We start from the raw sequence: 57,671 nt of genomic DNA on the forward strand, positions 1-57,671 counted from the left end.
TGCCGATAACGCCGAGACGATCGTCAGCGAATTCTTCGCCGCCACCAGGTTCGATATCGTCGAAATCGGATCCGGACTACGAACCTCCCACGAATACACCACCATCTTCGAACGAGTCGTCAACACCATCACAGCCAGTCAGCCAGGAGTACGATTCTGCTTCAACGACTCCCCCGAAACGACGCTGGAAGCGGTGAGACGGTGCTCGCGAGGCTGACCCGAACACCGACAGAAGCGCTGGAGCCGGTCAGCGCCCTCCCAAATAGAATCCCCACACCAACAAATGCAGCTTGAATCGCTCCTGCGTCACACCACCATGATCGGCAGGTGAAGACCGCCGCCGGTGCTGTCGCGGTGAGCACCCATACGTCAACGACAAGCGAGTCCACCTTCAAAACTGGTGAACCCCAGTTATTGCGATGTATTGTCAGGGCCATTTAGAGTCAGGGAAAGCGCATCATCAGCCGCCGCTGCCACCTTCATTACGAAGGTAAGCCATTCGCGCACCTCATCCTCCGTGAAATCCGAGGTCTTGAGGTCCACAACGGGCCCGACCCCGGCCCAGCCCCACTTCAGGAGTTGCCTCTCCCCGTAGCCGTAGGTCCGCGAGCGTGGCACATGTCCAGCGCTCAATGCCATACGCTCCGCAGGCGATCGATGTCCACCATTCGGGCGATAGGCGATGTACGAAGAATCACTCGAGGGTAACTGAGCGAGGCGGAGTGCTTCGATTACAACCGGGTCAGTTGAACTCAGGGTGCTGCACGTAAGGATGTAGGCATTGGGCTCGACGTCACGTCCACGGTTCACGTTGGCAAGCTCGATGTGAACTTGATGATCGCCTCGGGATGGTCCGCGGATTACGCCAAGAGTATCTCCGGCCGCGGACTCACGGTCCAAATCTGCCGACCACCCACTTGGGACATTTGCACTCGACACCATCGCCGCCAACCGCCGCCGACGCCGCAACCTTCGCTTCGACAATAACTACTTCAAGGCTCCCATCCTCCACTTCAAGGTAGACGTCCGCCTTACGTTTCTTGCCGTGTGGGCCTGGAACTTCGTACTGCCGTTCGATACTGACGCTCCGGATCACATCGGCGTTGATGCCGATCGATCGAAGCCAGTGAAGGGCAAACTCGGGCTTGTTGTGGAAGGCTGCGCCCAGCGCCCGTGTCGCGGATTGCTCATCGGTGAACATTTGGGGAGTGTGCGTCGCCGGCGTGCCGACAATGCTCTCACGCCGAGACGGCTGAACTACTTGTCGGAGATCGTCAATCAGCAGTGCGCTTCGCGTATGCCCGCAGGGCGAACGGGGCGAACACCAGGGTGAGAGCCACCGCCCAGATGAGGGTGGTGAGTTCCGGATGCTGGAGCGGGAGAGCGGTGTTCGGTCCGGCGGCGGGCCCGTTACCCCACAGCACACGCATCGCCTGCACGAGCGCCGAGATGGGATTCCACTCGGCGATGGTGCGCAGCCACGTGGGCATGGGGCCGGTCGGCACGAATGCATTCGACAGGAAGGTCAGCGGGAACAGGGAGGTGAACATGAAACCGTTCACCGCCTCGACCGATTTCAGCCACGAGCCGACGAGGATGCCGAACCAGATCATCGCGAAGCCGAACAGCAGGACCAGCGCAAACGCCAATACGGCCTTGCCGACCCCGTTGTGGATGCGCCAGCCGATGAACAGACCGGTCACCGCCATGACGACGATGCCGATCGAGGAGTGCAACAGGCTGGCGATCGCCCGGCCGATGAGCACCGACGACCGGCTGATCGGCAGCGATCGGAAGCGGTCGATGATGCCCTTGTCGAGGTCGTTGGTGATACCGGTGGAGACGATGAACGCGGTGAAGACGATCGTCTGGCCCATGATGCCGGGGAGCAGGAACTCCTTGTAGTCGGGTCCGCCCGCCACTTGGATGGAGGCGCCGAAGACGTAGGCGAACAGCAGCACGAACATGACCGGCTGAATGGTGACGTCGGAGAGCATCTCCGGCATCCTCTTGGTGTGAATCAGATTGCGCCACACCATGATCCATGACTGCTGCCAAAGGTTGGTCTGATGGGTGGCGACCTCGACGGGGGTCGTGGTGGTCATTTCGTCGACTCCTCGGTGTCAGATTCGGTGGTCGTCGCGGCGGCGGTGGTGTCTTCGGCGCGGTGGCCGGTGAGCGAGAGGAACACGTCGTCGAGGCTGGGGCGGGCGAGCCCGAGGTCGTCGATGGCGATACCGCTCTCGTCGAACCAGCCGATGACGCGGGTGAGGTCGGCCAGGCCGTCGGCCGGCGCGGTCAACTTGCGGGCGCCGTGGTCGATGAAGACTTCGGCGCCGGTCTTGCCGAGCAGCGCGGCGGCCGCCGGTATGTCTACGGCGTCGGACACGGTCAGCACCAGTGCCGCCGCCCCGGCTTGCTCCTTTAGCTCGAATGGCGTGCCCTGGGCGATGATCTTGCCCTTGTCGATGACGACGATATTGTCGGCGAGCTGGTCGGCCTCCTCCAGGTATTGCGTGGTGAGCAGCAGCGTGGTTCCGCCGGATACCAAGTCGCGCAACACATCCCAGAGTTCGGAGCGGCTGCGCGGATCGAGGCCGGTGGTCGGTTCGTCGAGGAACAGCACCGGCGGCGCGGCCAGCAGGCTGACGGCGAGGTCGAGCCGGCGTCGCATGCCGCCCGAATACGACTTCACCTGTTTGTTGCCGGCCTCGGTCAACGAGAACTGCTCGAGGAGTTCTTCGCTGCGCAGTGCCAACGCTTTTCGGCCGATCCCGTACAGGCTGCCGATCATCTTCAGGTTCTCGCGGCCGGTGAGAATCTCGTCGACGGTCGCCGCCTGCCCGGTGAGCCCCATGCTGCGCCGGACCATGTCGGGGCTCTCGGTGACGTCGTAGCCGGCGATGCGCGCGGTGCCGCTCGTCGGCGGGGACAGCGTGGTCATCATGCGCACCGTGGTGGTCTTGCCCGCGCCGTTGGGGCCGAGCAGGCCGAGCACACTGCCTTGCGGCACGGTGAAACTCACGCCGTCGACGGCGGTGAAATCGCCGAAGCGTTTGACGAGGTCGACGGCCTCGATCGCGATGTCGGGGGAGTGGCCGGGCGCGCCGGCTTCCTTGGTGGTCGGGATGGCTGAGCTCATGAGTCCTCACAGTAACGGTCATGTCCGACACCGGGCCAATGATTATCACCCGGTACGAAAGGTAGACCGCGGTGCGCACCGGAACTCATCGGTCGGCGTCGAGCGACTCCTCGTCGTTGCCCGCCGACAGCGCGTGCGCCCGCAGCCGGCGGTATCCGCGCACACTGAGTGTGGGGATGGAGCGGATGCGGAACCGACTGTCGTCGACGATCAGCTCGGAGAGGTTCTCGTCGATGAGGATGCGTCCCGGGCGCGCGGATCCGCAGAGCCGGGCGGCGATGTTGACGGGCTCGCCGAAGACGTCGCCCAGTCGAGCGAGCACCGCGCCCTGCGCCAGCCCGATGCGCAGCTCCGGAATGGGACGCTTGTCGCTGAGTTCGGCGATCGCCAATGCGGTCAGCGCGGCCTGAGCCGGATCGGTGTTGACGAACAGCACACCGTCGCCCAGCGTCTTGATCACCTGGCCGTGATGCAGCGACACCTCGTCGGACACCCGGTGTTCGAACGCCGACAGCAGCTCTTCGAGATCGTCGAAGCTGATCCGGCGCGACAGACCGGTGAAGCCGACCAGATCGACGAATCCGACCACCACCTCCCACTCGACGTCGTCGGGGCTGTAGACGACGTTGCGTTGCAACGCGATCTGCAGGTGCCTGCGCCAGACGAGCCGCTGGATCTGCCCGATCGCCTTGGCCATGTCTTCGACGGACAGGGAGATATCGGGGTCGCGGTCGAAGTCGAGGAGCTGATCGGCCTGCCAGTCGGCCAGGCGCGACATCGCCTGCCCGATGCTGCGGGCCGCGGCGATCTGCGCACCCTCCGACATCTGCTCGGCGCCCGCGGCGAACACCGCGAACGCGTCGACGTCGGCTTGGGTGAAGATCTTCTCGTCCGTCGCCTGATGAGCGAAACCGAAAGCGTTCCAAATCTTTTCGGCATAGTCGACGTCGGCACCGATCTCCGCGATGAGCTCGTCGCGCGAATAGCTCGGCAGATGCGCGGCGAACGTCGGGTCGGTCATCGTTCTACGGTATCGCCCTCAGGCGGCCTGTGCGGGTGGTCGCGGGCGGCCGAGACGCTGAAAGAGCCGGACGGTCGGTTCGACGAGCCGGGCCGCGAGTGGCCCGATGATCGCCATCAGCAGAACGTAAGTGGTTGCCAGAGCTGCCAATTCGGATCCGGCGGCGAGCGAGGACACCGCGAGCCCGGCGATGACGATGGAGAACTCGCCGCGCGCGACCAATGCCGCACCGGCGCGCGCGCCGCCCATCGTGCGCACGCCGTTGCGCTGCGCGGCCCACCAGCCAGTCGCGATCTTGGTCGCCGTGGTGGCCAGCGCGAGCACCGCGGCCCAGCCGAGGACCGGCGGAATGCTTGCCGGGTCGGTGTTCAAGCCGAACACCACGAAGAACATCGCCGCGAACAGATCTCGAAGCGGCTCAAGGATTTTCGCCGCGTTGTCGGCGGTCGACCCGGAGATGGCGATGCCCAGCATGAACGCGCCGACGGCTGCGGAGACCTGCAGTGCCGCCGCGACACCGGCGACCAACAGCGCCGAGCCGAGCAGGGTCAGCAGAAAGACTTCGCGGTCGGCGCTGTGCACGATCGCCGACACCCAGCGGCCGTGTCGCAGCGCGACCCACAAGACGACGGCGATCAAGGCGATCGCGATGACGAGTGCTTTGACGCCGCCCCAGAATCCGACGCCGGCGAGCAGCGCGGTCAGGATGGGCAGATACGCGGCCATCGTCAGGTCCTCGAAGACGAGGATCGACAAGACCGCGGGCGTCTCCCGGTTGCCGAGGCGGCCCAGGTCGGTCAACAACTTCGCGGCGATCCCCGACGACGAGATGTAGGTGACACCGGCCATCGCCAGCGCCCCGACGGGTCCCCAGCCCAGCATCAACGCGACGAGCGCGCCCGGAGTCGCATTGAGCACGATGTCCATCAACCCCGCGGGCCAGGAGCGGCGCAGTCCGGATACCAGGTCCGACGCCGTGTACTCCAACCCCAGCAGCAGGAGCAGCAGGATCACGCCGATCTCACCGGCGATGTGGCCGAACTCGGAGACCTCGCCCAGCCCGACGTAGCCGCCGGACCCGAAGGCGAGGCCGCCGACGAGATACAGCGGGATGGGCGAGAAGCTGAATTTGGCCGCCACTCGGCCGAGTGCACCCAACGCGAAGAACACTGCGCCCAGTTCGACGAGGGCGAGTGCGGTTTCGGTCACTGCTCAGCCGTTGGTGAGAATCTTGGCCGCCGCGTCGAGCCCCTCGGCGGTCCCGACGACGACCAGCACGTCGCCCGCGGTGAAGGTGAAACCGGGACCGGGCGACGCCTGGACCTGCCCGGCACGCATCACCGCGACGATCGAGGTCTTGGTGCGGGTGCGCATCTGCGTCGCACCGAGGGTGCGGCCGTCGTAGGGCGATCCTCCGGCGATGGGCATCTGCCGGGTGTTGACGCCGGGGATGTCGCGATGCTCGTCCTGCAGTTGAGCCACCAGTTGTGGGGCCCCGAGCAGGTTGCCGAGGACGGCGGACTCCTCCGTCGAGAGGTGAATCTGGTCCCGGCACGCGTCGGGATCGCCGTCCTCGGAGATGATCAGGTCGATCATTCCGTCGCGCCGGGTGATGACGCCGATGCGCCGGCCGGAGGACACTTCGAAGTCTTTGCGGACTCCGATTCCGGGCAGTGGGGTCACCTCGACGTTCACAGCCGCCAAGGGTAGTCCTCGAACTCGTACCCTTGCCGTAAATCCGACACTATTGGCCCGACGTCGGCCCGCTCAGCCGACCGGTGCCAGCCCCATCGCACCCTTCATCAAATACGCCATCTGCGAGGCGAATTCAGGGCGTTCGACGCCGCGTTGCAAGCGTACGGCGTCGTTGACGATGGACAGGGCGGCGTGCACCGCGATACCCGCCTCCGCCTCGCCGATGTCGTGCACGACGACCAGCAGGTTGATCCACCGGGCGACGTAGCGCCGCTGGATGTCGACCAGGTCCCGGGCGAGCCCGTTGGCGGGCAGCTCCGAGCCGTAGTTGAACGACACCGAGAGGTCGGGCATCGAGTTGACCACGTCGACATACGAGTCGACAAGCAGCGCAAGGACTTTCGCCTCGTCGGTGCCGGTTCCGTACGCGGCGACCGCCCCGGCCTCCAAGCGTGCCGCACTGCGATGGCCGATCGCGATGAGTATCGCGGCCTTCGAGGGGAAATGCCGGTACACGCTGGGGCCGGTGATCCCGACGGCCGCGCCGATGTCGTCGACGCCGGTCGGTCCGAAGCCCCGGGCGGCGAACAACTGGGCCGCGGCGTCGAGGATCTCGGTTCGCCGGTCGTCGTCGGGCAATGCGACGTGGGGGACCACCCGCAGCGGGCACGCGGCCGACGGAGTGAGCGCGACGAGGCGATCGGCCACGACGACCAGTTCGCGGGTGGCCTGCGCGGGCGACAGTCTGGTGCGATGCGACGACAGGCTGCCCGCGACCGACAGCAGCGACCACACGAGTTGGCGCTGCTCCCAGTCGGCGAGCGAGCGTTCGGCGAACAGCAGTTCGGCCCATTGGCGCAACACCTCCCGGGTCCGCAGGGCCACCTCGCGGTTCTGGTCGCCGGACAGGTAGGTGCCCGTCCAGCGCCACAGGGACGAGGCGTCGCGGCGTCGGGAGATGGTGCCGCACAACGCGGTGAGGAAGGCGTGCGGATCACCGTTCGCCGACGTGAGCGCGGCCGTCGTGCATACCTGCAGGTCGTCGACGCCGGCGAGCACGGCGTCGTAGAGCAGGGTCTGCTTGTCGGCGAAATGCCGATAGAGCGACGGCGCGGTCACGCCGGCGGCGCGCGCGATGTCGGCCATCGACACCCGGGGGTACCCGTGCTTGAGGAACAGCTGCGCCGAGAGATCGATCAGCTGCCGTCTGCGGTTGGCCGGGCGTCGGGCGCCGGACTGCTTGGAGGCCGTCATGGTGAACAGACAATAGCGCACTTTTTGCGATGCGTAGAAGTATTTGACCACCTGGTATAGCCAAATAAGTTACGACGGGTTAGCCTGTTGGAGAAACCTCTTCCGGTTCATGTGAAAGGAACACATCCGTGCCTGATCAAGCATTCATCTACGAGGCGGTCCGTACGCCTCGTGGCAAGCAGCGCGGCGGTGCGCTGCACAGCATCAAGCCGATCGACCTGGTCTCCGGATTGATCAAGGAACTGGTTGCGCGGCACGGCAGCCTCGATCCCACCGAGATCAACGACGTCGTGCTCGGCGTCGTGTCGCCGGTCGGCGAGCAGGGTGCGGTCATCGCACGTACCGCGGCGCTGGTGTCGGGCCTGGGCGAGACCGTGCCGGGCACCCAGATCAACCGTTTCTGCGCGTCGGGTCTGGAGGCCGTCAACCTGGCAGCCGCCAAGGTCGCCTCGGGCTTCGACGATCTGGTCCTCGCCGGCGGCGTCGAGTCGATGTCGCGCGTGCCGATGGGCTCCGACGGCGGCGCCCTGTTCATGGACCCGGCCACCGCGTACGACAACTACATCACCCCGCAGGGCATCGGTGCCGACACCATCGCCACCATCGAGGGCTTCTCCCGTGAGGACGTCGACGGCTACGCGGTCGAGTCGCAGAACCGCGCCGCCAAGGCCTGGGAAGCCGGTTACTTCGCCAAGTCGGTCATCCCGGTGCGCGACATCAACGGCGTCGTCGTGCTCGATCACGACGAGCACATGCGCCCCGGCACCACCGTGGAGAGCCTCGGCAAGCTCAAGCCCGCCTTCCAGGCGCTGGCCGACATGGCCGGCTTCGACGACGTCATCATGCAGAAGTACCCGTCGGTGGAGAAGGTCAACCACGTCCACACCGGTGGTAACAGCTCGGGCATCGTCGACGGCTCCGGACTGGTGCTGCTCGGCAGCGAAGAAGCGGGTAAGCGTAACGGTCTGGCCGCGCGTGGACGCGTCGTGTCCTTCGCCGAGATCGGCAGCGAGCCGTCCATCATGCTCACCGGCCCGACGCCGGCGACCGAGCTCGCACTCAAGAAGGCCGGCCTGACCGTCGACGACATCGACGTGTTCGAGCTGAACGAGGCGTTCGCCTCGGTCGTCATGAAGTGGATGAAGGATCTCAAGATCCCGCACGAGAAGGTCAACGTCAACGGCGGCGCCATCGCCATGGGCCACCCGCTCGGTGCGACCGGCGCGATGATCTTCGGCACCTGCCTCGACGAGCTCGAGCGCACCGGCGGCCGCTACGGCCTGGTCACCCTCTGTATCGGCGGCGGCATGGGCGTCGCGACCATCATCGAACGCCTCTGAGCCGCGTCCACACAGAAAGAACGTTGAAAAACTATGAGTGACAACATGATTGCCTGGGACAAGGGCGACGACGGCATCGTCGTGCTGACCATGGACGACAAGGCCCAGGGCGCCAACACCATGAACGACACGTTCATGACCTCGATCGCCGAGATCGTCGACCGTCTGGAGGCGGAGCGCGACGACATCACCGGTGTCATCATCACCTCGGCGAAGAAGACCTTCTTCGCCGGTGGCGACCTCAAGGACATGACCGCCGAGCGGACCGAGACCAAGCAGGAGATCGCGGCCGCGACCACCGAGCGCGTCAACGGGATGAAGAAGGTGCTGCGGCGCCTGGAGACCCTGGGCCGCCCGGTCGTGTCGGCGATCAACGGAGCAGCCCTCGGCGGCGGCCTCGAGCTGACCCTGCACACCCACTACCGCATCGCCGCCGACGTCAAGGGCAGCAAGCTCGGCCTGCCCGAGGTGACCCTCGGCCTGCTTCCCGGTGGCGGCGGCGTGGTCCGTACCGTCCGCCTGCTCGGCTTCCAGAACGCGCTGATGGGCGTTCTGCTGCAGGGCACGCAGTTCAGCCCGGCCAAGGCCAAGGAAACCGGACTCATCCACGAGGTCGTCGGCAGCATCGAAGAGCTGATCCCGGCTGCCAAGAAGTGGATCGCGGAGAACCCCGAGGCGCAGCAGCCCTGGGACGTCAAGGGCTACAAGCTGCCCGGCGGTGCTCCGACCAGCCCGGCCGTCGCCGCCAATCTGCCGGCCTTCCCGGCGATCCTGCGCAAGCAGATCAAGGGTGCCAACATGCCCGCACCGCGCGCGATCCTCGCGGCGGCCATCGAGGGCGCCTACGTCGACATCGACACCGCCGACATCGTCGAGACCCGCTACTTCGTGTCGCTGCTGACCGGACAGGTCTCGCAGAACATGATCAAGGCGTTCTTCTTCGACCTGCAGCACATCAACGGCGGCGGCTCGCGCCCCGAGGGCTATGACAAGTACACCGCCAAGAAGGTCGGCGTCATCGGCGCGGGCATGATGGGCGCGGCCATCGCGTATGTCTCGGCCAAGGCCGGTATCGAGGTCGTCCTCAAGGACATCGACATCGACGCCGCCAACCGCGGCAAGGACTACTCGGTCAAGCTGGAGGAGAAGGCTCTCTCGCGCGGCAAGACCACGCAGGAGCGCTCCGACGCGCTGCTCGCCCGCATCACCCCCACCGTCGACCCGGCCGATTTCAAGGGCGTCGACTTCGTGATCGAGGCCGCGTTCGAGTCGGTCGCGGTGAAGAACCAGGTATTCCAGGAGATCGAGGACATCGTCGAGCCCGACGCCGTGCTCGGTTCCAACACCTCGACCCTGCCGATCACCATCCTCGCCGAGGGCGTCAAGCGCCAAGAGGACTTCATCGGCATTCACTTCTTCAGCCCCGTCGACAAGATGCCGCTGGTGGAGATCATCAAGGGTGCCAAGACGTCCGACGCCGTGCTGGCCAAGGTCATCGACTACACCCTGCAGATCCGCAAGACCCCGATCGTCGTCAACGACAGCCGCGGGTTCTTCACCAGCCGTGTCATCGGCACCTTCATCAACGAGGCCGTCGCAGCCGTCGGTGAAGGCATCGAGCCGGCGTTCATCGAGCACGCGGGCACCCAGGCCGGTTACCCGGCCGCACCGCTGCAGCTGATGGACGAGCTGACCCTGACCCTGCCGCAGAAGATCCGCAAGGAGACCGAGGCAGCGATCCGCGAGGCCGGTCAGGAACCGCCGCAGCACGGTTCGTACGCGGTCATCGACTGGATGGTCGACGAAGGTCGTACCGGCAAGAAGGACGGCAAGGGCTTCTACGACTACGCCGACGGCAAGCGTGGCCTGCTGTGGCCGGGTCTGCGTGAGCACTTCAAGTCGGGCAGCGCCGAGATCCCGCTGGAGGACATGAAGGAGCGCATGCTCTTCGCCGAGGCGCTGGAGACCGTGAAGTGCTTCGACGAGGGTGTGCTCACCTCGATCGAGGACGCCAACATCGGCTCGATCTTCGGTATCGGCTTCCCGGCCTGGACCGGCGGCGTCGCGCAGTACGTCAACCAGTACGAGGGCGGCCTGCAAGGCTTCGTCGACCGCGCTCGTGACCTGGCGTCGAAGTACGGTTCGCACTTCGAGCCGCCGCAGTCGCTGGTCGATCTCGCCGCCAAGGGTGGCAAGCTGACCAACGACACGATCGGAAAGTAACTCTTCCGAGCTAGACCAGCCCCGGTGAGGATGTGCAATCCCTCACCGGGGCTTTCTTCATTCACGCTTCGTGCACGAAGTCGCGGATCCGGGCGGGCGACGTCGTTTTTCCTGCGCGTCACAATCGAGAATCTGTCCGTCACACGAGTGAAACCAGCCGCACACACCGCGCTCCTATGGTTGCCAGGCAATCTCGCACCGAGTATTCAGGAGTACCCATGAGCGGCAGCATGTCCCGGCGCCAGGCCATCAAGGCAGTCACGACGTACGAGGTCAAGACCGACGGTTTCCCCGAGCCGCTGGCAGATACCTTCGGTCGCAATGTCTTCAGCCTGTCGGTGATGAAGAAGCGGCTCCCCAAGCACGTGTACAAGGCGGTCGCCGCGACCATCGAGGCCGGTGCCGCGATGGATGCGGCCCTCGCGGACTACGTGGCGGTCGCGATGAAGGACTGGGCGTTGGAGATGGGCGCGACCCACTACGCGCACGTCTTCTATCCGCTGACCGGGCTGACCGCGGAGAAGCACGACTCTTTCCTGGAACCCGACTCAAGCGGGGCGTCGCTCGCCGAGTTCGCCGGTAAGACGCTGCTGCAGGGTGAGCCGGATGCGTCGAGCTTCCCCAACGGCGGCCTGCGCGGAACCTTCGAGGCGCGTGGCTACACCGGCTGGGACGTCACCAGCCCGGCGTACATCATGGAGAACCCCAACGGGAACACGCTGTGCATCCCGACGATCTTCATCTCCTGGACCGGCGAAGCCCTCGACAAGAAGACACCGCTGTTGCGTAGTCAACAGGCGATGAGCAAGCAGGCGATGCGGCTGCTGAAGCTGTTCGGCCACGACGACGTCGACACCGTCGTCTCCTACGCGGGAGCCGAACAGGAGTACTTCCTTATCGACGAGCATTTCTACTACGCGCGCCCCGACCTGATGACCACCAGCCGCACCCTGTTCGGCGCGAAACCGTCGAAGGGGCAGGAGTTCGACGACCACTACTTCGGAGCCATCCCCGACCGCGTGCTGGCGTTCATGATCGAACTCGACCGTGAGCTGTTCAAACAGGGCATTCCGTCGAAGACCCGGCACAACGAGGTGGCGCCCGGCCAGTTCGAGATCGCGCCGGTCTTCGAGCGGTCGGTGCTGGCGCACGACCATCAGCAGTTGATGATGACGACGATGAAGCGGGTCGCCGAACGCTACGGCATGAAGTGTCTGCTGCATGAGAAGCCGTTCGCCGGTGTCAACGGCTCGGGCAAGCACGTCAACTTCTCGCTCGGCAACGCCAACCAGGGAAACCTGCTGAACCCGGGTGACACCCCGCACGAGAACATGCAGTTCCTGACTTTCTGCGGTGCGATCATCCGAGCGGTCCACAAATATGGCGGCCTGTTGCGTGCGGCGGTGGCGTCGGCGTCGAACGACCATCGCCTCGGTGCCAACGAGGCTCCGCCGGCGATCATCTCGATCTTCCTCGGCGACCAGTTGATGGACGTCTTCGACCAGATCGCCAAGGGCGGTGCCACCGGTTCCAAGGCGGCGGGCATCATCGAACTCGGCGTCGACACGCTGCCGCCGCTCAAGGCCGACCCGGGCGACCGCAACCGGACCAGCCCGTTCGCGTTCACCGGCAACCGATTCGAGTACCGCGCACCCGGCTCCAATCAGTCGATCTCCGACCCGATGGTGGCGATCAACGTGATCCTGGCCGACTCGCTGGAGTTCATCTCCGACGCGCTGGAGAAACAACTCGACGCCGGTGTCGACCTCGCCGACGCCGTGCAACAGGTGCTGATGGAGATCGTTCTCGAACACGGTGCGGTGATCTTCAACGGCAACGGCTACTCCGACGAGTGGCAGGAAGAGGCGGCCGCCCGCGGTCTCAAGAACCTGCGGACGACGGTCGACGCCGTCGTCGAGTACACGTCACCGGAGGTCGTGGAGATCTTCGAGAAGTATGGCGTGCTCTCTGCGCGTGAACTCAAGGCCCGCGAGGACGTCATCTTCGAGTACTACGCGCTGACGCTGCTGGTGGAAGCCAAGGAGACCGCGGAGATCGCCAAGACGATGATCCTTCCGGCCGCGATCCGCTACCAGGGCGAACTGGCGTCGACGGCGGCGTCGCTCAAGGCCGCCGGCATCGAGATGCAGACGCCGGTGCTCTTCGAGATCACGAGGCTGATCACCGACCTGCACGGGGCGATGGTCGTGCTCGACGACGGGATCGCCGGAATGCACGGGGAGAGCGAGTACGAGGAGTCGAAGTACGCCCGCGATGTGCTGATTCCCGCGATGGCTGCGATCCGTGCCGCGACCGACAAGTTGGAAGGCATCGTCGCCGACGATCTCTGGCCGCTGCCGACCTACAACGAGATGCTGACCATCCTGTAAATCCTCCAGATCCTCCAGCGCGACACGAAGGCTCAGGTCCGACTCCGAGAAGGCTCGGTGTCGGACCTGAGCCTTGTTTTCGGGTCTGCTCTACGCCTTCTCACGTCACAAAGCAGAATGTCAGGACATATTTGTCTGAAACTATTGCATGTGGCCGCGGTCACTGCCATATTTGTAACAGTCGTAGTCGCTACGGCTGCACAGGACAAAAGCTGCTCATTGACGCGGGTCGTCGGCGGTGGAGCGATCCATCCGCCGGTAGGTGACTGCCCCGTCGCCCTGCCGGGCTGGAGAGAAGGAGAGCCCCGGTGACATCAGAAACATCCTCAGATTCAAGTAGCGCGATCGCGTTACCACCGCTGCGACCAGGTCCACATCAGCGACGGATGGACACCATCGCGATCGTCGCGACGTTCGGCGGTCTGCTGTTCGGCTACGACACCGGTGTGCTCAACGGCGCACTGGAGCCGATGAAGTACGACCTGGGACTCACCACCACCACCGAGGGACTGGTGGTGTCGACATTGCTCATCGGTGCAGCCCTCGGTGCACTCGGTTGTGGCCGGCTCTCCGATGCCATCGGCCGACGCAAGACCATGATCATCCTTGCGGTGATCTTCTTCTTCGGAACTCTCGGCGCAGTCGTCGCCCCGAATCTCGGTGTCATGCTGCCGGCGCGCTTCATCCTCGGCCTCGCCGTCGGCGGTGCTTCGGTCGTGGTTCCGGTCTACCTCTCCGAGTTGGCCCCGACCGAGCGACGCGGAACTCTCGGCGGCCGCAATGAGCTGGCCATCGTCGTCGGCCAGCTGGCCGCGTTCGTCGTCAACGCCATTATCGCCGCGGTGTGGCAGCCGGCCACCGACTCGAACCCGGGCGGGCACGACGGCGTCTGGCGCATCATGCTCGCGATCTGTGCATTGCCCGCGATCTGCCTGTTCATCGGCATGCTGCGGATGCCGGAATCGCCGCGTTGGTACATCTCGAAGGGGCGCGACAACGACGCGCTCGACGTCCTGATGAAGGTCCGTACCGAGGATCGTGCCCGCGCCGAAATGGCTGAGGTCGAGGAACTCGCCGAAGAGGAAGCGGCGTCGCAGACGGGCGGCTGGTACGACCTCGCCATCCCTTGGGTCCGCCGGATCATGCTTGCCGCAGTCATCCTGGCGATCGCGCAGCAGGTCACCGGCATCAACTCGGTCATGTACTACGGCACCAAGATGCTCGAGGTCGCCGGCTTCAGCGACAGTGCAGCTCCCATCGCGAACATCTTCATGGGCGTCGCCGCGGTGATCGGCAGCTCGATCTGCCTGTTCGTCCTCATCGACCGCATCCCACGTCGCAAGCTGATCCTGATCGGCATGATCGCGGTCACCGTGTTCCACGGGCTGACCGTCCTGTCGACCCTGGTCATCCCCGAGGGCAAGGTGCAGGCCTACGCGGTCCTGATCTTCGTCGCACTGTTCGTGCTGTCGATGCAGACGGCGCTCAACGTCCCGGTCTGGGTGTGCCTGTCGGAGTTGTTCCCGCTGCGTCTTCGCGGTTTCGGCATGGGTCTGTCGGTGTTGATCCTGTGGGTCACCAACGCCATCGTCGGGCAGGTGTTCCCCACGTTGATCGAGGTGGGCGGCATTCGCGGTACCTACGGCACCTTCTTCGTGATCTGCGCGGTGTTCACGTTCTTGATCTTCAAGACGCTGCCGAACACCAGTGGCCGGTCCTTGGAATCGCTGGAGGAGTCGTTCGCGAAGGGCGACTTCCGCTAGACCCCCTGAGTGAACATGGGCCCGCCGAATCGGTGGGCCCATGTTTGGTTGTAAGGATCAATACGGACACGACGCAAAAAAGGGCGGCCGACTCGATCTGAGTCGGCCGCCCGTCGGGGTGAGTGCGTCAGTCTTCGTCGAGCTTGACCGCGAGTACCGGGATGGGCGAGGCCAGCAGCAGTCGCTGACTCACGCTGCCGAGCATGGCCTTGCCGACCGGCGAGCGACGCTTGACGCCGATGACCAGGCGCGACGGATTGCGCTTGGCGATCTCGTCGAGGACGGTGTCGACCGGGTCGCGATCTGCGCGGTCGACGATGGTCACGTCTACCCCGGAGCCGTTGACGTCGGCCTTGAGCGGACGCAGGCCCAGGTTTACGGCAACGAGGTCGGTGCCGAACGCCTTTGCCTCGTCGATGGCGGCGGCGAGCGCGAGTGGACCCTCGGCGGAGTCTGGAACGGAAACGATGATGGTCATGGATTTGTCCTCATGGTCGGGCAGTGGCGTGCGGGTCGGTAGATCCACATTACTATCGGACCTCCACCTAGTATGATAGACCTATTGTCCTTACAAAACGAAGGGTTTGTGATGAGCGAATCAACCGAGAATGTGCGCGTCGCCGTCATCGGGCTGGGGTGGATGGGTGCGGTGCATTCGCGCGCGTACGGTCGGGTGCGTCACCATTACCCGCAGGGGCCGGGGGCGGAGCTCCTGGTCGTCGCCGACGATGTGCCGGGCCGTGCGGAAGCCGCCGCCGCGCAGTACGGTGCGCAGCGGTTCTACACGGACTGGCGCGACGTCGTCGCGGACCCGGAAGTCGACGCGGTGTCGGTGACCGTCCCGAACTTCCTGCACCGTGAGATCGGTTGCGCGGTGCTGACGGCGGGCAAACATCTGTGGATCGAGAAGCCGGTTGGCCTGACGGCGGCTGATGCGCAGGCAGTCGCCGCTGCGGCCGACGCCGCCGATCGTCGAACAGCGGTCGGGTTCAACTACCGAAACGCACCCGCCGTGGAAGCTGCTCGTGACCTGATCGCACGTGGGGACATCGGAGTCGTGACGCATGCCAGGTTCCGATTCTTCAGCGATTACGCGGCGCACCCCGACGGCGCGCTGACGTGGCGTTACCAGAATGCGCTCGGCGGTCACGGTGTGCTGGGCGACTTGGCGTCGCACGGGGCGGACCTGGTGCGATTCCTGTTGGGCGACATCGAATCCCTCGTCGCCGACACGGCGGTATTCATTTCGGAACGACCGGAACCGAGCGCGGCGACGTCGGGACATCAGCTGGCTTCGGGCGGCGCGCTGGGGCCCGTCGAGAACGAAGACTACGTCGGAGCGCAGCTACGGATGGTGTCAGGGGCGCGCTGCGTGCTGGAGGCGTCGAGAGTGTCGGTGGGCGAGCAGAATTCGTATGGATTCGAGATTCACGGCACCACCGGCGTCGTGCGCTGGGACTACCGGCGGATGGGTGAGCTCGAGTTGGCGCGCGGGACGTCGTATCAGGATGAGCCGGTGGCGAGCGTGCACGTCGGGCCGGGCGCGGGCGAGTTCGCCGTGTTCCAGCCCGGTGCCGCCAACCCGATGGGCTACGACGACCTGAAAGTAATTGAAGCGCACCGATTCTTGTCGTCGATCGCAACCGGCTCCGTCGTCGGCGCGACCGTCGACGATGCCGTGCGCAGCGCCCGCGTCCTGGACGCGATCGTCGAATCGGTGGAGTCGGGAGCCTGGGTTTCGGTATAGGAGTGCGGCTGCGCCATAGCTTTGATCGGAGTGATGCCTTGAGGCTGGTATCGCCCGCGATGAGGGATTGTCTCTTGCTGCAGCCCTTGGGTGGTCGAACCGGGTGTCCTGTAGCGGGTGCGTGGCGGTGGCTAGCCGAGCCGGGCGTCGAGACTCCTGTACCCCTCGGGATGAACTGTGTCGCAGCACTTTTGGCCGAGTGGTCGGGAGGCTCGGAGTGCTGGGTCGGGGATCGTCCACCGGAAGTCTCGCGGTTAACACTGATTTGTCGGTGGTGACCGTGAGATTCGGTGGTCGGGCTGTGGTGACCGACGTGTGGTCGGTGTGGAACAGCCAGGCGCGCAGTCAAATTCGGTTGAGCGTCGGTGTGCGGCGTCTGGTCTAGAAGGGTGTCGTCGTGCTGCGGTAACGGTTCGTTGTCATGGGTGTGACTGGTGGGGCTCGGGTTGGTGGAGCGGATGCGCCGGTAGTGCAGTCGTGTTCGACGGTGGCCGCGTGCGCGGTCTCGGTGGTCGTCACACGCAGAGACGGTCAACAGACGGGTGGCGTTGCTGGTCGACCGTCGACGCCGACCGCCGCACCTGTGGGGTGAACTGTGTCGCAGCACTTTTGGCCGCGGTCGGGAGGTTCGCGGTGCTGGGGTCAGGGTCAGGCTGTGGGTGGGTGTCGCGGTCGGTTGAGCGCCGGTGTGCCTCAGTCTGGTTCTAGAGGGGCGGGGTGTCGTACTGCGGTAACGGTTCGTTGTCACGGATGTTGCTGGTGGGGTTCGCCGTATCGGGGAGGCGGATACGCCAGTATGTGATGGGTTCGCCGGTTGATCTGCGGTTGTGTTCGGCGGCGGCCGCGTGCGCGGCTTCGGTGGTTCCCGTTCGGCTCGATCTTGTTCGCGTTCTTGTTGACGGTGGCGTTGCTGGTCGACCGTCGGAGCCGACCGCCGCATCTGTGTGGGATGAACTGTACCGCGGCGCTTTTGGCCGCGGTCGGGAGTGCCGGGTGGGCTGTCGCGTTCGGTTTGAGCGCCGCATGTGTGGTGTCTGGTTTAGAAGGGTGGTGGGGTGTCGTCGTAGTGCGGTAACGGTTCGTTGTCACGGGTGTGACTGGTGTGACTCGGATGGTGGGAGCGGATGCGCCAGTATGTGACGGGTTCACCGGTGATGCGGTCGTGTTCGACGGCGGCTGCGTGCGCGGCTTCGGCGGTTTCGCGTTCGGCTCGATTGTGTTCGCGTTCGCGTTGGCGGCGGCGTTGTTTGTCGACCGTCGACGCCGACCGCCGCCGCGACCGCTTCTTTCTGCTGCTGCTGGTGGGTGTGGTGGGTGGGTCGGCGAAGCGGATGCGGGTGAGGGTGTCGAACAGGTCGGTGCCGGACAGGTCGGGGCCGTCGATCCACAGTCCCTCCGGGGTACGGACCCGATACTGCACCCGCCCACTGTGGTCGAGGGTCATGTCATCGAGCCAGCCGTGGTCGCCGGTCTTGAGCAAGTGGTGAAAGACGCACAGGACGTGCACGTTGGCAGCGTCGGTCTGCCCACCCGCAGCCGGATCGTCGTGGTTGTATTCCTGGCAGTGATCCAACTGTGCAGCGAAGCCAGGCCGGTCACACCCCGGCGCACCGCACGCCACATCCCGGGCACGGATGTAGGTGTCGAACGCGGTGGAGAACCGATACGGATCCGACGGCAAACACGGCAACGGCAACTTCGGCTTGCGGTAGCACGCCGGGGCCTCAGACGATCCTTCTGCTTTTGCAGGTGCTTGTGGCTCTGCCTCGCCCACTGACGCTGCTTCTGGCGTCAGCTGGGGCTCGGGTTGTGGTGATGGTGCGAGTGCGTCGCTTGTGTCCGGTCCCTCCCCGGCCGGTGGTGTCGCGGCCTCAGCCTCGGGTTCGGGTTCACTGGTCGTCGGCGCCGCGTGCGGCTCTGGCGTGGCTGCTCGGCTGCTTTCCGGTTCGGGTTTCGTGTCAGCGGCCGGTTCGGTCTCGTCTGCCGCGGCTGCCGGCTCGGTCTCATATGATTCCGAGTCCGTCACGGTCGGAGACGCCGCCTCGACGAAATCCAAGTCCAGTTCCGGCTCCGGTTCGCCGTCGGCCTCGGCCGCGGTCGCTGTGTCGGCGTCTGTTGGCGAATCGGGTTGTGTGGTGGGTGGGTTGGGGAAGTAGCTGACCTTCGTCTCGGGGCGTTCGGCGATGTCGCGGACCTGCTCACCGGTGATGATCCCGTAGCCGTCGACGTAACCCATCCCATCATCGGCGCTGCCACGATCGGTGGTGAGGGTGGCTTGTTCGGTGATCACGTGCATGGCGATCACGACCTGCGCCTGCGACACCCCTGCCGCGGTGTCGTCGGGCTGGCCGGTGCAGGTGTCGGGGTCGCCGCATTCGCATTCGAACGCCACCCCGTGCAGCCGGGCGATCACCGCATCTGAGCGCCGCGCCCCCGACGCCGCGGATCGTTGCTGCAGCAGACCCGGGTGATGAGGGCGTCGATGGCGGCGAACGCGGTCGCGACATCCTCCACGGTGGCGGTGGCGCGGAGTTCGGCCATCCCATCCGCCAACGGATCGGTGGTGACGGTGCGGCCTTCCTTCGCCAGGTGGTGGCGGCGGCGGACGGCGTCGGGGTCGTGGCGGAAGATCGCCGAATCCACCAGGGCATCCAGGCGTTTCCCCGACCATGACCCCCGCCCCACCCGCCGGGCGATTTCCTCGTCGACCGCCGCCCGATACCCGTACCCGTCGATCAGATCGGACCGTGACACGATCCGGGTGAACTGCCACGCCGCGATCACCCCATCCCGCAGGCGTTCCCCGGTCCGCGGCAACCGATGCACCATCGCGACCGCCTCATTCACGTGCCGCGCCGACACCTGTGGGCTGATCGCCCCCGTCATCGCATACCGGGCCGCGACCTGCGACTGCTGGGAGACGAGCCGGGCGTCCCCGTCACCGCACCCGCCGGCCAACTGGTCATGAATCCCGGCGAGGGCCCGGTATTTGGTCCACAGCAGAAACGATTCCCCCGCCCGACACGTGGTGATCGCATCCATCAGATCGTTGATGTGCCCACACGCTGCATCCTCGGCGACCTTGTCTGTCGCCAGATGCAGGCCGATACGGCCGGGGTCTTCACTCGCCCACCCATAGCGGGACACCGTCGCACGCGACGGCGGGACAGAATCACGGCTAGTAGACATCGATGCTCCGAACACGCAGGGACAAAACCATCTACAAAAAGAGGAGTGCTTCCCACGTTCGGCGGCCCACCCACACTCAGGGCCTTCGCTACTATGTTCGATTCTACCCCGACACCGGCCTCAAACCAAGAGGAAACCGGACACCAATCTCGTCGGCCGGTCTACGCTGGCCGGCGCTGGCGGGCAACAGATTTCGCACACCACCATCACCGCCATGGCAGATCCGACTCCCGAGGCCATGTCCGACACCGCCAGACGGTCGGATCTGCGCCGCTAGCCCCGCCGCGCCGGTCGTCGACAAACCGCCGGCCGGGCACCCCAACTCCACCCACCACCCGGCATCCCCGTCCAGGCCATGTCGGCACCCACACCGTCGAACAGGTGAGCCCGACACAGAAACGATGCATGTCCCCGAAATCCCGTTCCCCCGTTGCGCTTTTCGTCTCACCGGGCCCCTCGTTACACCGAAGCTCGTGCCTCGCTTCGGCACTCGGGGAGCGGAGGGTGCGACGCGACCGACAACAACGGCACTCGGGGAGCAGAGGGTTGCGGCGTGAGCGACGTTGACGGCACTCGGCGAGCGGAAACGCTCAGCGTCTCCGAAACCCGTTCCCCTGTGGGCTTTGCCGGTCACCAGCCCCCTCGTTACACCGAAGCTCGTGCCTCGCCTCGGCACTCGGGGAGCAGCGGGGGTTGCGGCGCGACCGACAACGTGGACGGCACTTTGGGGCGCGGAGGGTTGCGGCGCGAGCGACGTCGACAGCATTCGGGGAACGGTGGGTTGCGGCGCGTGCGACGTCGACGGCGCTCGGGGAGCAGGAACGCTCAGCGTCCCCGAAAGCCCGTTCCCCCGTTGGGCTTTGCGGGTCACCACCCCCTCGTTACACCGAAGCTCGTGCCTCGCTTCGGCACTCGGGGAGCGTAAAGTTGCGACGCGAACGACAACAACGGCACTCCGGGAGCGGAAACGCTCAGCGTCTCTGAAAGCCCGTTCCCCCGTTGGGCTTTTCGTCTCACCAGCCCCTCGTTACACCGAAGCTCGTGCCTCGCTTCGGCACTCGGGGAGCGGTGGATTACGACGCGACCGACAACAACGGCATTCGGGGAGCAGAAGATTGCGGCACAAGCGACAACAACGGCACTCGGGGAGCGGCGGATTACGACGCGACTGACAACACCGGCGCCCGGAGCAGAGCGCCGCGACCGACAACGACTTCAGCTCGGGGAATCGGACGGTTCGTGCTTCGGGCGCGGACGAGGCTATACCGAGACTTCGACGGTTGCCGCCTCGGCCGCGGTCAACAGCACGTCTGCCGCTACCTGTAGCCCCTCGATGCGGCCCAACGACACGTCCTCGTGCTCGATGTTGACGGCCATGTTCTCGTCGACGCGGTAGAGGGCACGAAGGAAGTCGGTCCAGAATTCCTGGTCGTGGCCGCGGCCGAGCGCGACGAAATCCCAAGCGGAATCCTTCGGCCACTCGTTGACCCATTCGTCGCCGCCGAGATTGACGCGCTCCTCGGTCGGGGCCAGACGACGGAAACGATCGTCGAGGACGCCATAGATCTTGGCGTTCTCGTTGATACGCACATCCTTTGCCGCAGCGTGGAATACGCGGTCGCCGAGGTACTCGACGGCGGCGATGGGGTCCATCCACTGCCAGAAGAGATGGCTGGGATCCATCTCGGCGCCGACGAAATCGGTCCCGACCCGCTCGATCAACTCGAGCATGGTGGGCGGGTTGAACACGACGTTCTGCGGATGCATCTCGATGGCGACCTTGACGTCGTGCTCCTGCGCGAGTGCCGCGATCTCCTTCCAGAACGGCACCACGACGTCGTCCCACTGGTAGTCGAGCACATCGAGCGCGCCCGAATTCCAGGCATTGACAACCCAATTGGGCCGCGTCGAACCCGGCTCGCCGCCGGGTAGGCCGGACATCGTCACCACCCGCTTCTGGCCTAGCGCGGCGGCGGCGCGGATCGCCCGGCGCAGGTCGGCGGCGTGCTTGTCGCCGATCACCGGATTGGGGTGCAGCGGGTTTCCGTTGACATTCAGCCCGGCGATCCGAATGTTCTTCTCGGCGAAGAGGCCGAGGTAATCTGCTGCGGCAGTGGATGATTCGACGATGTCGTCGATGTTCGGAATGTGTGTGGGCGGAAGGAAGCCGCCGGCGTTGATCTCGGCGGCGTTGAGGCCGAGTTCCTTGATCGCATCGAGTGCGGCGTCGAGCGGACGGTCGTGCAGGACGGCGGTGTAGACGCCGAGGGTCTTGGTCATGCGAGGTCCTTGTCGGTGAGAAGTGATCGGTGAGAAGTGATCGGTGGAAACCGATCAGGAAAGTACGAGTGACGCGGCGTCGGGGATGCTGACTTCGGTCCCGCCGCCGCGCGCCGACCGCGCCACGGCGTCGAGCAGCAGCATGTTATGCAGGCCTTCGGCGAAATCAGCGTTGCGCGGCAACGACTCTGACTCCGCGACGCCGGCGACCTCTTCGAGGAATGCACGCGCCTGGAAGACGAATCCGTCGTTCTGTCCGATGCCGACGCCGCAGGCGTCCATGGCCAGACCGCCGGACCAGTACGGGTGGGCGGGGCCCAGGGTGACGGTGCGCGGACCGGCGAGATCATGCTCGTCGCCGAGAAGAGTGACCTCTACCTGGCCGGGCTTGCGGAAATCGAATGCGGCGGTGCCGCGCTCGCAGAAGACCTCGAACTTGAGGGTGTTCGGATGACCGGCTGCTACCCGCGACACCTGCAGCGAGCCGGTTCCACCGTCTGCGAAGTCGACGAAAAAGCCTGCGACGTCATCGTTTTCGACTACCTCACGTTCGGCACTCACCTCCGCGTGCTCATGTCCGATCACTCGTCCGACGGGCTTGGGTCGGGTGTCGAAGGTGGTGTGCAGGGTGCCGCCGCGGACGGAAGCGATTGGGCCGCCGAATAATTCGGCGATGTAGGACAGATGGCTGCCGACGTCGGCGAGCGCACCCGAGCCCGGGGCTCCCTTGAATCGCCAGCTGATCGGGCCGTTCGGGTCGCAGGCGTAGTCGGTCCAGTACTCGCCGTCGAAGTTGATGAATTTCCCCAGCCGACCACTGCGGACCAGGTCGCCCAGGAAGGCGATGCCCGGCGAGCGCAGGTAGGTCAGACCGATTCGCGCAACGGCATCCGACGACGCCGCGGCGTCGACCATCGCTTCGGCGTCGGCGATGCTTCCGGCCAGCGGCTTCTCGCACAGGACATGTTTGCCCGCGGCCAGCAACGCTTCGACGATCTCGCGGTGCAGCGCGTTCGCCACGACGACGCTGACGACGTCGATGTCGTCTGCGTCGACGATGGCCTGCCAGGAGGTGTCATGCCGGGCGAAGCCGAACCGCTTGGCCACCTCCACGGCGAGCGGCTCATAGGCGTCGGCGATGGAGACGAGGCGAATCTCCGGCAAGTTGTCCCCGAAAACTGCTGTGGCGCTGCGGTATCCGGCGGCGTGGGCTTTGCCGGCCATGCCCGCGCCGATAACTGCGACGCCGATACTGCTGGTGTTGTTCATGGGCGGATCTCTCGGTCGAGAAGGGTCTGAGGCCGTTGTCGGGAGCGGTCGTCCTCATTATTGGAGCGCTCCAACTCCGGTGTGAATCATTCTGTGTGATACCACTATGTCCTGTCAATAGCGGTGAAGTCTGAGGAGTCGAGTTGGCGGCGAAGCGTCCCACCATCTACGACGTCGCGAAAGCGGCGGGTGTATCGAAGTCGCTGGTCTCGCTGGTTCTGCAGTCGTCACCGAAGGTCGGCGAGGACTCCCGACGGGCAGTCGAGGCGGCGATCGCCGAACTCGGTTACCGCCCGAGCCGCGCGGCGTCGAATCTGGCCGCCGGGCGCACGAAGCTCGTGGGGGTGTTGATCGACGACTACACCAACCTCTGGTTCGTCGACCTCGTCCGGGGCTTGCACGCCGCACTCGGTCCGCGCGGATACCGGCTTTCCGTCGTCGACGTCGCCACCGCCGATCAAGCCGAACATCCGGTCGAGTCGTTTCTGTCGATGCGGGTGGACGGGATGGTGGTCGGCATGGATCCGCCGAACGCCCTCACCGACGGCGGTCTGCCGCCCGTCGTCGTAGCCGGAACGAGGCGTGCGCCCGACGAGCACGTCGTCGACAACTTCGACTCGGTCGCCAACGACGATGCCGAAGGTGCGCGGTTGGTGGCGAAACATCTTGTGGCGCTGGGGCACGCGGATCTCGGCCACCTATCGGTGGGAAGCGGGGCCGCGCAGGTGCGACGAGCGGCATTCGAGGACCGAGCCCGCGAATCCGGCGCGCGGGTCGTATCCACGCCCTACGCCGGCCCGGCGACCGACGAGGCCGGATACTCCACTGCCGCAACGCTTTTAGTCGACCATCCGGAGATCACCGCGATCTTCGCCGCCAACGATGTGATGGCCGTCGGCGCGCTCGCCGCGGCCCGCGACGCCGGTCGCGTCGTGCCCGACGACTTGTCGATCGTCGGTTACGACGACACCTCCCTCGCGTCGTCGAAGCTGATCGGACTCACGACCGTCGACGACCGCAGCTTCGACGTCGGGGTCGCGGCCGGAACGCTGCTCGCCGACCGGATGGAGGGCAGCGCCGCCGACCCGGTGGCGAAGGTACTCGAGCCGACGCTGACGGTGCGCAGAACGTGCGGACCGCGCGCGAAGTAGCGCAACCCCGGCGAATCACCGTCGTGCCGCGTGCGCCCCGGCGTCGGGGGACAGGCGCAGTGCGCCGAACAGCGGGATCGACATGACCGCGGCGGCGACGGCGAACGCCAACCGGTAGGCGAGGTCGCCGTCGGGGCCCGCGATCGCGACGCCGATTCGCACCGCGAGAGACGCGACGGCGATGCCGAGTGCGGTGGCGATCTGCTGCAGCGTCGACGACAGCGTGTTCGCGGCGACCAGGTCGCGCTCCCCGACGTCGGCGAATTGCACTGTGTTGTAAGCACTGAAGCCGATCGAGCGGAACACTCCGCTCGCCAACATCAGGCCGACGATCACCGTCACCGGCACGCTCGGCGTCACAAAGACGAACGCGCCCAAGGCGATTGCGCCTGCGACATTGGACCAGACCAGGGTGCGGCGAAAGCCCAGACGCCGGATGATCGGTGTGGTCAACGGTTTGATCGCGAGGTTGCCGACGAAGACCGCCGTGATGATCGCGCCGGCCGACGCCGCGCTCCATCCGAAGCCCGACTGGAGCAGCAGAGCGAACAGGAACGGCGCCGCGGTGATCATCAGCCGGTACACGCTGCCGCTCAGATTTCCGGCGCGAAATGTCTTGATCCGCAACACATCGAGGTCGAAGAGTGGGTGGTCGCGCCTGGTCATCGCCCGCACCGCCGCGACGCCGAGTGCGCTCGACGCCGTGAGCAACGCCACGACGATCGGCCACCGTCCGCCGGCCATCAGTTCGACGCCGCCGGTCAGGCACACCACTGCGCCGGAGACCAGCGCGAAGCCGCGCCAGTCGAGCGGAATCCGTTCGGGCGGGTCGATTCGCGGAACAACGGCAAGGCCGACGACGGCCAGGGCGATGCCGATCGGGATGTTGACCCCGAAGATCCACCGCCAGCCCACGGTATCCGCGAGCAGGCCGCCGAGAAACGGCGCGACGACGGGAGCGACCAGCGACGGCCAGGTCAGATAGGCCATCGCCGCCAGTAGCGCGGTCGGACGGATCGCGCGAAGCACGGCGAGTCGTCCGATGGGCACCATCAACGCTCCCGCGAGACCTTGTACGGTCCGAAAGATACACAGCCACAACAGGTTCGGTGCCAACGCGCAGAGCAACGACGTAGCGGTGAAGCCGGCCAGCGCACACAGGAAGACGCGGCGAGTACCGTACCGGTCGGCGATCCAGCCGCTGGCCGGCACCGCGACCGCCACCGCAAGCAGATAGGTCACCATCGTCACGCCGACCGACGACGGCGTGATCCCGAAGTCGGCGGCGACGGCGGGCGCGGCCGTCTGCAGGATCGTGCCGTCGAGGTTCTCCATGAACAACGAACCGGCCACCAGCAGAGCCAGTGGTCGGTTGAAGCCGGGCGACGACGAGGGACGCAAGCGTCGGAACATCGATGGGAAGTGGGGCTACTCGTCGCCGGGTGCCAGCACGACGTCGAACTCGGCGCGCGCCCACGTCTGACCGTTCAGATCGCGCCCGTCGGGCGTCGGGGCATCGGCCGGCTGCTGCACGAAGTCTTTGACCAGTGACTCTTTCACACCGAAGACCGTATCGTGGTCGAGCAGTTCGTCGCCACGCACGAAGATATGGGTGACCAGTGTGCGCAATCCGGGTGCGGAGACCATGAAGTGCAGGTGCGATGCCCGCATCGGCGAACGGCCGGTGGCCTCCAGCAGCCGCCCGACCGGGCCGTCGTGCGGAATGGGATACGGCGTCGGGGTGAGTCCCCAGAACTCGTAGTGGCCGTCGTCGTCGCTGAACAGGTGGGCCCGTCCGGACACCCGCTGGTCGTCGTACTGGACGTCGTAGAAGCCGTCGTCGTCGGCCTCCCAGACCTCGATCCGCGCACCCGCGACCGGGTTGCCCGCGGTGTCGCGGACGCTGCCGGCAACCCAGCACGGCTGGCCGGTGGCGTCGCCGGCGATGTCGCCGCCGTGCTCGATGCGCGGCGCGTCGTCGACGAAGAAGGGGCCGAAAACCGTTGCCTCGGTAGAGTTTCCGGTTGTCTCGTAGTTGACGTTGATGGTCTGCATCGATGCCCCGAGAATGTCGGAGAGCAGGATGAACTCCTGTCTGCGGTCGTCGGTGATGTGACCGACCTCGGTCAGGAACTCGATTGCGGCCTCCCACTCCGATTCGGTGAGCCGCACCTCGCGGATGAAGGCGTGCAAGTGGCGCACCAGCGATCCCATCACGACGCCGAGCCGCTCGTGGGGGGAGTCGGCGAACGACTTGACGACCTTGTCGGTGAGTAGCTCTTCGATCTCGGCCTGGGTGGGTGCAGCGGTGTCAATCATGTGGATCTCTATCGATAGAAGGTGAAAACTGTTGGAGGTCAGTCGGATTCGACGGTCGGCGGTCGACCGGCCCAGGCGTCGGCGAGCAGCGCGCGCACAGCGTCGACGGTGATCGGCCGCGGATTGCCGTACGGGCGGCTGGTGACCTCGTCGGCGATCCGGTCGATGTCGGTTTCGGCCATGCCGAGTTCGGCCAGCGACGCCGGCGCGCCGAGACTCTGCGCGAAAGCGAACAGGCGACTGGCCGGATCGCCGTCGCCGGGGATCGCTCGCGACAGCGCCGCGAGCGCGGACGGGGCATGAGATTGGTTGTACGCCAACGCATGCGGCAGTACGACGGTGTGCGTCGCGGCGTGCGGAAGATTCAATGTGCCGCCGAGCGCGTGGCACAGTTTGTGGTGCAGCGACATCGTCGTCGCACCGAGAACCGCCCCGCACAGCCAGGCGCCGTAGAGAGCTCCGCTGCGGGCCTGCGCGTCCGACGGCGCCGCGACGAGGGACGGCAGCGCGGTGGTCAGCGCGCGTACGCCCTCCTCGGCGAGCAGGGAGATGATCGGTGACGCGTCGGGTGCGTAGAGCCCCTCGACGGCGTGGGCGAGGGCGTTGATTCCGCTGGTCACCGAGATGTCGACGGGCAGGGTCATCGACAGCGTCGGATCGTAGACGACGCTACGCGGCAGCACCCGATGATCGCGGCCGGTCTCCTTGCGGCCGTCGGTGGTCATTCCCCAGACCGGCGTCATCTCGGAGCCGGCGTAGGTCGTCGGGACCGCGACGATCGGCAGATCGTGTTTCAGCGCGATCGCCTTGCCGAGGCCGATGGCCGATCCGCCGCCCACGGTGACGCAACCGTCGGCATTCAGCTCGGCGGCGGCTGCGCTGGCCCGCGCGGCGACGTCGGCCGGCACGTGCATCACGGCATCGGGACGTACGCCCACGCAGCGGTCGCCCAGCGCGTCGGCGACCATCCGTCCGACCGATTCATGCCCGGGTGAGCACAGGACGAGCACCCGCTTGAGGTCGAGATGGTCGAGTTCGGCGGGGAGTTCGGACAGGGCCCCGACGCCGAACCGGACTCGCATCGGAAGTGCTTCATAGACGAAGTCGAATGTCACGTGGTCGCTCCTGGGCGGAAGGCTCGAACTCTCATACAATGGACGCGGTGTTCGTAGAGTACTATAAGACCAGCTGAGAAGGTGATGCAAGCAGAGAAGTGAGGCGAGCGTTGAGTGCGATTCAGTTGCTGTCCAAGGCGGGGCAGGTCGTCGACGAACTGGCGCGGTCGGGGCCGTCGACGCCCGCCGAGCTCGCGAAGGCCGTGAACGAGCCCCGACCGACGGTGTATCGCATCGGTCAGACCCTCGAGGAGCTCGAGCTGGTGCGCAACGTCGGGGGCCGATTGGAGCTCGGGGTGGGCTTGCTGCGCTGGGCCGACGCCGCGATCGAAGCCTTCATCGACCGCGCCGAACTGCACAAACAACTGTGCTGGGTACGTGAGCAGGTCGGCATGAACGTCTACTTCTGCGTGCCCGGCGTCGACGGGCCGCTGTGCCTGCACCAGGTGGCCGGAGCCGTCGTCGAGATGGTCGATCTGGGCCCGGGGCGCACGCTGCCACGTTCGGTGGGAGCCGTCGGGCGGGCGTTCGACGCCGGTTCCGACGAGTCGTACTTCCTCGATGACGGTGACGTCGTCGACGGGATCGCCGCGGTTGCGGTACCGGTGCGGTGCGACGGCGACGTGGTTGGCGTCGTCGCCGTCGCCGACCTGCGTGCCGGACTTCTACCGCGGGCGGACGCGGTGGCGACGGTGCTGACGACCGCGGCCGCGGCGCTGGCCGCCGCGATGTCGCAGCCGCGTGAGGGGCGGGAGACGACGCCGGACGTGGTCGAAACCGATAGTCGCACAACGTCGTTGATTCACAAGGGGGGTGTGCTGATGGAAGTTCTGGTCAGTGAGCGGATCGCGACGTCGGGGCGGCTGACCGAACTCACCGGCGAACCGCCCAGCTCGGTGTACCGGATGCTCGCGACGCTGACCGAAATCGGTTGGGTGGAGCAGGTTTTCGCGCGTGGTCCGTATCGCGTCGGCGGGAAGGTCCTGACGCTGGCCGCCGAGCTCATCCGCAGCTCCGACATCCGCCGGGCCGCGGGCCCGGTGCTCGCCGCCATTCACGCGGCAACCGGCGAGACCACCTTTCTCTGCGTGCGCCATGGCACGCGGGCGGTCTGCATCGAGCGGATCGACGGGGTGCGAGTCAACAGTCGAGTGCTGCGGTTGGGCAGGTCGTTGCCCCTGCACGTCGGCGCGGCGCCGCGTGCACTGTTGGCCTTCGACGACCGGGAAGCCTGGGACGAGTACGCCTCGGCGGCGGTGCGCAGCGACGAACTGGGCGGCGACGTCGGGTCGCGGGCCGAGCTGTTCGCCCAGCTCGAGGAGATTCGGCAGGCCGGCATCGTCGTCAGCGACAACACCGTCACACCGGGTATCGCCGCGATCGGCGCACCGATCTTCGACCACTACGGGCGGGTGGTCGCGTCGCTCTCGGTCAGCGGCCTGCGCGACGGCATTCTGGCCCGGTCGCGCGACGGTGGGCCCTCGGTGCGGGATCTGGTGCGCCGGGGCGCCCGAGACCTGACGCATTACCTGGGCGGGGACGTCGGATGAGCGACGACCAAGACGCCGTCGTCGCCGACGACCGCCCCAGTTACCCCGAGGATTGGCGCGCCGACGTGCTGGCCGCCGACGGCGGGGTGGTGCACATCCGTCCCATCACGCCCGACGATGCCGCCAAGCTCGTCGCCTTTCATGCCAGGCTCTCCGAGCAGACGCGCTACCTGCGCTACTTCGAGCCGTACCCCACGATGTCGCCGAACGACGTCTACCGCGCCACCCACGTCGACAACCGGTACCGGGTTGGCCTGATCGCGCTGCTCGGCGACGAGATCATCGCCGTCGGGGTCTACGAGGGCCGACCGGACTCGACGACTGCCGAAGTCGCGTTCGTCGTCGCCGACGAACACCAACGTCGGGGCCTGGGATCGGTGTTGCTCGAGCATCTCGCCGGCGCCGCCGCGGACAGTGGGATCGAGACCTTCGAGGCGGCGATCCTCGCCGAGAACCCCAGCATGGTGCGGGTCTTCGAGGATGCCGGATACCAGGTCCGCGGCACCGACGACGGCTACGTCGTCCAATTGGAGTTCGAGATAGATCCGAACGAAGCTCTGCTGCAGGTGCGCAATGCGCGCGAACGCGCCTCAGAGGCGCGGAGTGTTCGAAATCTGTTGTCACCCAGGTCGATTGCGGTCATCGGTGCGTCGCAGACCGAAGGCAAGGTCGGGCAGGCGGTACTCGCGAATCTGCTGCGCGGTCAATACGACGGGCCGGTCTTCCCGGTCAACGACACGCGGCGCGCGGTGCAGGGTGTGCGGTCGTACGCGACGGTCCGCGACATCCCCGACACCGTCGACCTCGCGATCGTCGCGGTTCCGGCGTCCGACATCGACGACGTACTCGACGACTGCCTCGGCAAGGGGGTCAAGAGCCTCGTCGTGCTGTCCGCGGGATTCGCCGACTCCGATGCGGGCGGTGGCGCGGTCGAGCGGCGCCTGGTCCGCGAGGCGCGCGCGCATGGCATGCGGCTGGTGGGCCCGAACGCTCTCGGTGTCGCGAACAACGACCCCGCGGTGTCGATGAACGCAACGCTCGCCCCCGAGTTGCCGGGGCGCGGCCGGGCGGGGTTCTTCTGTCAGTCCGACCCGCTCGGTGCGTTCATTCTGCGGGAAGCGGCGTCGCGCCGACTCGGCCTGTCGACGTTCGTGTCCGCGGGCAACCGTGCCGATGTGTCGGGAAACGATCTATTGCAGTATTGGGACACCGACCCGGACACCGACGTCGTGCTGCTGTATTTGGAATCGCTCGGCAACCCGCGCAAGTTCTTCCAGATCGCACGTCGCATGGGCCGCGACAAGCCGATCGTCGTGGTGCGCGGCAGCCGGATCGATCGGCTCGAAGCCAACGGCAGCGCATCGACCATCGATGGCACGGTCGCGGCCAACGTCTTCCATCAGGCAGGCGTGATCGCCGTCGATTCACTGGCCGACATGTTCGACTGCGCGACGCTGCTCTGCCACCAACCGCTGCCGGCTGGACCACGGCTGGCCGTCGTCAGCACCAGCGCTCCGCTGGCCTGGCTCGCCGTCGACCTCGCGACGTCGGGCGGGTTGACGGTCACCCGGACCGAGACGCTGGGACCGTCGGCCGACCCGGAGAGTTTCGACGCCGCGCTGCGCGAGGTGATGGCCGATGCGCAGGTCGACGCCGTCGTCGCGTTGGTGGTGCCGCCGGTGCCGGTTGCGATGGAGCCGTTCGCCGCGCCGCTGCGATCCGCCGCGCAGGCGGGCGCCAAACCGATCGTGACCACCTTCTCCGGGGAGCACGGAATCCCCGGACTGCTCGCCGTCGACGGACCCGACGGCATGCCGAGCTTCGGTTCGGTGCCGTCGTTTCCCGACCCCGACCGCGCGGTGCGGGCACTGCAGCGGGTGTGGCGCTACGCGTTGTGGCGGGCCGAGGAGGTGTCGGAGCCGCGTCATCCCGAGGGACTCGACGTCGAGCGTGCGCACGGGATCGTCGTCTCGGCACTGCGGCGCAACTCGACCGGTGCCGGTTGGCTCTCCGACGTCGACGCCGCCGCGCTGCTGGACTGTTTCGGCATCCACATCGTCGATTTCCGCGAAGCGACGACTGCTGACGAGGCGGTCGACGCCGCCGAGCAGATCGGCTATCCGATCGCACTGAAGGCGACCCGCCACGGCTGGCGTAACCGCCCCGACCTGCGTGGCGTGCGACTCGACCTGGACGGAGCAGGGGAGGTGCGCCGCGCCTACAACGACTTGTCCGGTGTGTCCGGCTCCTCGCTGCTGCACGTGCAGCGAATGGCCGACAAGGGGATCGGCTGCGTGATCAACGTGCACGACGACCCCTCGTTCGGCTCGGTGGTGTCGTTCGGCCTGTCCGGGATGATCACCGAACTCCTCGGCGACCGCGCATTCCGTGCCCTGCCGCTCGGCCGCGAGGACGCCGAGCAGTTGGTCGCCGCGCCGCGCGCGGCTCCGCTGCTGGCCGGCACCGCGAACGCTGAACCGGCCGACGCCGCGTCGCTCGTCGACATCGTCGTGCGCATCTCGGCGCTGTGCGACGACATCCCGGAGATCCGGGAACTGTCGCTCGAACCGATCCTCGCCTCCGGCGACGGGGCCGCGGTCCTCGACGCGCGCGTGCGCATCGGTCCCGAACCCGTCCGGCGGGGACTCGGCCCGCGACGGATCTGAGGTCTGTGCTGCAGGTGCTTACCGGCTGTGCACCGATACGTCGAAGAAGTACAGGGATGCGCGGTAGACGTGACGGCCGAGCTCGACGGCTTGGCCCATCTCGTTGTAGGCCACACGCTGCATGGTGAGTGCGGCCTGTCCGGGATCCTCGCCGAGCAGTTTGGCCTCGTCGTCGGTGGCGAGGCGGGCGCCGATCCGTTGCCGGGCCATCTGAATGGTCAGCCCGCGGTTACGGAAGCACTGGTAAAGGCCCTTCTGCCGTAGCTCGTCGGGTGCCGGCGCGTGGTCGGCCGGGATGTGGTTGGTGAGGATGGCGATCGGCTCGTCGTCGGCCTTGCGGAGGCGGCGAATCGACACGACCGACGTGTCGGCGTCGACGCCGAGCTCGTCGGCGATCTCCTCGTCAGGCGTGCCCAACCGATAGTCGAGCAGTTCGGTGGTGGGGGTGCGGCCGGACGCGACGAGGTCGTCGAACAGGCTGGTCAATTCGACCGAGCGGTGTACCTCGTTGCGGACGACCTGCGTGCCGACGCCGCGCTTGCGGACGAGCAGACCCTTGTCGACGAGTGCCTGGATGGCCTGCCGGGCGGTCGGCCTCGACATGTTCAGCCGCTTGGCGAGGTCGATCTCGTTCTCGATGCGGTCGCCCGGTTTGAGGTCGCCGGCCACGATGGACTTCTCCATCGCCTGTGCCAGCTGGAAGTACAGGGGAACCGGGCTCAGTCGATCGAGCTCGACATCGATCTCGGATGTGCTCACGTCGCACATGTTAGGTCATGACGGCGATATGTGACATAGCTGAGTTTGTTCGTATCACGACCATAATCACCGTATGTCAGGACAAATAAGCTCGTTAGTTGGCCCTGCACGCCGCATAAAGCGCAACTGATCGACAAAACCCCAGTTCACGCCCGGTAGACAAACCAAACATGGACGGCTAGATTGATAGGACAAACGTACACGTAGTTGCGAACGTCACGTCTTGAGAACCTCGCAGAAAGAATCCTGATGACAAACAGCTCCCATGCGCAGCCCTACGACCTGATCTCCATCGGTCGCGTCGGCGTGGACATCTACCCGCTGCAGGACGGTGTCGGACTCGAAGATGTCTCGACTTTCGGCAAGTACCTCGGCGGCAGCGCCACCAACGTCGCCGTCGCCGCGGCCCGACACGGCCGCAGCACCGCGATCATCACCGCCACCGGCGACGACCCGTTCGGCCGCTTCATCCATGCCGAGCTGCGGCGCCTCGGCGTCGACGATCGGTTCGTCGGCACCGTCGACGCGCTGAACACGCCGGTCACCTTCTGCGAGATCTTCCCACCCGACGACTTTCCGCTGTACTTCTACCGCGACCCGATCGCGCCGGATCTCACCCTGCGAACCCTCGACCTCGACCTCGACGCCATCGCGAACGCACGCATCTTCTGGGCGACGGTCACCGGGTTGTCCCGCGAACCGAGCCGGGCAGCCCATCACGCCGCCTGGAGCGCGCGCAATCGGCCGGTCCAGCGGCGTGCCGCCGGAACGGTTCTCGACCTCGATTACCGCCCGATGTTCTGGTCGTCGGCGACCGAGGCGTCGACGCAGGTCGCGCGGGCACTCGAACACGTCACCGTCGCCATCGGCAACCGGGAGGAATGTGAGGTCGCCGTCGGCGAGACCGAGCCGGATCGCGCCGCCGACGCACTCTTGGAGCGCGGCGTCGAACTGGCCGTCGTCAAGCAGGGTCCGAAGGGTGTCCTGGCCAAGACTCGCGACGAGCGAGTCGAGGTTGCGCCCTACTTCGTCGACGTGGTCAACGGGCTCGGCGCGGGCGACAGCTTCGGCGGCGCCTTCTGCCACGGACTGCTCGCCGGCTGGTCCATCGAACGCATCCTGCGCTTCGCCAACATCGCCGGCGCCATCGTCGCCTCCCGCCGGGAATGCTCAACCGCCATGCCCACCACCGACGAGGTGGAAGCCATCCTCACCGCACAAGAACGCGAGAAACTGGACCGAGTCAATGCCTGAAGCCCTCACCCAACCGGGTCCCATCACCGCCGAAGCGTTCGCGAAGTTGCGCGCCGCCCGCCAGGGCAGCCCCACCGACATCGCCACCGCTCTGGCCACTCGAACCCGGCGCCCGCTCGTCCGCGACGACGGCCGACTGATGATCGTCGCCGCCGACCACCCGGCGCGCGGCGCGCTCGGCGTCGGCTCGGACCCGATGGCCATGGCCGACCGGTACGACCTGCTGCAGCGGTTGGCGACCGCCATCGCGCGGCCCGGCGTCGACGGCGTCCTCGGCACCCCCGACATCATCGACGACCTCGCACTGCTCGGACTGCTCGACGACAAGATCGTCGTCGCGTCGATGAACCGCGGCGGACTGCGCGGCTCGATCTTCGAACTGGACGATCGCTACACCGCCTACGACGCCCCGGCGATGACCCGCGACGGCCTCGACTTCGCGAAAGTCCTCGTGCGCGTCGACCTCGACGACGCCGGCACCGCCGCCACGTTGGAAGCCACCGCCAAGGCCGTCGACGCCTGCGCGGCAGCACAGGTGCCGATCATGTTGGAGCCCTTCATGAGCAGCCGCAATGAGCTCGGCCGGGTCGTCAACGATCTGTCCGCGGATGCGGTGATCAACTCGATCTCCATCGCCGCCGGACTCGGCGCCACGTCGTCGTACACCTGGATGAAGCTGCCCGTCGTCGACGACATGGAGCGCGTGATGGCCTCGACCACCCTGCCGACCCTGCTGCTCGGCGGCGACCCGACCGGCGATCCGGAGACGGTCTACGCCTCGTGGAAGTCGGCGCTCGCCCTGCCCGGCGTGCACGGCCTCGTCGTCGGGCGCACGCTGCTCTACCCGGCCGACGGCGATGTCGCCGGAGCCGTCGACACCGCCGCCGCGCTCGTCCACAACTCCTGACGATCACCCAAACCTGTTGACCACCAACTGAACTCACGGAGAAGCTCGATGACCCAGACCACCCTCGCCCCGGACTCCGCCACCACCGACCTGCCCGTCGTCGGGCACTGGATCGACGGTGCCGCCTACCCGTCGGCCAGCGGCCGTACCGCCGACGTCTTCGACCCCGCCCTCGGCGTCGTCACCAAGAAGGTCGCCCTGGCCGACGAGGCCGAGATCAATGCCGCCGTCGCATCGGCGAAGGCCGCCCAGGAGTCCTGGGGCGAGTTGTCGCTGGCCCGCCGTCAGGCCGTCCTGTTCAAGTTCCGTGAGCTCCTCGAAGCCCGCAAGGGCGAACTCGCCGAGATCATCACCAGCGAGCACGGCAAGGTCATCTCCGACGCACTCGGCGAGATCAGCCGCGGCCAGGAAGTCGTCGAATTCGCCTGCGGCCTCGCCCATCACCTCAAGGGCGAGTTCAGCGAGCAGGTCTCCACCGGCATCGACGTCTACTCGACCCGCCAGCCGCTCGGCGTCGTCGGCATCATCAGCCCGTTCAACTTCCCGGCCATGGTCCCGGCGTGGTTCTTCCCGATCGCCATCGCCGCGGGCAACGCCGTCGTACTCAAGCCGTCGGAGAAGGACCCGTCCGCCGCGATCTGGCTCGCCGAACTGTGGGCGGAGGCCGGGCTTCCAGCCGGTGTCTTCACCGTCCTCAACGGTGACAAGCAGGCCGTCGACGGCCTACTCACCCACGCCGACGTCGAGGCCATCTCCTTCGTCGGCTCCACCCCGATCGCCCAGTACGTCTACGAGACCGGCGCCAAGTACGGCAAACGGGTCCAGGCACTGGGCGGCGCGAAGAACCACATGCTGGTGCTGCCCGACGCCGACCTCGACCTCACCGCCGACGCCGCCATCAACGCGGGCTTCGGCTCGGCCGGCGAACGATGCATGGCCATCTCCGTCGTCGTCGCCGTCGAGCCCGTCGCCGACGACCTCATCGCCAAGATCACCGACCGGATGAACGGCCTGCGGATCGGCGACGGTCGCCGTGAGCCCGACATGGGGCCGCTGGTCACCCGGATCCACCGCGACAAGGTGGCCTCCTACATCGACATCGCCGTGCAGGACGGCGCAACCGTCGTCGTCGACGGCCGCGAGGTCCAGCCCGACGGCGCCGCCGAAGGATTCTGGCTCGGCCCCACCCTGATCGACAACGTGCCAACCACGTCGCGTGTGTACACCGAGGAGATCTTCGGGCCGGTCCTCGCCATTGTGCGCGTCGCCTCCTACGACGAGGGCGTCGAACTCATCAACGACGGCGCATTCGGCAACGGCACGGCGATCTTCACCAACGACGGCGGTGCCGCGCGTCGCTTCCAGCGCGATATCAAGGTCGGGATGATCGGTATCAACGTGCCGATCCCGGTGCCGGTCGCGACCTTCAGCTTCGGAGGCTGGAAAGCATCGATGTTCGGCGACACCAAGGCACATGGCGCGGAGGGGGTGAAGTTCTTCACCCAGCTCAAGGCCATCACCAGCCGCTGGCTCGATCCCTCGCATGGCGGCATCAACCTGGGCTTCCCGCGCAACGACTAGCCCGTCCGCTGGTTGAGCCGCTCCGGAGCTCTTACCGCTGGTTGAGCCGCTCCGGAGTCCCTTACCGCTGGTTGAGCCGCTCCGGAGCGCTAGCGAAGGAGCGAGTCGAAACCACCCGGCACACGACGTCGGGACGGAGGATTTCGACTCGCTGCGCTCGCTCAATCAGCAGAAGGACTCGCTCAATCAGCAAAAGGACTCGCACCTCCCGACGAAAACACCACCCATCGGAATCGACTTTGAGGAACGATCGGATAAATGTCTGCAACTGCTAACGAATGGTTCCACCCGCGCGGGGCGCTGGCCCGTGACGGTTGGGAATCAGTGGTGGACGCGACGTTACCCGGGTGGAGCCACACCGGCATCCGGGTAGCGGTGCTCGACGGCGCCGTGCTGGATCTCCCGGCCGCCGACGTCGAACGGATCGTGATTCCGCTCGCGGGTGGCTGCACCGTCGCACACGAAGGCGTGACCACCGCACTGACCGGCCGCGCCAGTGTCTTCGACGGCCCGACCGACGTCCTGTACGTCGGTGCGGGACAAGCACTTTCGATCACCGGCCGGGGTGCGCGGATCGCCGTGGCGGAAGCGCCGACGACGCAGCGCAAGTCGTCGGCCCACATACCCGCCGCCGACGTCCCCGTCGAAGTCCGCGGCGCTGGCCGCGACACCCGGCAGGTGCACAACTTCGGCACGCCGGGCGCGCTCGACGCCGCAGCCCTCATCGTCTGCGAGGTGATCACCCCCGGCGGCAACTGGTCGTCGCATCCCGCGCACAAGCACGACGAGTACATCGCGGGACACGAAGCCCGCCTGGAAGAGATCTACTACTTCGAGGCCGCGCCGTCCCGGTCCATCGACGCGGGCGTCACCGTGCCCGCCCACGCCGACGCATTCGGCAGCTTCGTCAACTACTCGTCGGCGGCTGGGGAGATCAACACCAACACGCTGGTCCGCTCCGGCGACATCGCCCTGGTGCCCTACGGCTACCACGGCCCCGCGATGGCCGCACCCGAATACGACCTGTACTACCTCAACGTCATGGCCGGACCCGACCCCGAACGGATCTGGCTGATCAGCGACGACCCCGACCAAGCCTGGCTGCGTGACACCTGGCCCACCCAAGACACCGACCCCCGACTTCCCTACCTTCCCGAAGGAGAACAGCTGTGACATCACCCGGCGCTCCGCTTGCCCCTGTGACATCTCCCGGCGCTCCGCTTGCCCCTGGCCGCACGACGGTGCGGATGACCGTCGCCCAGGCGCTGGTCGAATTCCTCGCCCACCAGTGGACGGTCGACGGTGAGCATCGCGAACGCACCGTCGCCGGTACCTTCGGCATCTTCGGTCACGGCAACGTCGCGGGTATCGGGCAGGCGCTGCTGCAGGTCAACGAGGCGGGCGGAGCGATGCCGTTCTTCCAGGCCCGCAACGAGCAGGCCATGGTGCACCAGGCCGTCGGCTACGCGCGGATGCATCGTCGTCGCGGCACCTACGCGTGCGCGGCATCGGTGGGTCCGGGCGCCGCCAACATGCTCACCGGCGCTGCCCTGGCCACCGCCAACCGCCTGCCCGCGCTGCTGCTCGTCTCCGACACTTTCGCCACCCGCGTCGCCGACCCCGTCCTGCAGCAGCTCGAGCACCCGCACGACATCGGCATCCAGGTGTCCGACGCGTTCCGCCCGCTGTCCCGCTTCTTCGACCGCGTGCAACGTCCCGAGCAACTGTTCTCGATAGCCCTTGCGGCCCTTCGGGTGTTGACAGATCCGGCGGAGACCGGCGCGGTCACCATCGCCCTGCCCGAGGATGTGCAGGCCGAGCTGATCGACGTCCCCGTCGAATTCCTCGCCGACCGCGACTGGCACGTGCGGCGTCCCCTGCCCGAACGCAGCCCGCTGGCCCGGGCCGTCGAGGCGATCCGCAATGCCAAGCGGCCGTTGATCATTGCCGGCGGTGGCGTGCTCTACTCGGGTGCCGAGGAGGAGCTCAAGGCGCTCGTCGAGCAGACCGGCATCCCAGTCGGCACCACGCAGGCCGGCGGCGGTTCGCTCGTCTGGGATCAGCCGCAGAACCTCGGCGGCGTCGGTGCCACCGGATCCGCGGCAGCGAATGCGATCGCGAGCCACGCCGACGTCGTCATCGGAATCGGCACTCGCTACAGCGATTTCACCACCGCGAGCCGCACCGCCTTCCAGGGCGACGGCGTGCGGTTCGTCAACGTCAACGTCGCGTCGTTCGACGCCTACAAGCACGGCTCGCAGCTCCCGGTCATCGCCGACGCCCGCGAAACCCTTGTGGCACTTGCTCAGGAGCTCGAAGACTACCGCGTCAGCGACGAGCACGCGGCGCGTGCGGCGCAGGCCAAGGCCGATTGGGACGCCGACGTCGACGCCGCCTTCGTACCGACCGTCGACGTCGAAGACCCACAGTGGCTGCCCGGCCAGCCGGAGATCATCGGCGCGGTCAACGCGGCGATGGATCCGCGTGACGTGATCATCCAAGCCGCCGGGTCGCTGCCCGGTGACCTGCAGAAGCTGTGGCGGGTGCGCGACGCGCTGGGCTATCACGTCGAATACGCGTTCTCCTGCATGGGGTATGAGATCGCGGGCGGCCTGGGGGTCAAGCGTGGCCTGCTCGCCGACGGCGACGACCGCGACGTCGTGGTGATGGTCGGTGACGGCTCCTACCTGATGCTGCACACCGAACTGGTGACCGCGGTCGCCGAGGGCATCAAGCTGATCGTGATCATCATCCAGAACCACGGTTATGCGTCGATCGGGCACCTGTCGGAAACCGTTGGCTCCCAACGGTTCGGCACCCGCTACCGCTATGCGCAGTCGTCGGAGGAGAACCCGGCGATCGCCGACTTCGATAGCGGGGAGTTCCTGCCGGTCGACCTCGCGGCCAATGCGCGCAGCTATGGCGTCGACGTGATCGACATCAAACCCGATGCCGATGCGCTCGCGGCGCTGTCCGACGCGGTCACCGCAGCCAAGGCCGCCGACGGTCCGACGGTCATTCACCTGCACAGCGACCCCTTCGTCTACGCGCCGGAAGGCAACGGCTGGTGGGATGTCCCGGTGGCGCAGGTGTCGGAGGTGGAGTCCACCCGCCTCGCCCGCGACGAGTACGTCGCCCAGCAGAAACTGCAGCGACCGCTGCTCGGCTGAATCAGATTCAGTGATTTCCTTTTCCGCCAACATCTTTCAAGAGAGAACGCCGACATGACCGACACCATCTCCGACGCCGTGACCGCACCTTCCGCGCACACCGAAGGACTGCGCATCGGTACCGCGCCCGACTCCTGGGGCGTCTGGTTCCCCGACCATCCCCGCCAGACCCCGTGGGAGCGTTTCCTCGACGAGGTCGCCGAGGCCGGCTACAACTACATCGAGCTCGGCCCGTACGGCTACCTGCCCACCGACCCGCAGCGGTTGTCCGACGAGCTCGCCAAGCGAGACCTGAAGCTTTCCGGCGGAACGGTTTTCACCGGTTTTCACAAGGGCGACGACCAGTGGCAGCGGGCCTGGGATCAGGCTGTCGAGGTGGCCTCGCTGGTCGCCGCAATGGGCGCCGAGCACATCGTCGTGATCCCGGATCTGTGGCGTTCCGACGCCACCGGCGAGACCCTCGAATCGCGGACCCTGACCGACGAGCAGTGGATCGCGCTGGCGGCCGGGCACGACCGGCTCGGGAAGGCGCTGCTGGAGGAATACGGTGTGCGCCAACAGTTTCACTCGCACGCCGATTCGCATATCGGCACCAAGCGTGAAGTGGAGCGGCTGCTGGAGCAGACCGATCCGCGCTACCTCAACCTGTGTCTCGACACCGGCCACTACGCCTACTACGGCGGAAGCAACGTCGACCTGATCAACAAGCACCCCGAGCGCATCGGCTACCTGCATCTCAAGCAGATCGATCCGGAACTGCGCTTCGAAGTGCTCAAGAACGACATCGCATTCGCCGACTGCGCCGCCGACATCATGGTGGAGCCGCCGGCCGGCGAGCCCGACTTCGCGCCGATCATCGACGCCGTCAACAAGATCGACTCGGAGATCTTCGCCATCGTCGAGCAGGACATGCCCGGCTGCGACATCGACCTGCCGGCCGGTATCGCGAGCCGCACCCGCCAGCACATCTTCGGCTGCCACCCGCTCACCCGTACCCGCTGACTCGTCACCGACGAATCACCTTCACAGACAGGGACTTCCAACTCATGACCACCTCGGATCTGCGCGTCGGCGTCGTCGGCGCGGGCGCGATAGGCGCCGACCACATCAAGCGCATCGCCTCCACCATCGCCGGTGCCAGGGTGTCGGCCGTCGTCGAACCCGATCCGGTGCGACGTGGCGCGGCTCTTGAATCAGCAGCTGGCGCAACCGGTTACGCCCGGCTTGAGGACGCCCTCGACGCCGACGCCGTGGACGCCGTGCTGATCGCGACGCCGGGGCAGTTCCACCTGCCGGTGCTACTTCCGGCGCTCGCCGCCGGACTGCCCATCCTGTGCGAGAAGCCGCTCACGCCGGATCCGGAGTCGTCGTGGACGGTGCTGGAGGCCGAGCAGGCCGCCGGACGCAAGCTCATCCAGGTCGGCTTCATGCGGCGGTTCGACCCGGAGTACGCGGCACTGCGCCAGCTGATCGCCGCGGAGTCGGCGGGTGAGCTGCTGATGATTCACGCCGCCCACCGCAACGCCAACGTACCGGACTCCTACGCGCAGTCGATGCTCATCAACGACTCGGTGGTCCACGAGTTCGACGTGGTGCCGTGGCTGGCGGGCAGCTCGGTCACGAGCGTGGAAGTGCGCTACCCCAAACGCAATTCGCTCACGCCCGACCGGTTGCGCGAGCCGATCCTCGTCGTCATGGAACTCGACAACGGCGTACTCGTCGACGTCGAGATGAACGTCTCCATCCAGTTCGGCTACCAGGTCACCACCGAGGCCGTCTTCGAGAAGGGCGTCGCGCGGATCGGCCAGCCGTCGGGCCTACAGCTGTGGCAGGACGGCGCTTTCCGCATCGGCGAGCACGCCGACTTCACCACCCGCTTCGCCACCGCCTACGACCGCCAGGTACAGGCGTGGGTCGACGCCGCCAAACGCGGCACGATCGACGGACCGTCGGCGTGGGACGGCTACCGCGTAGCCGTCGCCTGCCGCGCGGGCGTCAAGGCGCTGGAGAGCTCCGGCCCCGTCGACGTCGATCTGCCCGACGTTCCCGCGTTCTACGCCTGACACGCCGATCTCGCTTAAGGAGAACGACTTTCATGGTTCGCATCGCCCTCGATCCGACGCCGTACCACTCGACCCACGAGTTCCTCGACTTCTTCGACGTCGCGGCGGCCAACGGATACCAGTGGATCCAGCTGACCCCGCACCCGGACTTCATTCCGTTCTTCGCGCACCCTCGCGTCGACAAGGCGTACGTCGCCGCGGTGCGCGACCGCTCGGCGTCGACCGGCGTCGGGATCACGTCACTGCTTCCGGTGCAACGTATTTCGTGGCCCGACGAGCCGCAGCGGGACGCCGCGGTCCGCAACTTCAAGCGCATCATCCAGATCGCCGTCGACCTGGAGGTGCCGGTGATCAACACCGAATTCTCCGGCCGTCCGGAGCGCGCGGAGGAGTCGGAGGCCGGGTTCTACCGGTCGATGGAGGAGCTCGTGCCGATCCTGGAACGCGAAGGCGTGACGCTCAACATCGATCCGCACCCCGACGATTTCGTCGAGGACGGACTCGCGGCGTGGCAGATCATCCGCGGATTAGATTCCGCCGCAGTGGGATTCGTGTACGTCGGGTCGCATACCTTCCACTACGGTGACCGCGCGACGTCGTTGATCCCGGCGCTGCGTGACCGGATCGGCGCGGTATACGCGGCGGATACGTTCGACCACAACAGATCTCACGGTCTGCGCTACATCACCAACCCGCCGGGCAACGCCGTGCGCGTGCACCAGCATCTGCGGATCGGGGCTGGCGACGTCGACTGGGACGAGATTTTCACCGCGCTGGGATCGTCGGGCTTCCTGGCCCGTGAGGACGCGATCATCTGCTCCAACGTCTTCGCCGAGGACGAGACGGCCGACGAGACGTCGGCGTATCAACTGGAGACGCTGACGGCGCTGGTGAACAAGTACAGATAGCCGCGTCGCGAAAACTGCAGATAGTCGGGTCGCCGAGGGCACAATGCCCTCGGCGACCTTCTATTCTGCAGAAGTCTGCGGACCGGCGAGAAAATACGTTGCGTCGACGCCGAGCACGCTGGCAGTGTTGTCCGAGTGAATCAGCGGGGGATCGGCTGCAGCGGGGTACCGTGCGCGGTTCCGAGTGTTAGATCCCGTACTTCACTCCTCTGGCACAGGACTGCGGATCCTGGGGTTCAACTCCCTGCTATGTCATCCGCACCGGGACAACGGGATTCGACGACCCTGCGGCCCGCGTCGACGAGCGTTCGCCGGAACGCGCAGACGCGACGCCCCGTCGTCGGCTCCCACCCGGTGCGGCTGACATGAGGTCCTTGTTCAACGGAACATGAACCACCACAACCGAATACGACATCCCATGGCGACCCGACACGAAAGGAGGTCCGCCATGAACATCACGACTCTCATCCTCGGTCAGCAGATCAAGGTCCCGCTCGGCTACCGAGCGCTGGTCTTGCGCGACGGCAGCGTCGACCGCACGCTCACCCCCGGCCGGCATCGGCTGCGACCTTCGGCGACGTTCGTGTTCGTCGACATGCGCGACCGGGTGATGACCACTGCGCCGCAGGAGATCACGACCGCCGAGGCGGTCACCGTACGCGTCACGCTGGCGCTACGTGTACGGGTCACCGACCCGCTCGCCTACGTCGAGGTGGCGGAGAACCCGGATGCGTCGCTGTACCTTGCGGCGCAGATTGCGTTGCGCGAGGCCGTCGTCGGCGTCACCATCGAGGAGTTGCTCGCTCGGACAAGCGCATTCGACGTTGCTCCGGTGCGTGCGGCGGTCGCCGCCGCGGCGTCGACGGTCGGCGTCGAGATGCTCGACGTCGTCGTCAAGGACATCGTCGTGCCGCATGAGATCCGTTCGGCGGCAATCGAACTGATGACCGCGAAGTCGCGTGGCGCGGCGAAGCTGGAGGAGGCGCGGGCGGAGACCGCCGCCCTGCGTGCACTGGCGAACGCGGGCAAGATGCTCGACGCGTCGCCTGCGCTCGCGCAGCTGCGGCTGATCCAGGCCGCACCGTACGGCTCGAAGATCGTGCTGGCGGTCGGCGCGGAGGATCACGGCGAATGAAATTTGGGCTGTATCAAGTCGTTTCGACTCGGATACAGCCCAGATTCGCGTTTCGTGAGGCTAGGGACCAGCTGTCGGGCTAGTAACCGCCGTGGTAGTGGCTGCCCTTGCCGTGCCGGTTGTATCCACCGTGGCGCTTGCTGCCCTTGCGGCCGCGGGCAGGGAGGGCGGGGAAGACGATACGGCGATTTCGGGTTTGTTTCATGGCGGGAGCGTATCGGAGGGTGGCCGCGGTCGAGTCGCGTGGGGTCCGGTTTGCCGGATCGGTCCGCTAGTGGATAATGAAGTGCCGCAATACATTAGCGGAGCGAAACACCATCGCGTGCCGACAGCACCCCTACCGTGACAGGAATGCTCCGACTGCTGACTCGAAGGCTTCTTTGGCTTCGATCATCACCCAGTGTCCGCAGTTGGGGAATATGTGCAGCTCGGCGTTCGGGATCAGGCGCAGCGGCGCCAGCGACATGTCCGGCGGGCTCACTCGGTCGTCGAGGCCCCAGGTGAGCAGCGTCGGGCACTTCACCTTGTGCATCATCGCCCAGTAGGGCGGGGTGTCGGAGTTGGCGAGGAATTTCTGCTGCATCGCGAAAGCCGCTGAGCCGTACATCAGTTGTGCGGTCTGCTGAGCATCGGGGTTGATCGCGGCTGTCCAGCGCTCTTCGATGAGCTCATCGGTGACGAGCGCGCGGTCATAGACCATCGAATTGAGCCAGCGGATCAGCTTGTCGCGGTCGGGGGCGTCGGTGAACTCCTGCAGCAGGCGTAGCCCCTCCGAGGGGCTCGGGCTGTACAAGTTGGGGCCGACGCCGCCGATCGTCACCAGCTTGGCGACCCGATCGGGAAACTTGATTGCCAGGTTGATCCCGACCACGCCGCCCATCGAGTTGCCCACCATCGCGGCGGAGTCGATGCCCAACGCATCCATGAAACGGATGACCGACGATCCCGCGGTCAGGACGGGGTGGCCTTCGACGGCGTCGCTTACGCCGAAGCCGGGAAACTCGACGACGTAGCAGTGGTGCGTCTGGGCGAAGAAGTCGAGGTTGCCGCGGTAGTTGCGCCACCCCGTGACGCCGGGGCCGGACCCATGCAACAGGATCAGCGGGGGAGCGTCGGGGGAGCCGGCCTCGTGGTACCGGATGACGCCTTTGTCGGTTGTGAGTTCGCGTTTGGTCGCGTCGTAAGAGACATCCACCGCTCCAGAGTAGAACCTGTTCTAGTTATTGGCTAGCTGCCCGTGGTGAGTCGTTTGGATAACATTCTTGTTTCTGAATTCAGCGTCTCACCGGCAACTCTGTTACGTTCGGCGCTGTAGTCAGCGCATCGAACACTGTCGCGGATGGCGGGACTCGTACCCCTCAACACGCGCGGGAGGATCTCATGTCCCCAGACAACCACCACCAGCATGGCGTCAAGATTCGGCCTATCCGACGATATGTCATGGCCGTGATCGCCTGCGTCGGAGTCGTGGGCATGACTGTTGTTCCGGCTCCGATGGCGTCGGCCGCCCAGGTCGCTGCGCCGACGCCGTTGCCCGATCCCTTCTACAGCGCTCAGCCGAATCTGAAGGGTCGCCACGCGGGCGACATCCTGCAGGTTCGCGGTCGCGAGAACCCGCCGGGGTTCTTCGACATCAAGACCTATCAGCTCAAATTCGTGACCACCGACGTCAACGGCAAGCCGATGGCTGCGATCACGACGCTGATGCTTCCGAACCGGCGGGTGGCCGACGGGCCGCTGCTGTCCTTCCAGCACGTGATCAACGCCGTCGGGCTTCAGTGCGCGCCGTCCCAGGCACTGTGGACCTCCGACCCCAACCTCGCTATCCGTGAAGCGCCCGCCCTGAACGTGGCGCTGCAGAAGGGCTGGGCGGTGGCCATCCCCGATCATCTCGGACCGCGTAGCGCCTATGGCGCAGCCCTTCTCGGCGGCCGGATCACGCTCGACGGAATTCGCGCGGTGCGCGCGTTCTCGGCGGCGAACCTGGCGAAGAGCAAGGTCGCGATGGCCGGTTATTCCGGCGGTGGCATGGCGACGGCGTGGGCCGCCGCCCTCGCGCCGACCTACGCTCCCGAGCTGAAGATGGTCGGTGCCGCATTCGGCGGCGTGCCGATGGACTTGATCAAGATGGCGCAGGGCCTGGGCTACGACAATCCCCATCCCGCCTTCGGGTTGGCGTTCGCCGCCGCGATCGGATTGGCGCGCGAGTACCCCAAGCAGATCCCGATGGCCGACCACCTCACGCCGCTGGGCCACGCCATGCTCAACGAGATGCGCAATGCCTGCACGAACGACATCCTGCGGATCGGCGCGGGCCACAGCGCCAAACAGGTGGCCGAGGGCGGCAAGCAGGTCTTCGAGGATCCGGTAGCGCGAAAAGTGGTGCAGGACAACAGTTTGGCGCTGTTCCCCGGCCACCCGCAGATCCCGGTCTTCGAGTGGCACAGTCCGATCGACGGGCTGATCCCGGTCGACGCGATCGACGCCACCGATGCCCGGTACTGCCGCGCGGGCGTCCGAATGGAGATGGTGCGCATCCCGACGCCGGATCACATGACGGCAGCGGTCCTCGGTGTGCTCCCGGCGCTCAACTATCTGTCCGACCGATTCGACGGCAAACCCGCGCCGAGCAACTGCTGAGCGACATCGTTGCCGGTGCCTGACGCTGGTTGAGCTACTCTGACCCCTCCGCCAGCGCCGCCACGTCCTCCTCGCCGAACTTGTTCTCCAGCACCTCCGGCGAGTAGTCCAGGTCGATCTCGGCGACCGGACGGCCGCGAGCCGACTCGATCGCTCCGAGTCGACGCTGGGCGCGGTCCGCGGCGTAGGTGAGGAAATCGGAGTTGTCGATGCCGAACGGCGGCGTCTCGAACTGGTCGTTGACCCACTCGATCATGCCGAGCGCCATCGGCATCAACTCGGTCATCCGATCGGTGACCGCGGCCCACAGCGAGTCGTCGGCGGCGACGTGACGGCGGCAGGTGAAGGTGCCCCAAGCCATATGGCGGCGCTCATCGTCGCCGATCCGCTTGATCAACTCCTGCATGCCGGGGAAGATGCCGCGCTTGGTGCAGACGCGCTGCCACGCGTAGTAGCCGGTCAGCGCGAGACTGCCCTCGATCACGTGGTTGTAGGTGACGCTGGCCCGAACCTGGTTGAGCGGTGACGGATCGGACTCCAGGCGACTCAGCGATGTCGGCAACTCGTCGTAGAACAGTTGTCGGTAGTAGGGATTGTCCGCGACGAACGGATGCAGATCCTCGGTCAGCCCGACGGCGTCCATCCACAGCCGGAACACCTGGGTGTGCTTGGCTTCCTCCAGACAGAACTGGGACAGGTACATCTCGTCGCCGAAGCGTCCTTCGGCGGCCATCGCCTTCATGAACGGCTGGATGTCCTGGGTGACCGCCTCCTCGCCTGCGATGAACTGTGCGACCAGGTAGGTCGACGACCGCTGCTCCTGCGGATTGAGCGTCGGCCAGTCGAGTGCGTCTTGAGTGAAGTCGATGTCGGCCGGATTCCAGAACTTCCCGTTGCCTTTGGTGAACAGCCGCAGGGGAAACGAGTCCCAGTGCAGGCCGCCGGAGCGTAGTGAGGAAAAGCCTTCGCGGCCAACAGGTTTGGGTGCGATAACGGTCATCGGGGGTCACCACTGTTCGCAGATCGGGGGACATTGGGCTATCCCGACGCTAACGCCCGGCGCGCACCGATGCAGGCGATTCGCGGTTACGCGGTGTCATTGCGGCGCCGCACGATCAGCTGCAGCAACCGCAGTCCGAGGCCGAGCAGCACAAACGTACTGATCATCTGAAACGAGACCACCGCGCGCGCTGCCTGCGATGCGGCGGCGATGTCGCCGAAGCCGGTCGTCGTGAATACGGTGAGGCTGAAGTACAGGGCGTCGAGCCGCGTGAGATGGAGATTGAACGACGTGCGACCGTACTCCGACAGCAGGAAGTAGGTCGCCGAGAACACGACCACGTACAGCGTTGCGGCGCCGACCAGCATCTCGATCGACGTCACGACCGGATGCGTCGAGCGGCGGAAGCGGCGAATCTCCCACGCGCACATGGCAATCAAGAGCACGACGCCCACCGTCAACCAGAACGCGCTGCGAGCTTCGGTGCGTCCCAGCGGGAACACGAAGTAGGCGGCGTTGAGGATGATGCCGCCCAGGAGCGGGCGGCCGATCGCCCCGACGACGGCTCGGCGCGACACCGAGCCGTCGTCGTTGACGAGAGCCGACGGACTCACCAGATCCGTACGCGCTGATCTTCGGCGAGGTAGAGTGCGTCGCCGTCGGCGACGTCGAACGCGTCGTAGAAGGCGTCGATATTGCTCACCACGCCGTTGCAGCGGAACTCGGCAGGTGAGTGCGGGTCGATGGACAGTCGCCGAATCGCTTCTGCGTCACGGATTTTCGTCCGCCAGATCTGTGCCCAGCTGAAGAACACGCGCTGCGTTCCGGTGAGGCCGTCGATGACGGGCGGGTTCTCGTCGGCGAGTTGATAGGCCACCAGCGCGATCGACAGCCCGCCGAGGTCGCCGATGTTCTCGCCGATGGTGAACTCCCCGTTGACCTTGTACTCGTCGTCGAGGCCGGTGGGGGTGAAGGTGTTGTACTGCTCGATGAGGGCGCGGGTGCGCTTGCCGAACTCGGTGCGATCGTCGTCGGTCCACCAGTCGATGAGATTGCCGTCGCCGTCGTATTTCGCGCCCTGATCATCGAAGCCGTGCCCGATCTCGTGGCCGATCACAGCTCCGATGCCGCCGTAGTTGGCCGCGTCGTCGGCGTCGGGATCGAAGAACGGCGGCTGCAGAATCGCTGCGGGAAAGACGATTTCGTTCATACCGGGGTTGTAGTAGGCGTTGACGGTCTGCGGCGTCATGAACCATTCGTCGCGGTCGACCGGCTGCCCGATCTTGGCCAGTTCGCGATCCTGCTCGAACGACGACGCCCGCGCGACGTTGCCGATCAGATCGCCGCGGTCGACGATCAGGGCGTCGTAGTCGCGCCAGTGGGCGGGGTAGCCGATCTTGGGGGTGAACTTGTCGAGCTTGGCCAGCGCCTTGGTGCGGGTGGCCGGAGTCATCCATTCCAGATCGGTGATGTTGCGGCGGTAGGCCTCGATCAGATTCGCGATCAGCTCATCCATCCGCTCCTTGGCCGCGGGCGGAAAGTGCTGTGCGACATACAGTTTGCCGACGGCGAAGCCCATCGCGCCCTCGACGAACCCGACACCGCGCTTCCAGCGGTCGCGGATGGTCTCGGCGCCGGTCAGGGTCCGGCCGTAGAACGCGAAGTTCGCGTCGACGAACGGCGCCGACAGGTACGGCGCCGCCGAGCGCAGCACTCGCCAGGTCAGCCAGGTCTTCCAGTCCGCCAGCGGGCGGCTCGCGATCAGCTCGCCGACGCCGGTCACGAACGACGGCTGCCCGACGACCACCTCGGCGAACGTCGGTTCGGCGACCGTGCCGAGTCCGCCCAGCCATGCATCGGCATCGAATCCCGTTGCGGTGGAGGTGAATTCGCTCCAGGTCTGCAAGTTGTAGCTCAGTTCGGCGTCGCGGCGCCGCACGACGTCCCAGTGCTGGGCGGCGATCGCGGTCTCCAGGTCGACGACGGTGGCCGCCGCGTCCTCGGCGTCGCCGATGCCGGCGAGCGCGAACATCGCGGCTACGTGCTCACGGTAGGCGGCGAGGGTCTGCGCGTGCTTCTCCTCGCGGTAGTACGACTCGTCGGGCAGTCCCAGACCGGATTGCATCACATGCACGAGGTACCGGTCGGAGTTGCGCGCGTCGGTGTCGACGTAGAAGCCGAGCAGCCCGCCTACCCCGTGGCGCTGCAGTCGGCCGATACGCGTCGCCAGCGCCGACGTCGAGTCGACGGCTGCGATCTTCGCCAGTTCGTCTGCGATCGGTCCGATGCCCAGGGCGTCGATGTGCGCGGTGTCCATGAACGACGCGTACAGGTCGCCGATCTTGCATTCGTCGCTGCCGCTCGGGGCGTTCGATTCGGCGGCGTCGACGATGATGTCGCGGACGTTCTCCTCGGCGCGGTCGCGCAGCACGTGAAACGCGCCGTCGACCGACCGGTCGTCCGGAATGACGTGGCTGCCCAGCCACTTGCCGTTGACGTGGGTGAAGAGATCGTCCTGGATTCGGGTCGTGTCGTCGACGTAGGAGAGGTCGATGCCGGAGGCGGGGATGTCTGTAATGCTCACCTCATCCATCCTGCCTTAAGGTTCGCCGAGGGCTCGGTTCATCGACCAGATGAGGACCTCCGCGTCCGAGGTCGAGGTGATCGCCTCGCCGCCGACGTCGGCGCCGCGCACGGCGTCGCCCGCCCGCAGCCCGACGTCGTCGAAGACCACGTCGCCGCGGGTGACGAGTGCCATCGTGAAGCGGGTGGTCGGGACGGTGATCCGACCGCCGACCGGTAGCCGCGCGGCATACAGCGTCGACGACGCGTTGGCGATCCGGATCGCCGAGTCGACGGTCTTGACGCCCGACGCGATGGGAATGAGTGCTCCGCCGGCCAGTTCCGCCTCGACGTCGGCCTGGTCGTACGAAGGCGCGCGGCCGTATTCGTCGGGCATCAGCCACATCTGAATGAACCGAACCGGCGTCTGCCCCGACTCCGGGCGGGCCGGCCAGGTGTCGTTGCGCTCGGAATGTTCGACGCCGGTGCCCGCGCTCATGCGCTGCGCCAGGCTCGGGTAGACCACGCCGCTGTGTCCCGCCGAATCCTGGTGTACGAGCGAACCGTCGAGAACCCAGGTGACGATCTCGGTTTCGCGGTGCGGGTGGGTGTCGAAGCCCTGGCCCGCCGACACCGTTTCGTCGTTGACGGCGAGCAGCATCCCGTGGTGGGTGTTCGCCGGGTCGTAGTGGTCGCCGAACGAGAAGCTGTGTCGCGATCGTAACCATTCGGTCGTCGTGGTCGCGCGATCGTCGGAGTGTTGAACTAGGTAGGGCACGTCGACCATTGTCCCAGCGTGCACACCGTGCCCGCCAATGGTCATGCACAGTGCAAATCACTTTTCCCACTGGCAACGACGGTCACAATCGCCACTTTTCGGCCGCCGTGTGACCCTATTGTGACTACGTTGGTAGCAGATCGAGAGTGATCCGGCTCGACAACCCGCTGTGACACGAGTGAAGATTGTGACTATGAAGATCTGGGTGAAACGTGCGCCGATAGCGTTGACGGCAGCGGTGGCGTGCGGCCTGGCGATCTCGTCATGCGGAGCCCAGAATTCGTCGGACACCGCGGCCGGTGCGGCCAACGAATTCGCCAGCGCATTCGCCCGCCAAGACGCCACCGCGGCCGCCGACTCGACCACCGCGCCCGGCCAGGCGTCGGATTTCCTGACCGCCACATTGACCGCGATGCACGCCGGGCGGGTCGACGTCGCGGTGCACAAACCCGTCGAGTACAGCGACGGCACGGCGTCGTTCTCGATGAAGACCACCTACACCTGGGCGAAGGATCGTCAGTTCGAGACCACGACGGCCGGTACGCTGCGCAAACTGTCGTCGGGGTGGAAGATCCAGTGGGAACCGGGGTTGCTCTACACCGGCATGAGCCGCGACGCCCAGCTGCGCGAGATCCGCACCGATGCCACACCCGCGCCGACGGTGCGCAGCGCGTCGGGCAAGACGTTCATGTATCTGCAGCCGGTCAATCAGATCGTGCTCGACCCGTCGAAGACGAACAACGTCAAGGCATCGGTCGCCGGTCTGGTCCGCGCCATCAGTCCGATCGCGCCGCTGATCACCGCCGATGTCGTCAACCAGATGCTCGCTCGCAAGCCCGGCGAAGCGATCATCGCGGTCACGCTGCGCAACTCGGACATGCAGGTGCTCGCGAGCGATCCCGCGAAGGTGGCCGGGGTGTCGATCAACCGGACCGGGCAGCTGGTGATGGCCGACCGTCGGCTCAACTCACCGCTTGAGGTGGGACTGACCAATTACTGGCAGGCCATTCGCGACGCGACGTCGGGGTGGCAGGTCCAGCTGGTGCAGCCCGGTCAGCGGCCGGTCGCACTGGCGGGCGAACAGGGACCGGCCGGGCCCAACGTCCCCACGTCGATCAATCAGCAGGTCCAGCTGACCCTCGGTGACGCCGCGGTCGAGGTGGCACAGCCGGCCACCATTCTGGCGCTCGACGCCGATTCCGGCGGCATCCTGGGCATGGCGCAGAACGACGCCGCGGCCGCCCGTGGAATCAGCCTCGATCAGACCTACCCGGTCGGCTCGACGCTCAATCAGGTCTTCGCGACCGTCAGTCGCGTGGCGTCGTCGTCGCCGGTCACCGACGAGACCCTGCTGGACCGGTTGGGGCTCGGCGTCAAGTTCACCGTCCCCGGCGCCGCCGCCCCGATGGCGGGCAACAATGTCGGAACGATCGACTACAAGACGACCGGTTTCGCTGCGTCGATGCTGAATATGGGCGCGCTGGGGGTCGCCATGGCCCGCGCCGCCGACAATGCCCCGACGTCGGTCGCGCCGTTCGTCATCGCGGGTACGCCGACGAAGGTGACCGGCGGCGAGCTGGGCCCGCTCGATTCGGCCCTGACCACGCCCATTCTGGCGGCGATGTCGATGACCGCCAAGAACGGCGATGCCAGCGACCTCACCCGTGCGGGCGGACTCAAGGCGCTGGTCGGGACCAATGGCCCGCAGGGGCCGGGCTGGTTCGTCGGAGTTCAGGACCACAAGGTCATCGTGATCTACACCGAGGGTGCGCAGTCGGGCACCGCCGCACTGCAGGTGGCGCAGAAGTACTTCACGATCAAGTAGTCGTCGGGGCCGCGACCGCGCGGTGGCGCACCCGCACCACTCGGGCGATGGCGCGCCAGCCGAGGAAGAACAGCCCCAACGCGCAGGTGGCAACGATGATGAAGCTCAGCTCCGTGCCCTGGTGCAGAATCCAGCGCAGCAACATGCCGACCGCGACGGTCAGGATCCACACGACGATCCCGGTCGGCATCCGGTCCGGATGGAAGTCGCTGTGCAGCAGTTCACGCGCCCGGACGTGGGAATACAGGTAGCAGATCGACCATCCGGCCGCCGCGCCGACCGCGAACGGCCACCACGCCTGCAGAAAACTCAACGGATCGAATCCGTGATGGTGGTTCAACCGGCCGATCACCAGGAAGGTCGTGACGGCGACGAAGTCGAGGAACGCGGTCAGCGGTTTCGGGAGACCGGCACCGGCGTTGCTGGCGGCATCTGCGACGTTCGACATGGTGGCGACAGAATAGCGCTTGGGCTGTGCCCGACGCACCTTCGCCGGTCGCTCAGGCGGGTGACTCCGGACGGTCATCGGCGTCGGAACGGGTGGATTCTTCGGCGGCCAACTCGGCGTCGATCGCGCGTTTGTCCTGGTCGAGGTCGGCGTCGAGATCTTCGGCGTCATGTTTGATGGTGCGCCGGAACATCGCGAGGATCACAATCCAGCCGAGGACCGCGATGAACACGTAACTGATCATGCGATAGATGAGAACGGCGGTGATGGCGTCGGCGGCCGGCATACCCGACGACGTCAGCGCGGGGACCAGCACGGCGTCGACCACGCCGATCCCGCCCGGCAGCAGCGGAACCGCCGAACCCACGGCTTTGCCGGCGGCGTAGGCGACCATCAGGCCGGAGATGCTCGGGTAGGTGCCGATCGACCAGCACGCGAACGCGAGACAGGCGACGTCGGCGACCCAGTTGAACAGGCTCCAGCCGAATGCGATCGACGCGTCGCGCTTGTTGAGTTTGACCGCGCGCAGCTGATCGAGGGTCTCGATGAGCTTGTCGACGCCGTGGTCGGCGGGTTTGTTGCGGATCTGGTTGTACCAGCCCAGCGCGCGGGTGCCGCCGGAGCGCACCGAGTCCGGATTCTTCGCCAGATACTGCATGATCACCGCGACGGCGATGAAGCCGACGATGGAGAAGATGATCGAGAACGGGCTGGTCTTGGCGCCGGCCATGATCGCGCCGCCGAGTCCCAGGACGGCGAGACCGACTCCAGCGAGCAGCCCCGACATCACCACCTGCCACGACGCCACCACCGGGCTGGCGCCCCACTTGCGGGTCTGCCGGTAGGTGAATGCCGGCGCGAGGACTTGACCGCCGGGCATCGTCTGGCTGACCGAGTTGGCCGCGAACACGACGGCCGCCGACTTCCACTGTTGAACCACCACGCCGGCCGAGCGCAGCAGTGCGCGCTGGACTTGAGCGAAACTGTCCATCGACAGCAGCGATGCGATGACCGCGGCGAACACCCATCCCCACTGCAACTCGCCGATCCGGGTCCATGCCTCTTCGAGTTTCGGCCAGATCAGCACGCCTTCGACCGACAGGATGCCGATCACCAGGGCCAGCAGGACCCATCGGATCCACCAGAGTCGCTGCTTTCGCGCAGCGCCGGTGGTCTTGGTCATGACGTTCACCATAGCCTTTGCCGCGCGAACAGATTACTACGCAGTAATGCCGACGGGCTGCGGCGCGATCCGCCCGGGTGGAAAACCATCAGTACGCTGGGCGGTGTGGCAGACACAGGACGCGAGCCGGCCGCCCGCCCCGAACCGTTGATCGATTCCCGTCTGATCGACCGCGAAAAGGTTCCGCCGCTGATCCGGGCCGCCGCCGAGTGGAGTTGGCGACTGCTGGTGATCGGTGCCGCCGCGATGGTCGCGGTCAAATTCTTCGACCGGTTCGAGACCGTGATGGTCCCGGTGGCACTCGCGATTCTGGTCAGCGCGATGCTGGTGCCGCTGGTCGACGCCATGGACCGGATCGGCCTGCCGCGCTCGCTCGCCGTGGTGATCGCCATCATCGGGGCACTCGGCGTGCTGTCGGCGGTGATGACCTTCGTCGTCGAGGAGTTCATCAAAGGTGTTCCAGCGCTGGTCAGCCAGGTCACCTCGACGGTGAATCTGGTCCGCGACTGGCTCGTCAAGGGCCCGCTGGCCATCGGCGACAAACAGGTCGGCAGCATCGGCAACGACTTCACCTCATTCCTGCAACACAACCAGGACAAAGTCACCAATGGTGCTCTCGCCACCGCGACCACGGCGTCGGAGATCGTCACCGGTGCGCTCCTCACCCTGTTTCTGGTCATCTTCTTCCTCTACGGCGGCGGCCAGATGTGGGAGTTCATGACCCGCGCGATCCCGGTCGGCAGCCGCGCGAAGGTCCGCACCGCCGGGGTGGCCGGATTCGGCACCCTGGTGGGCTACGTTCGCGCGACCGTCGCCGTGGCGCTCGTCGACGCCGTCGGCATCGGCACCGGCTTGGCGATTCTCAATGTGCCGCTTGCCCTTCCGCTCGCCTCGCTGGTGTTCCTCGGCGCATTCGTGCCGATCGTCGGGGCGTTGGTGACCGGATCGCTGGCCGTCCTGGTCGCGCTGGTCACCAACGGATGGATCGCGGCGGTCATCGCCGCCGCCATCGTCATCGGTGTGATGCAGCTGGAAAGCCATGTGCTGCAACCATTCCTACTGGGCCGCTCGGTTCGGTTGCATCCGGTTGCGGTGGTGCTCGGCATCGCGGCCGGTCTCGTCTCGGCCGGAATCGTCGGTGGACTGCTCGCGGTGCCGCTGATCGCCTTCATCAACACCGCGGTGCGCAGTCTGCACGCATCGCCGGACGAGCAACATGCCGAGCCCGACGATCCGGCCGACGACTCGTCCGACGCCCCACCGCGCAGGCACGGAGCGCTCGACGAGAAGCGCATGTACGTCGCCGAGCCCGACGAACCGAAATGGGATGGTGCGGGCGAGAATCCGGGCACGAGTTAAGTGACGACGCTCGACGCCGACGGCGAGCGGCACCCGCGGCGGATCGACTCCGGCGACGACCCGGCGGGACCTCTGTGGCGAGCCGCGCAGGTCTTTCGCGGGCTGTCGGTGCTGTACGCGTTGGGATTTCAGATCGCCGTCAACGCCGACCTGCTGTACCCGGCGACCACCTGGGCGCTGTTCGGCCTTCTCGTCGCGTCGTCGGCGGTGTTCGCACTCGGCTATCTCAACGGCTTCGCCCGAAACTGGTACTGGATCATCGCGGAACTGCTGATCACCTGCGGGCTGCTGATGACGACGTGGCTGGTCGCGGGCGACGACTGGGTGGCGAACAACCAGACCTGGCCGACGACCCTGTGGGCCACCAATGTCGTACTGTCCGCGGCGATTCACGGCGGCCCGGTCGCCGGTGCGATCGTCGCCGCGGTCGCCGCGGGGACCAGCTTCTTCGTCAAGGGCACGGTCAGCCTCAACTTCGGGCGCAACGCGACACTCATCGTCCTGCTCGCGGTGGGCGTCGTCGTCGGGCTCGCGTCGGTGAGCGCCCGACGGTCCCACGCCACCCTCGTCGCCGCGATGCGGCTGGCCGCGGCAACCGAAGAGCGGGAACGACTTTCCCGCGAGGTGCACGACGGCGTGCTGCAGGTGCTGGCGTTGATCGCCAAACGCGGCCGCGAGATCGGCGGCGGCACAGCCGAATTGGCCGAGCTCGCCAGTGAGCAGGAGCGTGCGCTACGGCAGCTGCTGACCTCGACCGACGTCGACGTGGGCGCCCCCTGCGACGACTCCGCCGGTCGAACCGACCTCGGCGCGCTGCTGAGAAGGCATGCGGCGGAACGGGTCTCGATCAGCGCGCCGCGTGAAGCGGTCGTGGTCGAGGCCGCGCTGGCACGCGAGCTCGACGCGGCGGTCACCAACGCACTCGACAACGTCGTGCGGCACGCGGGCCCCGACGCCCGCGCCTTCGTGCTCGTCGAGAATCTGGGCGAGCAGGTGGTGATCAGCATCCGCGACGACGGCGTCGGCATCGAACCGGGGCGACTCGAACAGGCGCAGACCCAAGGACGGCTCGGCGTCGCGCAATCTATCGTCAAACGCATCGAAAGTCTCGGTGGCAGTGCGGTTCTCGACTCCGACCCGGGACTGGGAACCGAATGGGAGCTGACCGTGCCCGTGGCAGTGGACAGGAGAACGTGATGGGTGAGCAGGCAGTGCGGATCATGGTCGTCGACGATCATCCGATGTGGCGCGAGGGCGTGGCCCGCGATCTCACCGACGAGGGATTCGACGTCGTCGCCACCGCCGACGGTGTCGGCGCGGCGGCGCGGCGCGCACAGGCCGTCACCCCCGACGTCGTGCTGATGGACATGCAGCTGCCCGACGGTACCGGTGCCGAGGCCACCGCGAAAGTGCTTGCCGTATCACCGAACTCACGGGTACTCGTACTCTCGGCGTCGGATGAGCGCGACGATGTGCTGGAAGCGGTCAAGGCAGGGGCGACCGGCTACCTGGTGAAGTCGTCGTCGAAGGCCGAACTCGTCGACGCCGTACGCGCCACCGCGGCCGGTCAGGCCGTCTTCACCCCCGGACTCGCCGGACTGATCCTGGGGGAGTACCGGCGCATCGCCGCCGCGCCCGACGCCGGGCCCAACGTCCCGTCGCTCACGGCGCGGGAGACCGAGGTGCTGCGCTATGTCGCGAAGGGCTTGAGCTCCAAACAGATCGCGACCCGACTCACGCTGTCGCATCGGACCGTCGAAAACCACGTGCAGGCCACGCTGCGCAAACTTCAACTCGGCAATCGGGTGGAGTTGACGCGATACGCCATCGAACACGGGCTCGAATAGAATTGCTCGCTCCGCTCGCGTGTCGGGTGGCGCTGATCTCGCGCTCTTCACTTCGTCGTCGTTGCGCCGCGATGCCGCGTGAGGCAGGGGTGTGGGGAGTTGCGGGCATCGCGACGCGACTCCTCCTCGTTCCAGAGC

At 66.4% G+C, this 57,671-nt stretch carries 46 protein-coding genes and 1 pseudogene; 23 read left to right on the forward strand and 24 right to left on the reverse strand.

Annotated elements, in window-relative coordinates; translation table 11 throughout:
* Positions 1–217, forward strand: a pseudogene (locus HH308_RS29550) (hypothetical protein); the annotation flags it as partial.
* Between the two features lie 672 nt (positions 218–889).
* Here the strand turns inward: HH308_RS29550 and HH308_RS14445 are convergent.
* From HH308_RS14445 to HH308_RS14475, 7 genes are all read right to left on the reverse strand, one after another.
* Positions 890–1,201, reverse strand: coding sequence for a hypothetical protein (locus HH308_RS14445; RefSeq protein WP_170194927.1), 312 nt, complete (start codon positions 1,199–1,201; stop codon positions 890–892).
* Between the two features lie 73 nt (positions 1,202–1,274).
* A complete protein-coding gene (locus HH308_RS14450; protein ID WP_170194928.1) occupies positions 1,275–2,105 on the reverse strand; it encodes an ABC transporter permease in 831 nt (276 codons plus the stop codon).
* Complete coding sequence (locus HH308_RS14455; protein WP_170194929.1) at positions 2,102–3,142, reverse strand: ATP-binding cassette domain-containing protein; 1,041 nt, start codon at positions 3,140–3,142, stop codon at positions 2,102–2,104. The genes HH308_RS14450 and HH308_RS14455 overlap by 4 nt, the downstream gene beginning before the upstream one ends.
* 85 nt (positions 3,143–3,227) lie before the next feature.
* Positions 3,228–4,163, reverse strand: coding sequence for an adenylate/guanylate cyclase domain-containing protein (locus tag HH308_RS14460; RefSeq protein WP_170194930.1), 936 nt, complete (start codon positions 4,161–4,163; stop codon positions 3,228–3,230).
* Between the two features lie 18 nt (positions 4,164–4,181).
* Positions 4,182–5,372 (reverse strand): cation:proton antiporter, encoded by a 1,191-nt coding sequence (locus HH308_RS14465; RefSeq protein WP_170194931.1) that lies wholly within the window; start codon positions 5,370–5,372, stop codon positions 4,182–4,184.
* Positions 5,373–5,375: 3 nt separating this feature from the next.
* Entirely contained in the window at positions 5,376–5,858 is a 483-nt protein-coding gene (locus tag HH308_RS14470) for a cation:proton antiporter regulatory subunit (protein WP_170194932.1), read from the reverse strand.
* 72 nt (positions 5,859–5,930) lie between these two features.
* Positions 5,931–7,112 (reverse strand): TetR/AcrR family transcriptional regulator, encoded by a 1,182-nt coding sequence (locus HH308_RS14475; RefSeq protein ID WP_170194933.1) that lies wholly within the window; start codon positions 7,110–7,112, stop codon positions 5,931–5,933.
* Positions 7,113–7,240: 128 nt separating this feature from the next.
* Between HH308_RS14475 and HH308_RS14480 the strand changes: the two genes are divergently transcribed.
* The 4 genes from HH308_RS14480 to HH308_RS14495 all read left to right on the forward strand — a co-directional run bounded on the left by HH308_RS14480 (position 7,241) and on the right by HH308_RS14495 (position 14,828).
* Positions 7,241–8,452: an acetyl-CoA C-acetyltransferase gene (locus HH308_RS14480; protein WP_170194934.1), complete on the forward strand. Its 1,212-nt coding sequence runs from the start codon at positions 7,241–7,243 to the stop codon at positions 8,450–8,452.
* Between the two features lie 33 nt (positions 8,453–8,485).
* Positions 8,486–10,675 (forward strand): 3-hydroxyacyl-CoA dehydrogenase NAD-binding domain-containing protein, encoded by a 2,190-nt coding sequence (locus HH308_RS14485; protein ID WP_170194935.1) that lies wholly within the window; start codon positions 8,486–8,488, stop codon positions 10,673–10,675.
* A gap of 218 nt (positions 10,676–10,893) precedes the next feature.
* Positions 10,894–13,065, forward strand: a complete 2,172-nt coding sequence (locus HH308_RS14490) for a glutamine synthetase III family protein (RefSeq protein ID WP_170194936.1) — start codon at positions 10,894–10,896, stop codon at positions 13,063–13,065.
* A gap of 308 nt (positions 13,066–13,373) precedes the next feature.
* Positions 13,374–14,828: a sugar porter family MFS transporter gene (locus HH308_RS14495; protein ID WP_170194937.1), complete on the forward strand. Its 1,455-nt coding sequence runs from the start codon at positions 13,374–13,376 to the stop codon at positions 14,826–14,828.
* 127 nt (positions 14,829–14,955) lie between these two features.
* Here HH308_RS14495 and HH308_RS14500 read toward each other — a convergent pair whose 3' ends face one another.
* Entirely contained in the window at positions 14,956–15,306 is a 351-nt protein-coding gene (locus HH308_RS14500; RefSeq protein WP_170194938.1) for a universal stress protein, read from the reverse strand.
* Between the two features lie 111 nt (positions 15,307–15,417).
* On the opposite strand from HH308_RS14500, the gene HH308_RS14505 reads away from it, so the two are divergent.
* Positions 15,418–16,575, forward strand: coding sequence for a Gfo/Idh/MocA family protein (locus tag HH308_RS14505; protein WP_170194939.1), 1,158 nt, complete (start codon positions 15,418–15,420; stop codon positions 16,573–16,575).
* Positions 16,576–17,614: 1,039 nt separating this feature from the next.
* Here the strand turns inward: HH308_RS14505 and HH308_RS14510 are convergent.
* The 4 genes from HH308_RS14510 to HH308_RS14525 all read right to left on the reverse strand — a co-directional run bounded on the left by HH308_RS14510 (position 17,615) and on the right by HH308_RS14525 (position 23,313).
* Positions 17,615–18,967: a hypothetical protein gene (locus HH308_RS14510; RefSeq protein ID WP_170194940.1), complete on the reverse strand. Its 1,353-nt coding sequence runs from the start codon at positions 18,965–18,967 to the stop codon at positions 17,615–17,617.
* Between the two features lie 17 nt (positions 18,968–18,984).
* Entirely contained in the window at positions 18,985–19,764 is a 780-nt protein-coding gene (locus HH308_RS14515; RefSeq protein ID WP_170194941.1) for a DUF222 domain-containing protein, read from the reverse strand.
* A 1,260-nt stretch (positions 19,765–21,024) separates the two neighbouring features.
* Positions 21,025–22,044, reverse strand: coding sequence for a sugar phosphate isomerase/epimerase family protein (locus tag HH308_RS14520; protein WP_170194942.1), 1,020 nt, complete (start codon positions 22,042–22,044; stop codon positions 21,025–21,027).
* 54 nt (positions 22,045–22,098) lie between these two features.
* Positions 22,099–23,313 carry a Gfo/Idh/MocA family protein gene (locus HH308_RS14525; protein WP_170194943.1) on the reverse strand — a complete coding sequence of 405 codons (1,215 nt, stop codon included), beginning with the start codon at positions 23,311–23,313 and terminating at the stop codon, positions 22,099–22,101.
* Between the two features lie 143 nt (positions 23,314–23,456).
* On the opposite strand from HH308_RS14525, the gene HH308_RS14530 reads away from it, so the two are divergent.
* Entirely contained in the window at positions 23,457–24,464 is a 1,008-nt protein-coding gene (locus tag HH308_RS14530) for a LacI family DNA-binding transcriptional regulator (protein WP_170194944.1), read from the forward strand.
* A gap of 15 nt (positions 24,465–24,479) precedes the next feature.
* On the opposite strand, the gene HH308_RS14535 is transcribed toward HH308_RS14530, so the two are convergent.
* Genes HH308_RS14535 through HH308_RS14545 form a run of 3 tightly spaced genes read right to left on the reverse strand, consistent with a single transcriptional unit; the run spans position 24,480 to position 27,898 of the window.
* Positions 24,480–25,877: an MFS transporter gene (locus HH308_RS14535; RefSeq protein ID WP_170194945.1), complete on the reverse strand. Its 1,398-nt coding sequence runs from the start codon at positions 25,875–25,877 to the stop codon at positions 24,480–24,482.
* A 15-nt stretch (positions 25,878–25,892) separates the two neighbouring features.
* A complete protein-coding gene (locus tag HH308_RS14540; RefSeq protein ID WP_170194946.1) occupies positions 25,893–26,783 on the reverse strand; it encodes a hydroxyquinol 1,2-dioxygenase in 891 nt (296 codons plus the stop codon).
* A gap of 38 nt (positions 26,784–26,821) precedes the next feature.
* On the reverse strand, positions 26,822–27,898 hold the full coding sequence (locus HH308_RS14545) for a maleylacetate reductase (protein ID WP_170194947.1): 1,077 nt from the start codon (positions 27,896–27,898) through the stop codon (positions 26,822–26,824).
* Between the two features lie 110 nt (positions 27,899–28,008).
* Here HH308_RS14545 and HH308_RS14550 point away from each other — a divergent pair, with 110 nt between their 5' ends.
* The gene (locus tag HH308_RS14550) at positions 28,009–29,448 is read left to right on the forward strand and encodes an IclR family transcriptional regulator domain-containing protein (protein ID WP_170194948.1); all 1,440 of its coding nucleotides are present in this window, start codon (positions 28,009–28,011) and stop codon (positions 29,446–29,448) included.
* Positions 29,445–32,114, forward strand: a complete 2,670-nt coding sequence (locus HH308_RS14555) for a bifunctional acetate--CoA ligase family protein/GNAT family N-acetyltransferase (protein ID WP_170194949.1) — start codon at positions 29,445–29,447, stop codon at positions 32,112–32,114. Before HH308_RS14550 ends, HH308_RS14555 begins: the two co-directional genes overlap by 4 nt.
* 18 nt (positions 32,115–32,132) lie before the next feature.
* On the opposite strand, the gene HH308_RS14560 is transcribed toward HH308_RS14555, so the two are convergent.
* Complete coding sequence (locus HH308_RS14560) at positions 32,133–32,882, reverse strand: GntR family transcriptional regulator (protein ID WP_170194950.1); 750 nt, start codon at positions 32,880–32,882, stop codon at positions 32,133–32,135.
* Between the two features lie 240 nt (positions 32,883–33,122).
* Here HH308_RS14560 and iolC point away from each other — a divergent pair, with 240 nt between their 5' ends.
* From iolC to HH308_RS14605, 9 genes are all read left to right on the forward strand, one after another.
* Entirely contained in the window at positions 33,123–34,127 is a 1,005-nt protein-coding gene (iolC, locus tag HH308_RS14565) for a 5-dehydro-2-deoxygluconokinase (RefSeq protein ID WP_170194951.1), read from the forward strand.
* Positions 34,120–35,034: a Cgl0159 family (beta/alpha)8-fold protein gene (locus HH308_RS14570; RefSeq protein WP_170194952.1), complete on the forward strand. Its 915-nt coding sequence runs from the start codon at positions 34,120–34,122 to the stop codon at positions 35,032–35,034. The genes iolC and HH308_RS14570 overlap by 8 nt, the downstream gene beginning before the upstream one ends.
* A 48-nt stretch (positions 35,035–35,082) precedes the next feature.
* Positions 35,083–36,615, forward strand: coding sequence for a CoA-acylating methylmalonate-semialdehyde dehydrogenase (locus tag HH308_RS14575; protein ID WP_170194953.1), 1,533 nt, complete (start codon positions 35,083–35,085; stop codon positions 36,613–36,615).
* A 258-nt stretch (positions 36,616–36,873) separates the two neighbouring features.
* On the forward strand, positions 36,874–37,788 hold the full coding sequence (iolB, locus tag HH308_RS14580) for a 5-deoxy-glucuronate isomerase (RefSeq protein ID WP_170194954.1): 915 nt from the start codon (positions 36,874–36,876) through the stop codon (positions 37,786–37,788).
* A gap of 74 nt (positions 37,789–37,862) precedes the next feature.
* Positions 37,863–39,785 carry a 3D-(3,5/4)-trihydroxycyclohexane-1,2-dione acylhydrolase (decyclizing) gene (gene iolD / locus HH308_RS14585; protein WP_170195050.1) on the forward strand — a complete coding sequence of 641 codons (1,923 nt, stop codon included), beginning with the start codon at positions 37,863–37,865 and terminating at the stop codon, positions 39,783–39,785.
* Between the two features lie 54 nt (positions 39,786–39,839).
* Complete coding sequence (locus HH308_RS14590; RefSeq protein ID WP_170194955.1) at positions 39,840–40,787, forward strand: sugar phosphate isomerase/epimerase family protein; 948 nt, start codon at positions 39,840–39,842, stop codon at positions 40,785–40,787.
* Positions 40,788–40,831: 44 nt separating this feature from the next.
* The gene (locus HH308_RS14595; RefSeq protein WP_170194956.1) at positions 40,832–41,848 is read left to right on the forward strand and encodes a Gfo/Idh/MocA family protein; all 1,017 of its coding nucleotides are present in this window, start codon (positions 40,832–40,834) and stop codon (positions 41,846–41,848) included.
* A gap of 32 nt (positions 41,849–41,880) precedes the next feature.
* Entirely contained in the window at positions 41,881–42,756 is an 876-nt protein-coding gene (locus HH308_RS14600) for a sugar phosphate isomerase/epimerase family protein (protein WP_170194957.1), read from the forward strand.
* Positions 42,757–43,204: 448 nt separating this feature from the next.
* On the forward strand, positions 43,205–43,891 hold the full coding sequence (locus HH308_RS14605; protein WP_170194958.1) for a slipin family protein: 687 nt from the start codon (positions 43,205–43,207) through the stop codon (positions 43,889–43,891).
* Between the two features lie 79 nt (positions 43,892–43,970).
* On the opposite strand, the gene HH308_RS30190 is transcribed toward HH308_RS14605, so the two are convergent.
* Together HH308_RS30190 and HH308_RS14610 are read right to left on the reverse strand one after the other, a co-directional pair.
* Positions 43,971–44,096: a hypothetical protein gene (locus tag HH308_RS30190; RefSeq protein ID WP_281362975.1), complete on the reverse strand. Its 126-nt coding sequence runs from the start codon at positions 44,094–44,096 to the stop codon at positions 43,971–43,973.
* Positions 44,097–44,228: 132 nt separating this feature from the next.
* Entirely contained in the window at positions 44,229–45,086 is an 858-nt protein-coding gene (locus HH308_RS14610) for an alpha/beta fold hydrolase (protein ID WP_170194959.1), read from the reverse strand.
* A 278-nt stretch (positions 45,087–45,364) separates the two neighbouring features.
* Here HH308_RS14610 and HH308_RS14615 point away from each other — a divergent pair, with 278 nt between their 5' ends.
* Positions 45,365–46,531, forward strand: a complete 1,167-nt coding sequence (locus tag HH308_RS14615; protein WP_246284614.1) for a lipase family protein — start codon at positions 45,365–45,367, stop codon at positions 46,529–46,531.
* Positions 46,532–46,565: 34 nt separating this feature from the next.
* Here the strand turns inward: HH308_RS14615 and HH308_RS14620 are convergent, their stop codons facing one another.
* The 4 genes from HH308_RS14620 to HH308_RS14635 form a co-directional block, all read right to left on the reverse strand.
* Positions 46,566–47,531, reverse strand: a complete 966-nt coding sequence (locus HH308_RS14620) for a R2-like ligand-binding oxidase (protein WP_170194961.1) — start codon at positions 47,529–47,531, stop codon at positions 46,566–46,568.
* A gap of 86 nt (positions 47,532–47,617) precedes the next feature.
* Positions 47,618–48,145 (reverse strand): ion channel, encoded by a 528-nt coding sequence (locus HH308_RS14625; protein WP_312870598.1) that lies wholly within the window; start codon positions 48,143–48,145, stop codon positions 47,618–47,620.
* Entirely contained in the window at positions 48,142–50,115 is a 1,974-nt protein-coding gene (locus tag HH308_RS14630) for a M13 family metallopeptidase (RefSeq protein WP_376767225.1), read from the reverse strand. Before HH308_RS14630 ends, HH308_RS14625 begins: the two co-directional genes overlap by 4 nt.
* Before the next feature lie 15 nt (positions 50,116–50,130).
* A complete protein-coding gene (locus tag HH308_RS14635; RefSeq protein WP_312870599.1) occupies positions 50,131–50,871 on the reverse strand; it encodes a pirin family protein in 741 nt (246 codons plus the stop codon).
* Between the two features lie 193 nt (positions 50,872–51,064).
* On the opposite strand from HH308_RS14635, the gene HH308_RS14640 reads away from it, so the two are divergent.
* Positions 51,065–52,696, forward strand: coding sequence for an NTF2-like N-terminal transpeptidase domain-containing protein (locus tag HH308_RS14640; protein WP_170194964.1), 1,632 nt, complete (start codon positions 51,065–51,067; stop codon positions 52,694–52,696).
* Here HH308_RS14640 and HH308_RS14645 read toward each other — a convergent pair.
* Positions 52,689–53,144: a DUF3054 domain-containing protein gene (locus HH308_RS14645; protein WP_170194965.1), complete on the reverse strand. Its 456-nt coding sequence runs from the start codon at positions 53,142–53,144 to the stop codon at positions 52,689–52,691. The two genes, HH308_RS14640 and HH308_RS14645, sit on opposite strands and share 8 nt — an antisense overlap.
* Positions 53,145–53,196: 52 nt before the next feature.
* Positions 53,197–54,327, reverse strand: a complete 1,131-nt coding sequence (locus HH308_RS14650) for a lysylphosphatidylglycerol synthase transmembrane domain-containing protein (RefSeq protein WP_170194966.1) — start codon at positions 54,325–54,327, stop codon at positions 53,197–53,199.
* Positions 54,328–54,432: 105 nt separating this feature from the next.
* Here HH308_RS14650 and HH308_RS14655 point away from each other — a divergent pair, with 105 nt between their 5' ends.
* From HH308_RS14655 to HH308_RS14665, 3 genes are read left to right on the forward strand one after another with little or no spacing between them, the layout of a single operon-like run.
* Complete coding sequence (locus HH308_RS14655) at positions 54,433–55,686, forward strand: AI-2E family transporter (RefSeq protein WP_312870600.1); 1,254 nt, start codon at positions 54,433–54,435, stop codon at positions 55,684–55,686.
* Complete coding sequence (gene macS, locus HH308_RS14660) at positions 55,687–56,883, forward strand: MacS family sensor histidine kinase (RefSeq protein WP_170194967.1); 1,197 nt, start codon at positions 55,687–55,689, stop codon at positions 56,881–56,883.
* Positions 56,883–57,533, forward strand: coding sequence for a response regulator (locus HH308_RS14665; RefSeq protein ID WP_170194968.1), 651 nt, complete (start codon positions 56,883–56,885; stop codon positions 57,531–57,533). The genes macS and HH308_RS14665 overlap by 1 nt, the downstream gene beginning before the upstream one ends.
* The last annotated feature ends 138 nt before the right edge of the window (positions 57,534–57,671 follow it).

The organism is Gordonia asplenii (assembly GCF_012933505.1).
Classification (GTDB): domain Bacteria; phylum Actinomycetota; class Actinomycetes; order Mycobacteriales; family Mycobacteriaceae; genus Gordonia; species Gordonia asplenii.

Coding starts and splice junctions, on each gene's coding strand:
- HH308_RS14445 (WP_170194927.1), bottom strand. CDS start 1,201: ATGTTCACCGATGAGCAATCCGCGACACGGGCGCTGGGCGCAGCCTTC.
- HH308_RS14450 (WP_170194928.1), bottom strand. CDS start 2,105: ATGACCACCACGACCCCCGTCGAGGTCGCCACCCATCAGACCAACCTT.
- HH308_RS14455 (WP_170194929.1), bottom strand. CDS start 3,142: ATGAGCTCAGCCATCCCGACCACCAAGGAAGCCGGCGCGCCCGGCCAC.
- HH308_RS14460 (WP_170194930.1), bottom strand. CDS start 4,163: ATGACCGACCCGACGTTCGCCGCGCATCTGCCGAGCTATTCGCGCGAC.
- HH308_RS14475 (WP_170194933.1), bottom strand. CDS start 7,112: ATGACGGCCTCCAAGCAGTCCGGCGCCCGACGCCCGGCCAACCGCAGA.
- HH308_RS14485 (WP_170194935.1), top strand. CDS start 8,486: ATGAGTGACAACATGATTGCCTGGGACAAGGGCGACGACGGCATCGTC.
- HH308_RS14490 (WP_170194936.1), top strand. CDS start 10,894: ATGAGCGGCAGCATGTCCCGGCGCCAGGCCATCAAGGCAGTCACGACG.
- HH308_RS14500 (WP_170194938.1), bottom strand. CDS start 15,306: ATGACCATCATCGTTTCCGTTCCAGACTCCGCCGAGGGTCCACTCGCG.
- HH308_RS14505 (WP_170194939.1), top strand. CDS start 15,418: ATGAGCGAATCAACCGAGAATGTGCGCGTCGCCGTCATCGGGCTGGGG.
- HH308_RS14515 (WP_170194941.1), bottom strand. CDS start 19,764: ATGTCTACTAGCCGTGATTCTGTCCCGCCGTCGCGTGCGACGGTGTCC.
- HH308_RS14520 (WP_170194942.1), bottom strand. CDS start 22,044: ATGACCAAGACCCTCGGCGTCTACACCGCCGTCCTGCACGACCGTCCG.
- HH308_RS14525 (WP_170194943.1), bottom strand. CDS start 23,313: ATGAACAACACCAGCAGTATCGGCGTCGCAGTTATCGGCGCGGGCATG.
- HH308_RS14535 (WP_170194945.1), bottom strand. CDS start 25,877: ATGTTCCGACGCTTGCGTCCCTCGTCGTCGCCCGGCTTCAACCGACCA.
- HH308_RS14540 (WP_170194946.1), bottom strand. CDS start 26,783: ATGATTGACACCGCTGCACCCACCCAGGCCGAGATCGAAGAGCTACTC.
- HH308_RS14555 (WP_170194949.1), top strand. CDS start 29,445: ATGAGCGACGACCAAGACGCCGTCGTCGCCGACGACCGCCCCAGTTAC.
- HH308_RS14560 (WP_170194950.1), bottom strand. CDS start 32,882: ATGTGCGACGTGAGCACATCCGAGATCGATGTCGAGCTCGATCGACTG.
- iolC (WP_170194951.1), top strand. CDS start 33,123: ATGACAAACAGCTCCCATGCGCAGCCCTACGACCTGATCTCCATCGGT.
- HH308_RS14570 (WP_170194952.1), top strand. CDS start 34,120: ATGCCTGAAGCCCTCACCCAACCGGGTCCCATCACCGCCGAAGCGTTC.
- HH308_RS14575 (WP_170194953.1), top strand. CDS start 35,083: ATGACCCAGACCACCCTCGCCCCGGACTCCGCCACCACCGACCTGCCC.
- iolB (WP_170194954.1), top strand. CDS start 36,874: ATGTCTGCAACTGCTAACGAATGGTTCCACCCGCGCGGGGCGCTGGCC.
- iolD (WP_170195050.1), top strand. CDS start 37,863: ATGACCGTCGCCCAGGCGCTGGTCGAATTCCTCGCCCACCAGTGGACG.
- HH308_RS14590 (WP_170194955.1), top strand. CDS start 39,840: ATGACCGACACCATCTCCGACGCCGTGACCGCACCTTCCGCGCACACC.
- HH308_RS14595 (WP_170194956.1), top strand. CDS start 40,832: ATGACCACCTCGGATCTGCGCGTCGGCGTCGTCGGCGCGGGCGCGATA.
- HH308_RS14600 (WP_170194957.1), top strand. CDS start 41,881: ATGGTTCGCATCGCCCTCGATCCGACGCCGTACCACTCGACCCACGAG.
- HH308_RS14605 (WP_170194958.1), top strand. CDS start 43,205: ATGAACATCACGACTCTCATCCTCGGTCAGCAGATCAAGGTCCCGCTC.
- HH308_RS30190 (WP_281362975.1), bottom strand. CDS start 44,096: ATGAAACAAACCCGAAATCGCCGTATCGTCTTCCCCGCCCTCCCTGCC.
- HH308_RS14615 (WP_246284614.1), top strand. CDS start 45,365: ATGACTGTTGTTCCGGCTCCGATGGCGTCGGCCGCCCAGGTCGCTGCG.
- HH308_RS14620 (WP_170194961.1), bottom strand. CDS start 47,531: ATGACCGTTATCGCACCCAAACCTGTTGGCCGCGAAGGCTTTTCCTCA.
- HH308_RS14640 (WP_170194964.1), top strand. CDS start 51,065: ATGAAGATCTGGGTGAAACGTGCGCCGATAGCGTTGACGGCAGCGGTG.
- HH308_RS14645 (WP_170194965.1), bottom strand. CDS start 53,144: ATGTCGAACGTCGCAGATGCCGCCAGCAACGCCGGTGCCGGTCTCCCG.
- HH308_RS14650 (WP_170194966.1), bottom strand. CDS start 54,327: ATGACCAAGACCACCGGCGCTGCGCGAAAGCAGCGACTCTGGTGGATC.
- HH308_RS14665 (WP_170194968.1), top strand. CDS start 56,883: ATGGGTGAGCAGGCAGTGCGGATCATGGTCGTCGACGATCATCCGATG.